The organism is Bradyrhizobium sp. RP6 (assembly GCF_003837805.1).
Lineage (GTDB): Bacteria > Pseudomonadota > Alphaproteobacteria > Rhizobiales > Xanthobacteraceae > Bradyrhizobium.
Map to the genome: position 1 here is coordinate 1 of NZ_RQIT01000027.1, position 55404 is coordinate 55404.

At 65.4% G+C, this 55404-nt stretch carries 56 protein-coding genes (1 of these 56 only partly in view); 33 read left to right on the top strand and 23 right to left on the bottom strand.

Annotated elements, in window-relative coordinates; translation table 11 throughout:
- Positions 1-140: 140 nt before the first annotated feature.
- The 5 genes from EHH60_RS31870 (at position 141) to EHH60_RS31890 (ending at position 6622) form a co-directional block, all read left to right on the top strand.
- Positions 141-2408: an acyl-CoA dehydrogenase gene (locus tag EHH60_RS31870; protein WP_199752302.1), complete on the top strand. Its 2268-nt coding sequence runs from the start codon at positions 141-143 to the stop codon at positions 2406-2408.
- Entirely contained in the window at positions 2408-3691 is a 1284-nt protein-coding gene (locus EHH60_RS31875; protein WP_124163305.1) for an acetyl-CoA C-acetyltransferase, read from the top strand. Before EHH60_RS31870 ends, EHH60_RS31875 begins: the two co-directional genes overlap by 1 nt.
- 2 nt (positions 3692-3693) lie before the next feature.
- Positions 3694-5790 carry a 3-hydroxyacyl-CoA dehydrogenase NAD-binding domain-containing protein gene (locus EHH60_RS31880; protein ID WP_199752303.1) on the top strand — a complete coding sequence of 699 codons (2097 nt, stop codon included), beginning with the start codon at positions 3694-3696 and terminating at the stop codon, positions 5788-5790.
- Positions 5791-5797: 7 nt separating this feature from the next.
- On the top strand, positions 5798-6208 hold the full coding sequence (locus EHH60_RS31885) for an acyl-CoA thioesterase (protein ID WP_124163307.1): 411 nt from the start codon (positions 5798-5800) through the stop codon (positions 6206-6208).
- A 222-nt stretch (positions 6209-6430) separates the two neighbouring features.
- A complete protein-coding gene (locus EHH60_RS31890) occupies positions 6431-6622 on the top strand; it encodes a hypothetical protein (protein ID WP_124163308.1) in 192 nt (63 codons plus the stop codon).
- Positions 6623-6863: 241 nt separating this feature from the next.
- Here EHH60_RS31890 and EHH60_RS31895 read toward each other — a convergent pair whose 3' ends face one another.
- A complete protein-coding gene (locus EHH60_RS31895; RefSeq protein WP_124163309.1) occupies positions 6864-7316 on the bottom strand; it encodes a nuclear transport factor 2 family protein in 453 nt (150 codons plus the stop codon).
- Between the two features lie 154 nt (positions 7317-7470).
- Here EHH60_RS31895 and EHH60_RS31900 point away from each other — a divergent pair, with 154 nt between their 5' ends.
- Positions 7471-8157, top strand: coding sequence for an HAD family hydrolase (locus EHH60_RS31900; RefSeq protein WP_124163310.1), 687 nt, complete (start codon positions 7471-7473; stop codon positions 8155-8157).
- 107 nt (positions 8158-8264) lie between these two features.
- Entirely contained in the window at positions 8265-9110 is an 846-nt protein-coding gene (locus EHH60_RS31905; protein WP_124163311.1) for a DeoR/GlpR family DNA-binding transcription regulator, read from the top strand.
- A gap of 4 nt (positions 9111-9114) precedes the next feature.
- On the opposite strand, the gene EHH60_RS31910 is transcribed toward EHH60_RS31905, so the two are convergent.
- Positions 9115-9540: a type II toxin-antitoxin system VapC family toxin gene (locus EHH60_RS31910; protein WP_124163312.1), complete on the bottom strand. Its 426-nt coding sequence runs from the start codon at positions 9538-9540 to the stop codon at positions 9115-9117.
- Positions 9537-9821, bottom strand: a complete 285-nt coding sequence (locus EHH60_RS31915) for a type II toxin-antitoxin system Phd/YefM family antitoxin (RefSeq protein WP_124163313.1) — start codon at positions 9819-9821, stop codon at positions 9537-9539. The genes EHH60_RS31910 and EHH60_RS31915 overlap by 4 nt, the downstream gene beginning before the upstream one ends.
- 229 nt (positions 9822-10050) lie before the next feature.
- On the opposite strand from EHH60_RS31915, the gene glpD reads away from it, so the two are divergent.
- From glpD to EHH60_RS31950, 7 genes are all read left to right on the top strand, one after another.
- Positions 10051-11601, top strand: coding sequence for a glycerol-3-phosphate dehydrogenase (glpD, locus tag EHH60_RS31920; protein WP_124163314.1), 1551 nt, complete (start codon positions 10051-10053; stop codon positions 11599-11601).
- Positions 11598-12674 carry an ABC transporter ATP-binding protein gene (locus EHH60_RS31925; protein WP_124163315.1) on the top strand — a complete coding sequence of 359 codons (1077 nt, stop codon included), beginning with the start codon at positions 11598-11600 and terminating at the stop codon, positions 12672-12674. The genes glpD and EHH60_RS31925 overlap by 4 nt, the downstream gene beginning before the upstream one ends.
- 13 nt (positions 12675-12687) lie before the next feature.
- Positions 12688-13773, top strand: coding sequence for an ABC transporter ATP-binding protein (locus EHH60_RS31930; protein ID WP_124163316.1), 1086 nt, complete (start codon positions 12688-12690; stop codon positions 13771-13773).
- The gene (locus EHH60_RS31935; protein ID WP_124163317.1) at positions 13773-14747 is read left to right on the top strand and encodes a carbohydrate ABC transporter permease; all 975 of its coding nucleotides are present in this window, start codon (positions 13773-13775) and stop codon (positions 14745-14747) included. The genes EHH60_RS31930 and EHH60_RS31935 overlap by 1 nt, the downstream gene beginning before the upstream one ends.
- On the top strand, positions 14747-15553 hold the full coding sequence (locus EHH60_RS31940) for a carbohydrate ABC transporter permease (RefSeq protein ID WP_124163318.1): 807 nt from the start codon (positions 14747-14749) through the stop codon (positions 15551-15553). Before EHH60_RS31935 ends, EHH60_RS31940 begins: the two co-directional genes overlap by 1 nt.
- Positions 15554-15563: 10 nt before the next feature.
- Positions 15564-15893 carry a DUF2160 domain-containing protein gene (locus EHH60_RS31945; protein ID WP_124163319.1) on the top strand — a complete coding sequence of 110 codons (330 nt, stop codon included), beginning with the start codon at positions 15564-15566 and terminating at the stop codon, positions 15891-15893.
- A 131-nt stretch (positions 15894-16024) separates the two neighbouring features.
- Positions 16025-17767 (top strand): ABC transporter substrate-binding protein, encoded by a 1743-nt coding sequence (locus EHH60_RS31950; protein ID WP_199752314.1) that lies wholly within the window; start codon positions 16025-16027, stop codon positions 17765-17767.
- A gap of 226 nt (positions 17768-17993) precedes the next feature.
- On the opposite strand, the gene EHH60_RS31955 is transcribed toward EHH60_RS31950, so the two are convergent.
- The 5 genes from EHH60_RS31955 to EHH60_RS31975 all read right to left on the bottom strand — a co-directional run bounded on the left by EHH60_RS31955 (position 17994) and on the right by EHH60_RS31975 (position 24591).
- On the bottom strand, positions 17994-19094 hold the full coding sequence (locus EHH60_RS31955) for an alkene reductase (RefSeq protein ID WP_124163321.1): 1101 nt from the start codon (positions 19092-19094) through the stop codon (positions 17994-17996).
- A gap of 179 nt (positions 19095-19273) precedes the next feature.
- On the bottom strand, positions 19274-19777 hold the full coding sequence (locus tag EHH60_RS31960; RefSeq protein WP_124163322.1) for a DUF1993 domain-containing protein: 504 nt from the start codon (positions 19775-19777) through the stop codon (positions 19274-19276).
- Between the two features lie 110 nt (positions 19778-19887).
- A complete protein-coding gene (locus EHH60_RS31965; RefSeq protein WP_124163323.1) occupies positions 19888-21186 on the bottom strand; it encodes a lytic murein transglycosylase in 1299 nt (432 codons plus the stop codon).
- Positions 21187-21307: 121 nt separating this feature from the next.
- Complete coding sequence (locus tag EHH60_RS31970; protein WP_124163324.1) at positions 21308-23248, bottom strand: glycosyltransferase; 1941 nt, start codon at positions 23246-23248, stop codon at positions 21308-21310.
- Entirely contained in the window at positions 23245-24591 is a 1347-nt protein-coding gene (locus tag EHH60_RS31975) for an HlyD family secretion protein (protein WP_124163325.1), read from the bottom strand. The genes EHH60_RS31970 and EHH60_RS31975 overlap by 4 nt, the downstream gene beginning before the upstream one ends.
- 285 nt (positions 24592-24876) lie before the next feature.
- Between EHH60_RS31975 and htpX the strand changes: the two genes are divergently transcribed.
- Together htpX and EHH60_RS31985 are read left to right on the top strand one after the other, a co-directional pair.
- A complete protein-coding gene (gene htpX, locus EHH60_RS31980) occupies positions 24877-25836 on the top strand; it encodes a zinc metalloprotease HtpX (protein WP_124163326.1) in 960 nt (319 codons plus the stop codon).
- Between the two features lie 131 nt (positions 25837-25967).
- The gene (locus EHH60_RS31985; protein ID WP_199752305.1) at positions 25968-26609 is read left to right on the top strand and encodes a tetratricopeptide repeat protein; all 642 of its coding nucleotides are present in this window, start codon (positions 25968-25970) and stop codon (positions 26607-26609) included.
- 5 nt (positions 26610-26614) lie between these two features.
- Here EHH60_RS31985 and EHH60_RS31990 read toward each other — a convergent pair whose 3' ends face one another.
- Positions 26615-26965, bottom strand: coding sequence for a hypothetical protein (locus EHH60_RS31990; RefSeq protein ID WP_124163328.1), 351 nt, complete (start codon positions 26963-26965; stop codon positions 26615-26617).
- Between the two features lie 174 nt (positions 26966-27139).
- Entirely contained in the window at positions 27140-27940 is an 801-nt protein-coding gene (locus tag EHH60_RS31995; protein WP_124163329.1) for a hypothetical protein, read from the bottom strand.
- A gap of 227 nt (positions 27941-28167) precedes the next feature.
- On the opposite strand from EHH60_RS31995, the gene EHH60_RS32000 reads away from it, so the two are divergent.
- On the top strand, positions 28168-28461 hold the full coding sequence (locus EHH60_RS32000; RefSeq protein ID WP_124163330.1) for an antibiotic biosynthesis monooxygenase: 294 nt from the start codon (positions 28168-28170) through the stop codon (positions 28459-28461).
- A 158-nt stretch (positions 28462-28619) separates the two neighbouring features.
- Here the strand turns inward: EHH60_RS32000 and EHH60_RS32005 are convergent, their stop codons facing one another.
- Positions 28620-30065: a helix-turn-helix domain-containing protein gene (locus tag EHH60_RS32005; protein WP_124163331.1), complete on the bottom strand. Its 1446-nt coding sequence runs from the start codon at positions 30063-30065 to the stop codon at positions 28620-28622.
- 229 nt (positions 30066-30294) lie between these two features.
- Here EHH60_RS32005 and EHH60_RS32010 point away from each other — a divergent pair, with 229 nt between their 5' ends.
- From EHH60_RS32010 to EHH60_RS32020, 3 genes are all read left to right on the top strand, one after another.
- Positions 30295-31926, top strand: a complete 1632-nt coding sequence (locus EHH60_RS32010; protein WP_124163332.1) for an isocitrate lyase — start codon at positions 30295-30297, stop codon at positions 31924-31926.
- A 32-nt stretch (positions 31927-31958) separates the two neighbouring features.
- On the top strand, positions 31959-32171 hold the full coding sequence (locus tag EHH60_RS32015; protein WP_027575539.1) for a DUF4170 domain-containing protein: 213 nt from the start codon (positions 31959-31961) through the stop codon (positions 32169-32171).
- Between the two features lie 196 nt (positions 32172-32367).
- Positions 32368-32922 carry a hypothetical protein gene (locus EHH60_RS32020; protein WP_124163333.1) on the top strand — a complete coding sequence of 185 codons (555 nt, stop codon included), beginning with the start codon at positions 32368-32370 and terminating at the stop codon, positions 32920-32922.
- Between the two features lie 99 nt (positions 32923-33021).
- Here EHH60_RS32020 and EHH60_RS32025 read toward each other — a convergent pair whose 3' ends face one another.
- Positions 33022-33903 (bottom strand): metallophosphoesterase family protein, encoded by an 882-nt coding sequence (locus tag EHH60_RS32025; protein WP_124163334.1) that lies wholly within the window; start codon positions 33901-33903, stop codon positions 33022-33024.
- Positions 33904-33995: 92 nt separating this feature from the next.
- Between EHH60_RS32025 and EHH60_RS32030 the strand changes: the two genes are divergently transcribed.
- Genes EHH60_RS32030 through EHH60_RS32040 form a run of 4 tightly spaced genes read left to right on the top strand, consistent with a single transcriptional unit; the run spans position 33996 to position 36193 of the window.
- Positions 33996-34487, top strand: a complete 492-nt coding sequence (locus EHH60_RS32030; RefSeq protein WP_124163335.1) for an NUDIX domain-containing protein — start codon at positions 33996-33998, stop codon at positions 34485-34487.
- A gap of 48 nt (positions 34488-34535) precedes the next feature.
- The gene (locus EHH60_RS37265; RefSeq protein ID WP_158626793.1) at positions 34536-34691 is read left to right on the top strand and encodes a hypothetical protein; all 156 of its coding nucleotides are present in this window, start codon (positions 34536-34538) and stop codon (positions 34689-34691) included.
- Complete coding sequence (locus EHH60_RS32035) at positions 34688-35623, top strand: glycosyltransferase family 2 protein (protein WP_124163336.1); 936 nt, start codon at positions 34688-34690, stop codon at positions 35621-35623. Before EHH60_RS37265 ends, EHH60_RS32035 begins: the two co-directional genes overlap by 4 nt.
- A gap of 54 nt (positions 35624-35677) precedes the next feature.
- Complete coding sequence (locus EHH60_RS32040) at positions 35678-36193, top strand: GNAT family N-acetyltransferase (RefSeq protein WP_124163337.1); 516 nt, start codon at positions 35678-35680, stop codon at positions 36191-36193.
- Positions 36194-36309: 116 nt separating this feature from the next.
- Here EHH60_RS32040 and EHH60_RS32045 read toward each other — a convergent pair whose 3' ends face one another.
- The 4 genes from EHH60_RS32045 to EHH60_RS32060 are packed head-to-tail and all read right to left on the bottom strand — an operon-like array spanning position 36310 to position 38164.
- Entirely contained in the window at positions 36310-37080 is a 771-nt protein-coding gene (locus tag EHH60_RS32045; RefSeq protein WP_124163338.1) for a helix-turn-helix transcriptional regulator, read from the bottom strand.
- Positions 37077-37421, bottom strand: coding sequence for a hypothetical protein (locus tag EHH60_RS32050; RefSeq protein WP_124163339.1), 345 nt, complete (start codon positions 37419-37421; stop codon positions 37077-37079). Before EHH60_RS32050 ends, EHH60_RS32045 begins: the two co-directional genes overlap by 4 nt.
- 33 nt (positions 37422-37454) lie before the next feature.
- Positions 37455-37634 (bottom strand): hypothetical protein, encoded by a 180-nt coding sequence (locus EHH60_RS32055; protein ID WP_124163340.1) that lies wholly within the window; start codon positions 37632-37634, stop codon positions 37455-37457.
- A 17-nt stretch (positions 37635-37651) separates the two neighbouring features.
- Complete coding sequence (locus EHH60_RS32060) at positions 37652-38164, bottom strand: TSUP family transporter (protein WP_283811873.1); 513 nt, start codon at positions 38162-38164, stop codon at positions 37652-37654.
- Between the two features lie 85 nt (positions 38165-38249).
- Between EHH60_RS32060 and EHH60_RS32065 the strand changes: the two genes are divergently transcribed.
- A complete protein-coding gene (locus tag EHH60_RS32065) occupies positions 38250-38537 on the top strand; it encodes a hypothetical protein (RefSeq protein WP_124163342.1) in 288 nt (95 codons plus the stop codon).
- A gap of 569 nt (positions 38538-39106) precedes the next feature.
- Here the strand turns inward: EHH60_RS32065 and EHH60_RS32070 are convergent.
- The 6 genes from EHH60_RS32070 to EHH60_RS32095 form a co-directional block, all read right to left on the bottom strand.
- Entirely contained in the window at positions 39107-41482 is a 2376-nt protein-coding gene (locus EHH60_RS32070) for a TonB-dependent receptor (protein WP_124163343.1), read from the bottom strand.
- Between the two features lie 145 nt (positions 41483-41627).
- Complete coding sequence (locus EHH60_RS32075; protein WP_124163344.1) at positions 41628-42032, bottom strand: DUF2946 domain-containing protein; 405 nt, start codon at positions 42030-42032, stop codon at positions 41628-41630.
- 142 nt (positions 42033-42174) lie between these two features.
- A complete protein-coding gene (locus EHH60_RS32080; RefSeq protein ID WP_124163345.1) occupies positions 42175-44238 on the bottom strand; it encodes a hypothetical protein in 2064 nt (687 codons plus the stop codon).
- 130 nt (positions 44239-44368) lie between these two features.
- Positions 44369-47182 carry a DUF4159 domain-containing protein gene (locus tag EHH60_RS32085; protein WP_124163346.1) on the bottom strand — a complete coding sequence of 938 codons (2814 nt, stop codon included), beginning with the start codon at positions 47180-47182 and terminating at the stop codon, positions 44369-44371.
- Entirely contained in the window at positions 47179-48123 is a 945-nt protein-coding gene (locus tag EHH60_RS32090; protein WP_124163347.1) for a DUF58 domain-containing protein, read from the bottom strand. The genes EHH60_RS32085 and EHH60_RS32090 overlap by 4 nt, the downstream gene beginning before the upstream one ends.
- Complete coding sequence (locus tag EHH60_RS32095; RefSeq protein WP_124163348.1) at positions 48123-49121, bottom strand: AAA family ATPase; 999 nt, start codon at positions 49119-49121, stop codon at positions 48123-48125. The genes EHH60_RS32090 and EHH60_RS32095 overlap by 1 nt, the downstream gene beginning before the upstream one ends.
- Before the next feature lie 271 nt (positions 49122-49392).
- On the opposite strand from EHH60_RS32095, the gene EHH60_RS32100 reads away from it, so the two are divergent.
- From EHH60_RS32100 to EHH60_RS32115, 4 genes are read left to right on the top strand one after another with little or no spacing between them, the layout of a single operon-like run.
- Positions 49393-50004, top strand: a complete 612-nt coding sequence (locus EHH60_RS32100) for a DUF1285 domain-containing protein (RefSeq protein ID WP_124163349.1) — start codon at positions 49393-49395, stop codon at positions 50002-50004.
- The gene (locus EHH60_RS32105; RefSeq protein WP_124163350.1) at positions 50001-50672 is read left to right on the top strand and encodes a CoA pyrophosphatase; all 672 of its coding nucleotides are present in this window, start codon (positions 50001-50003) and stop codon (positions 50670-50672) included. The genes EHH60_RS32100 and EHH60_RS32105 overlap by 4 nt, the downstream gene beginning before the upstream one ends.
- A complete protein-coding gene (locus EHH60_RS32110) occupies positions 50669-50932 on the top strand; it encodes a DUF6111 family protein (RefSeq protein WP_124163351.1) in 264 nt (87 codons plus the stop codon). The genes EHH60_RS32105 and EHH60_RS32110 overlap by 4 nt, the downstream gene beginning before the upstream one ends.
- A 10-nt stretch (positions 50933-50942) precedes the next feature.
- Positions 50943-52199, top strand: coding sequence for a CCA tRNA nucleotidyltransferase (locus tag EHH60_RS32115; protein ID WP_124163352.1), 1257 nt, complete (start codon positions 50943-50945; stop codon positions 52197-52199).
- A 73-nt stretch (positions 52200-52272) separates the two neighbouring features.
- On the opposite strand, the gene EHH60_RS32120 is transcribed toward EHH60_RS32115, so the two are convergent.
- A complete protein-coding gene (locus EHH60_RS32120; protein WP_124163353.1) occupies positions 52273-53229 on the bottom strand; it encodes a LysR family transcriptional regulator in 957 nt (318 codons plus the stop codon).
- 119 nt (positions 53230-53348) lie between these two features.
- Between EHH60_RS32120 and EHH60_RS32125 the strand changes: the two genes are divergently transcribed.
- The 4 genes from EHH60_RS32125 to EHH60_RS32140 form a co-directional block, all read left to right on the top strand.
- Entirely contained in the window at positions 53349-53651 is a 303-nt protein-coding gene (locus EHH60_RS32125; RefSeq protein WP_124163354.1) for a monooxygenase, read from the top strand.
- 11 nt (positions 53652-53662) lie between these two features.
- Entirely contained in the window at positions 53663-53950 is a 288-nt protein-coding gene (locus EHH60_RS32130; RefSeq protein WP_124163355.1) for an antibiotic biosynthesis monooxygenase, read from the top strand.
- Positions 53951-54084: 134 nt separating this feature from the next.
- Positions 54085-54855, top strand: a complete 771-nt coding sequence (locus EHH60_RS32135) for a sulfite exporter TauE/SafE family protein (RefSeq protein ID WP_124163356.1) — start codon at positions 54085-54087, stop codon at positions 54853-54855.
- 198 nt (positions 54856-55053) lie between these two features.
- Positions 55054-55404 carry the 5' portion of a hypothetical protein gene (locus EHH60_RS32140; RefSeq protein ID WP_124163357.1) on the top strand. 36 nt of this gene lie beyond the right edge of the window, so the window shows 351 of its 387 coding nt (coding positions 1-351); it begins with the start codon at positions 55054-55056; its stop codon lies beyond the right edge, outside the window.

The window sequence follows — 55404 nt, forward strand, 5'->3', positions numbered from 1 at the left end:
TCCCGGAACTGTCGCCACGCCCCCGCCGTTATGGCTCGGGCGGCCACCCGGCCGCGTCGATGTTGCAGGCGAGATGTTCGCCTCCGCCAGCCGATTTCCGCTAAAATGACCTGTCACCGCGCCGATGCATGAGGTCTGCCATGAGCTTCCGCCGCGACATTCTTACCAAGCCGATCTTCTCCTGGGCACGCGGCGTGCTGCCGAGGATGTCCGACACCGAACGTGAAGCACTCGAAGCCGGCGACGTCTGGTGGGACGCCGATCTCTTCACCGGCAACCCTGATTGGTCGAAGCTGCTGAAGGTCCCGCAGGCCGTGCTGACGGACGAGGAACGGGCCTTCCTCAACGGCCCCGTCGACGAGCTCTGCGCCATGCTCGACGAGTGGAAAATCTTCTGGGAATTGCGTGACCTGCCGCAGGACGTCTGGCACTTCGTCAAGCGCGAGAAGTTCTTCGGCATGATCATTCCGAAGGAGTTCGGCGGCCTCGGCTTCTCGCCTTACGCCCATTCGGAAGTGGTGCGCAAGATCTCGACCCGCTCGATCGCGGCTGCCGTCACCGTGATGGTGCCGAACTCGCTTGGGCCCGGTGAGCTCCTGATGCGCTTCGGCACCAGGGAGCAGCAGGAGCGCTGGCTGCCACGCCTCGCCGACGGTCGCGACATTCCCTGCTTCGGACTCACCAGCCCGGAGGCCGGGTCAGATGCCGCCTCGATGGTCGATACCGGCATCATCTGCAAGGGCGAGTTCGAAGGCCGCGAGGTCGTCGGCCTCAGGCTCAACTGGCACAAGCGCTACATCACGCTCGGTCCGGTCTCGACGCTCTTGGGCCTCGCCTTCAAGGCTTACGACCCGGATCGTCTGGTCGGCGATCGAGAAGAACTCGGCATCAGCGTGGCGCTGATCCCGACCAATCTGCCTGGCGTCGAGATCGGCCAGCGCCATCTGCCGTCGATGCAGGTGTTCCAGAACGGTCCGAATTGGGGCCGCGACGTCTTCATTCCGCTCGACTACGTCATCGGCGGCAAGGAGCGGCTCGGGCAGGGCTGGAAGATGCTGATGACGGCGCTTGCCGCCGGCCGCGGCATCTCGCTGCCGTCGCTCTCTGCTGCGGGTGCCGCCTATGCGGCGCGCACCACCGGTGCCTATGCCCGCATCCGCGAGCAGTTCGGCATCTCCATCTCCAAGTTCGAAGGCGTCGAGGAGCCGCTCGCGCGCATCAACGCCACCGCCTACCAGTTAGATGCGGCGCGCCGGCTGACCTGCGCGGCGCTGAATGCCGGCATTCATCCCGCCGTCATTTCCGGCATCATGAAGCTGCACGCGACCGAGCGGATGCGGATTGCGGTCGACGACGCCATGGACATCCATGGCGGCAAGGCCGTGATCGATGGTCCGCAAAACTATCTCGGCAATCTCCACCGCGCCGTGCCGGTCGGCATCACGGTTGAGGGCGCCAACATCCTGACCCGCAACCTCATCGTGTTCGGGCAAGGTGCCATCCGCGCGCACCCCTATCTGCTGGACGAGATGAATGCGCTCGCCGATTCCAATCGCGAGCGCGGCCTCACCGCCTTCGACAAGGCGTTCTGGAAGCATGTCGGCCATAGTTTCCGGACACTCTTCCGCGCCTTCGGCCGCAGCTGGACCTTCGGCGCATTCGCGCCGGCACCCGACGCGGGCGATGCGACGCCATTCTATCGTCAGCTCTCGCGCTACTCCGCGGCCTTCGCGCTCTGCGCCGACATGGCGCTACTGACGCTCGGCGGCGCGCTCAAGCGCAAGGAGATGCTGTCGGCCCGCTTCGGCGACATCCTGTCCGAGCTCTATCTGCTCTCGGCCGCGCTGAAGCGCTGGCAGGATGAAGGCCGGCAGAAGGAGGATTTTGCCGCGCTGGAGTGGTGCATGGCGACCGGCGTCCGCACGATCGAGAACCGGCTTGCCGAAATCCTCGCCAATTTGCCCAACCGCTTCGTCGCAGGTTTCCTCAGGCTCGTGGTCCAACCGTTCGGCGCGCGCGTGCTCGGCCCCTCCGACCGCGTCGTGCACCAATGCGCGGGTTTGGCTCTGGAGCCGTCGGCGGCACGCGAGCGTCTCACGCCGGATCTGGCCCGGGTCGACGACGACGGCGGTTTTGCCCGGCTGGAGCGCGCGTTCGAGCTGGTCGCCAGCACGGACGCCATCGCCAGGCGCCTCAGCGCCGCGCATATCCGCGACTGGAAGGAAGCGGTCGCCAAGGGGGTGATCACGCAGGCTGAGGGCGAGCAGCTCGCCGCCGCCCGCGAAGCCGTCACAAAAGTGATAGAGGTCGACGATTTTGCGCCGGAGGCGCTGTCGCCGATTTACAAGAAAACCGTCAATGTGCATCAGTTCTTCCAGGAACTCGGTGAGCAGAGGGCGGCGAGCTGATGGCACGACCGGTTTTCATCGTCGACGGCAGTCGGACGCCGTTTCTAAAGGCGCGTTCGGGGCCCGGTCCGTTCACGCCGGTCGACCTCGCCGTCCAGTGCGGCCGGCCGCTGCTGGCGCGTCAGCCGTTTGCGCCTGACAGCTTCGATCAGGTCATCCTCGGTTGCGTCAACGTGATCGCGGACGAGATGAACCCGGCCCGCGTCGCCGCGCTCCGGCTCGGCATGGGCGAGGACATGGTCGCCTTCACCGTGCAGATCAATTGCGGCTCCGGCATGCAATCGATCGACACCGCCTACCGCTACATCCGTGAAGGCCATGCCGACATGATCCTTGCCGGCGGCACCGAGGCACTGAGCCACGCACCGCTGGTCTGGCCGAATTCCGGCGTACGCTGGTTCGCCGGCCTCGCCACCGCCAAGGGCGTTGCCGCAAAGCTCGCGGCAGCCTTCAAGCTGCGGCCGCGCGATCTCAAGCCGATCATCGGCCTCGAGCGCGGGTTGACCGACCCCATCACCGAGCTGAACATGGGCCAGACCGCGGAAGTCGTCGGCCATCTCTTCGGCATCACGCGCGCACAGTCCGATGCCTACGCCGCCGCAAGCCATCGCCGGCTTGCGCATGCGCAAGGCGCAGGGTTTCTGAAGGGCGAGGTCGAGACCGCGTTCTCCCGCGACGGCAAGTTCTTCGACCACGACGACGGCGTGCGGCCGGATTCGACAGCCGAGACGCTGGCAAAACTGAGACCGGTGTTCGAGCGTCCCTGGGGTCAGGTCACCGCGGGCAACTCCTCGCAAATCACCGACGGCGCCTCCTGGATGATCCTTGCTTCGGATGCTGCGGTCGCCAAGTACAAGCTGACGCCGAAGGCCGTCATCGTCGACAGCCATTGGGCTGCGCTCGATCCCAGCATCATGGGGCTCGGCCCGGTGATGTCGGTGACGCCGCTGCTGAAGCGCAACGACCTCACCATCAAGGACGTCGAGACCTGGGAGCTGAACGAGGCTTTCGCGACGCAAGTGCTCGGCTGTCTCGCCGCCTGGAACGACGACAAATTCTGCCGCGAGATTCTCGGCCTCGATGGTGCCGCCGGCGAGATCGACCGTGAAAAGCTCAACGTCGATGGCGGCGCGATTTCGCTCGGCCATCCCGTCGGCACTTCCGGCAACCGCATCGTGCTGCATCTCGTCAACGCGATGAGGCGACTCGGCACGCGCCGCGGCGTTGCCACCGAATGCATCGGCGGCGGGCTCGGCGGCGCCATGCTGATCGAGACGGTGTGACCATGGATTCCAAGATCATGACCGCGCTCGGCGATCGCGTGCTGACACTCGGGCCGCAGCCGGCGCAAGACAGTCCCTACAAGCACTTCAAGCTGACGCGCGATGTCGAAGGCGTCGCCTGGCTGCTGTTCGACCGCGCTGATGCAAGCGCCAACACACTGTCCTCCGATGTGATGGAGGAGTTCGACGCCATGCTCGCGGCGATCGAGACTGAGCGTCCGGCCGGCCTCGTGATCCGCTCGGCCAAACCGTCCGGCTTCATTGCGGGCGCCGACGTGAACGAATTCCGCGGAGCGTCTGACCCCGGCATGGTGGAGACGCGCATCCGCGCCGCACATGCGGTGGTCGATCATCTGGAAGCGCTAAAACTGCCGACGGTCGCGGTCATCCACGGCTTCTGCCTCGGCGGCGGGCTCGAGGTGGCGCTCGCCTGCCAAGCGCGCATCGCCATCGACGGTGCTCGCTTCGGCTTCCCTGAGGTGATGCTCGGCCTGCATCCCGGCCTCGGTGGCACGGCGCGGTTCACCGCGCTGGTCAATCCGACCGAGTCGATGTCACTGATGCTGACCGGCCGTACCATCGATGCGCGCCGCGCCAAGGCGCTCGGACTCGTCGACACCGTGACCCAGGAGCGCCACGTCCACGGCGCGGTGAAGGATGCGCTGTTCGGCCGGCTGAAGCGGGCCAGGCCCGGTTTGCTCGCGCGCGCCGCCAATCTCGGGCCGGTTCGTGGCCTGCTGGCCAAGCGCATGCGCGCGGAGGCCGCGAAGGCTGCATCCCGGGAGCATTATCCCGCTCCTTACGCGCTGATCGATCTCTGGGAGGCCCATGGCGGCAGAAAGGCCGCGATGCTGAAGGCGGAGCAGGCGTCCTTCGCCCGGCTGATGGTGACGCCGACCGCGCAGAATTTGATCCGCGTCTTCTTCCTGCGCGAGCAGATGAAGAAGGCCGCTGGCAGCGGCAATGCGATCAAGCATGTCCACGTCATCGGCGCCGGCGCGATGGGCGGCGACATCGCCGCCTGGTGTGCGGGGCAGGGGCTACGCGTCTCGCTTGCCGACATGAAGGCGGAGCCGATCGCGGGTGCGGTGAAGCGCGCAGCCGAGCTCTACGGCAAGATCATCCGCAGGCCGACGGAGGTGCGTGACGGGCTAGATCGTCTCATCCCCGACATGGACGGGGAGGGCGTTCGCGATGCCGATCTCATCATCGAAGCGGTGCCCGAAAAGCTCGAGCTGAAGCAGAAGGTCTATGCCGGCCTCGAGCCACGGATGAAGCCGGGCGCGATCCTCGCGACCAACACGTCAAGCATTCCGCTTCAAGACTTGCGCACCGCGCTGGCGCGGCCGGACCGGCTGGTCGGCTTGCATTTCTTCAATCCGGTGTCGCGGTTGCAGCTGGTCGAGGTCGTCAGCCATGACGGCAATGATCCGCAGGTGCTGAAAGATGCGCTCGCTTTCGTCGGTGCGATCGACCGCCTGCCGCTCGCGGTGAAGAGCTCGCCCGGCTTCCTCGTCAATCGCGCGCTGACGCCGTACATGCTGGAAGCGATGGTGATGCTGGACGAGAAGATCGATCAGCGCCTGATCGATGCCGCAGCCGAGCAGTTCGGGATGCCGATGGGACCGATCGAACTCGCCGATCAGGTCGGGCTCGACATCTGCCTCGATGTCGGCGACATGCTGCGGACCAAGTTCGGCGATCTCCTGCCGCCGACGCCGGCCTGGCTGCGCGAGAAGGTCGCCAGGGGCGAGCTTGGCCGCAAAGCCGGGAAGGGCTTCTACACCTGGAAGGATGGCAAGGCGGAGAAGGCGCCGCTTCCCGAGACCGGCCCGCGCGTCACCGACCAGATGATCGACCGCCTCGTGCTGCCGATGTCCAACGTCTGCATTGCGGCGCTTCGCGAGGGCGTCGTCGACGATGCCGACGCGGTCGATGGCGCCATGATCTTTGGAACCGGCTATGCGCCGTTCCGTGGTGGCCCGCTGAATTATGCGCGCATGCGTGGCGTGGATGACGTGGTCTCGACACTGCGCGCGCTGGCCGAGCGATTCGGCGCGCGCTACGCGCCTGATCCGGGCTGGGACAGTTTCAAGTGAGAGCGATATGAGTGAACAAGCTACGACCGGGCCCACCGGTGATCTCTGCATCCGCACGCTGGCGATGCCGGCCGACACGAACGCAAACGGTGACATCTTCGGCGGTTGGCTGCTGAGCCAGATGGACGTCGGCGGCGGCGTGTTCGCCTCGAAGGCTGCGAGGTCGCGCACTGTGACGGTCGCGATCGAGGCGATGAATTTTCGCAAAGCGGTCTATGTCGGCGATCTCGTCTCGGTCTACGCCAATCTCGTGCGCGTCGGGCGCACCTCGCTGACGGTGCATCTCGAGGCCTGGGCATTGCGGCGCAAGGAGCTTCATCCGTTCCTCGTCACCGACGGCAATTTCACCTACGTCTCGATCGACGACCACGGCCGTCCGCAGGCGATCCAGCGAAACGATCCGCCGATCGCGACGTAATCGCGCGCGACGCTCTGCCTCATCTTGCGAGACGCGGCAAGCGCCCCAAAACGCGGCGCGGGTGAGTCATGGTCGTCGCGGCTTCGCCAAGAACCAGTCATAAAACGGATGAGGTCTCGGCGTACTCAATTGCGTGTCGATTCGGGTGAAACGGCCTCAATTTGCCTGGGAACCTTTGGGCAGGAGTGCCGTTATTTGCCCGCACTGAGGAATCCACGGACCATGCCGGACAGCTACATCATCGAAGTCAATTCGCGGACCGCAGGTATCGTCGTTCGCTCTCAAGGGGGCTACTGCTTCTTCGCCTCGTCCGACCGGTTCAACCGTCTCGAAGGCCAGCTCTTCCGCAACGCCCGCGAGGCCGAACGCGCCGCGCGCAAGCTGGTTAACGGCGATGTGAAGGAGGCGGCGTAAGCGCCGTCATTCCGGGGCGCGCGAGGCGCGAGGCCGGAATTTTTTGCCGAGTACACATCTGCCCTCTCTTCTCCCCTTGTGGGAGTAAGGTGGCGCGAAGCGCCGGATCAGGGTTATGCATCGGCGAATTCAATTGCGAGAGGTGTGCTCGTTGACAGAAACACCCGTCTCGCGCTGGTGCGGCGAGCCATCCTCTCCCCGGTGAACACCCACGAGGGGAGAGGGTTAAGTCAACAGGTCATCACAACTTCGTCGCAGCCCGCGACAGCAGCTTCCACTCGTCGCCCTGCTTCTGCCAGTTCATCAGGATGTGAAGGTTGGTCGATACTTTTTTCCCATCGGCCGCCATCTCCTGCTCGCCCAGCCAATGGAAACGCACGATCGCTGCGGGACCGACGACCTTGATGGTGGGGTCCTTGTATTCGATCGACAGGAATTTCGATTTGCCGTCGGTGGCGTTGGCGATGAAGGTTGCCTTGTCCTCGACCTTGCCGCTGGAATGGCTGTAGCTGAGATCGTCCCAGCACAGCGCGCCGAGCGCCTTCGGGTCGGCCGCGATCTGGGCCAGGCGGAAGGCCTCGACCTTCTTCGCCACGGCTTCCTCGTCCGCCGAAGCGGCGAGCGCCGGTGTCGCGAACGCAAGCGCAGAGACGGCGAGAGTGGAGAGAGCCAGATCGCGTCGATTGATGGTCATCGTTTCCTCCTTTTTGATCTTGCACCGAGTGTTGCAGCCGCGCGTGACTTTGTCGAGTGTCGCATTGTCGTCATGTGAATGCGTGATTGCGCGATCGCGGCCGTATTGATACGTCTCGCGCATCGATGCGTCGCGCATTTGGGAAAGTACGGAAATGATCGAGGCCAGCTACGATGCGATGGGCAGGGCGTTGTTGTTCGACATCGACGGCACGCTCGCCGATACCGATCCGTTGCACCTTAAGGCTTTCAACCAGGTGCTCGGTCCGCGCGGCCATGTCTTCGATCACGCGCGCTTCTCCAGAGAGCTGCAGGGTTTCGCCAATGTCGCGATCGGCGAGCGCTTTCTGCCCGAAGAGGCGCCGGAGCGGCGCGCCCTGATCCTCGATGAGAAGGAGGAGGTCTTCCGCACGCTCGTGGCCGGGCAGATCGCACCGCTGCCGGGCCTGATGGCGCTGCTCGACCGGGCCGACAGCGCCGGCATCCCGATGGTCGCCGTGACCAATGCGCCGCGCCTCAACGCCGAGCTGCTGCTCTCCGGTCTCGGCATCACGCATCGCTTCAAGGCACTCGTGATCGGTGCCGAGCTGCCGCACGGCAAGCCGCATCCGCTGCCCTATCAGGAAGGGTTGCGTTTCGTCGGCGCCAGGCCGGATACCTCGATCGCATTCGAGGACTCCCGCACCGGCGTCCAATCCGCAGCGGCAGCCGGCATTCCGACCATCGGCATCCGGACCAGCCTCACCCATGCCGACCTGGTTGGAGCAGGCGCGGTCACATCCGCGAGTGCCTTCGACGATCCGGCGCTGCTCGCGCGTCTTGCGAAGGCCATGGCGTGGTAAGAATTGGCGTGGTGAGGGCCCCTCATCCGCTAACCGTGATCGGCGCGTGCATTGACCGGAGGCGCGAACCGCCGCACCATGCAGCATTCTGATTTGAGGCCGTTGCCGTGACCGGACTAACTCATCGCCAAGCCGAAATCCTCAACATCGCGCGCGCTTCCGGCCGCGTCATGGTCGAGGAGCTCGCGCGTCGCTTCGAAGTCTCGGCGCAGACCATCCGCAAGGATCTCAACGATCTCTGCGAGCGGAGATCGCTGACCCGCATTCATGGCGGCGCCATCATCGCCTCGGGCGTCGAAAATCTCGCCTATGAGGCGCGCCGCTTCGTCGCCGCCGACGAGAAGAAGGCCATTGGCGCCGCCGCCGCATCGCTGATCCCGAACGGCTGCTCGCTCTTCATCAACATCGGCACCACGACGGAGGAGGTCGCGAGCGCGCTGACCTCGCACGAGGATCTCCTCGTCATCACCAACAATCTCAACGTTGCCATGCTGCTCTACCGCCATCCCCGCATCGAGGTGGTGGTCGCGGGCGGCACGGTGCGGCGCGCCGACGGCGCCGTGGTCGGCTCGACCGCGACGCAGCTGATCGGCCAGTTCAAGGTCGACTACGCCATCATCGGTGCGTCCGCGATCGACGAGGAGGGGGCGCTGCTCGACTTCGACTATCGCGAGGTGCAGGTGGCGCAGGCGATCATCGCCAATGCCCGCAGCGTCATGCTCGTCGCCGATTCCACCAAGCTGCGCCGCAGCGCGCCGGTGCGCATCGCCCATATCACCCAGATCCAGACTTTCGTCACCGACCAGGAGCTCCCCGAGCGCCTCGCCACGATCTGCCACAGCAAGGGCATCGAAGTGGTGGAAGCGCTGCCGAAGGGCGCGGACATCGACGATGCGCCGGCCGAGGCCCAGGATGCGGCACCGGAAGCCGCACCGGTGGTGCGGCTGCGATAGGGTCTTATACGTCGTCCCACGGATTGAGCAGCCGGACGCCGAACGCCGTAAAGTCCTTCACATTGCGCGTGACGAGTGTGAGGTTGTTCGCGAGCGCGGTCGCCGCAAAGAAGCCGTCCATGACGGACAGCGCAACGCCGCTTCTGCGGCTCTGAGCCATCAGGTCGCCCCAGTGCTCCGCCACCGCGTGGTCGATCGGCAGGACGCGTTCGGCAAACCGCGTAGGCAGATCGTGGGCAAGCCAGGCGGCCAGCGCCGTGCGCCGGCGGCCATCCTCCAGCAATGCGATGCCGCGGCGAAGCTCGGCGATCGAGGCGACGCTGATGAACGCGCGATCCTCATCGATCGTATCCAGCCACGCCAGAACTTTCGGCGAAGGCGCGGGCCGGCGAACCTCCGAGAGCACGTTGGTGTCGAGCAACAGGTTCACGGCATTTCGTCGCGTGGTGCGTCGTTCACGCGCTCGAGGTCGAGATCGGCGCCGCGTAGCGGCGATGCCCACAGGAATTCGGCCAAGGTGCCTTTGCGCGCAGTTTTGCGCGCCCATTCCTCGGCGGAGACGACAACCGCATTGGGTTTGCCGTGCCGGGTGATCACCTGCGGGCCGGCTTGAGCGCGGTCGATCACCTCGGACAGTCGTGCCTTGGCATTGGCAAGCGTCCAAGTGTCATCAGTCGGAGGTGTGTCGGGGACGGTGTTGCGATTGGCCATGCCAGCTAGAACCAATGTGACCATTATAACTATAATTCTGCGTAGCCGTCCATTCAAGGGGATGCTGCTGCCTCTAAGAGCCGTCCCAACTGCTCATTTTTCTCATCCAAGTCCTCTCGAAAAAAGTCCTCTTTCATTTCCTTTCGCCTCTCTTTCATCTTGCTTTCGTTTTTTGGTATGATCTAATCAAAAGCGAAAGCCGCTCGACGGAACGGGCGGCCGCCGGGGGATGCGTCTGTTGGAGCGTATTTTCGATCTCGCCATCATCGGAGGCGGTGTTAATGGCTGCGGCATCGCGCGCGATGCGGTGGGCCGCGGCAACACGGTTTTCCTGTGCGAAATGAACGATCTGGCGAGCGGGACGTCGTCCTGGTCGACCAAGCTGGTGCATGGCGGCCTGCGGTATCTCGAATATTACGAGTTTCGCCTGGTCCGCGAGGCGCTGATCGAGCGCGAGATCCTTTGGGGCATCGCGCCCCATATCATCCGTCCTCTGCGTTTCGTTTTACCGCATCACGCCGGCCTGCGCCCGGCCTGGCTGCTGCGCCTGGGCCTCTTCCTCTATGACCACATCGGCGGCCGCCACCTCTTGCCGGCAACCCGCTCGGTCGATCTGCGGCGCGACGAGGTCGGCAAGCCGCTGATCCCGAACCGTTATGCCCGCGCGTTCGAATATTCCGACTGCTTCGTCGACGACGCCCGCCTCGTCGTGCTCAACGCGCGCGATGCCGCAGACAAGGGCGCCGAGATCCGCACCCGCACCCGCGCCACGGAGATCCGCCAGTCGGACGGCGTCTGGACCGTCAGCATGCTCAACACGCTGACCGGCGAGCGCTCGCAGGTCCGGGCGCGCGCGCTAGTCAATGCCGGCGGTCCCTGGGTCGAGGACGTGCTCGGTCGCGGCGCCGGCGTCAATGCGAAAGCGAAAGTCCGACTGGTGCAGGGCTCACATATCGTCGTGAAGAAACTCTACGATCACGACCGTGCCTACATGTTCCAGAATGCCGACGGCCGCATCATTTTCGTCATCCCGTACCAGGACGATTTCACGCTGATCGGCACCACCGATCGTGATTATGACGGCGATCCCGCCAAGGTGAAGGCGACGGCCGAGGAGATACAATATCTGTGCGCCGCGGCGAGCGAATACCTCGCCAAGCCGGTCACGCCGGATGAGGTGGTCTGGACCTATTCCGGCGTGCGTCCGCTCTATGACGACGGCGCCAGCGAAGCCAAGGCCGCGACGCGCGACTACGTGTTCGAGCTCGACACGCCCGGCGGCGTGCCGCTGCTCTCGATCTATGGTGGCAAGATCACGACTTACCGGAGGCTCGCCGAAGAGGCCCTGGAACGCCTTGCACCCTATCTTCGCAGCGCGAAAGCGCGCGAGGGCTGGACCGGCAAATGGCCGCTGCCCGGCGGCGACATGGATGTGTCCGACGTCGACGGTCTGATCGCCGAGCTCCAGCGCGGCTATCCCTTCCTCAGCCATGAGCATGCAAGGCGGCTCGCGCGCGCCTATGGCACGCGGGCGATCAAGCTGCTCGGCGATGCGAAATCGGCGGCCGATCTAGGCCAGGCCTTCGGCGCCACCCTGACCGAGCGCGAGGTCCGCTACCTCATGGCCAATGAGTGGGCGGTCACAGCGGAGGACGTCGTCTGGCGCCGTTCCAAGCTCGGCCTGCGACTATCTGCCGACGAGATTGCGGCACTCGACGACTGGATCAGGACCCACGCCGTGCCGCAAAGTCCCCTGCTGGAAGCGGGAGGACGCTCATGACCGTGACACTCGATCACGTGACCCGGACCGTCGAGGGTGTCGAGCACATCCGCGATGTCTCCCTGACCCTCGAGAGCGGCACGCTCAACGTGCTGCTCGGGCCGACGCTGTCCGGCAAGACCTCGATCATGCGATTGCTCGCTGGTCTCGACAAGCCGACCACGGGCAAGGTGCTGGTCAACGGTAGGGACGTCACCGGCGCCGACGTGCGCCAGCGCTCGGTCGCGATGGTCTATCAGCAGTTCATCAACTATCCCTCGCTCACGGTCTATGAGAACATCGCCTCGCCCTTGCGCGTGCAGGGCAAGCCGCGCGACGAGATCGAGGCGCGCGTCGCCGAGGCTGCAAAGCTGCTGCGGCTCGAGCCGTTCCTGAAGCGCACGCCGCTCCAGCTCTCCGGCGGCCAGCAGCAGCGCACCGCGATCGCACGCGCGCTGGTCAAGGGCGCCGATCTCGTGCTGCTCGACGAGCCGCTCGCCAATCTCGACTACAAGCTGCGCGAGGAGCTGCGCGCCGAGCTGCCGCGCATCTTCGAGGCCTCGGGCGCGATCTTCGTCTATGCCACCACCGAGCCGACCGAGGCGCTGCTGCTCGGGGGCAACACGGTGTGCATGTGGGAGGGCCAGGCGCTGCAGATGGGCGAGACCGCCAACGTCTACCGCCGTCCGCGGACCTTACGCGTCGCGCAGGTCTTTTCAGATCCGCCGCTCAATCTTGTCGGCATCGAGAAGAAGAATGGCTCCGTGCAATATGCCGGCGGCATCGCGTCACCGGCCTCGGGGCTGTATGCGTCGCTGGCTGACGGCGCCTATCGCGTCGGCTTTCGCGCGCATCAGCTCGCGCTCGCCAATGGCGAGGCCGACCGCCATGCCTTCCATGCCACTGTTACTGTGACCGAGATCACCGGTTCGGAGAGTTTCGTGCATCTGACCCGCGACGGATCGAACTGGGTGGCGGTGCTGCACGGCGTGCACGAATTCGAGCCGGGCCAGACGCTCGACGCCGTGCTCGATCCGAATGATGTGTTTGTGTTCGATGCGGCTGACCGTCTGGTCGCCGCTCCCAAATCCTGAGGAGGCATGCGCCATGGCCCGCATTGACCTCGTCGATCTCGCGCACTCCTACGGCGGCAATAACGCCCCACCGGAGAGCTTTGCGCTCAAGCCTGTCACCATGACCTGGCGTCAGGGCGGCGCCTATGCGCTGCTGGGACCGAGCGGTTGCGGTAAGACCACGCTGCTGAACGTCATCTCCGGCATCATCACGCCGTCGCGGGGGAAGATCCTGTTCGACGGCAAGGACATCACACCGCTGTCGACCCAGAAGCGCAACATCGCCCAGGTGTTCCAGTTTCCGGTGATCTACGACACCATGACGGTGGGGCAGAACCTGGCGTTTCCGCTGAAGAACCGCGGCGTACCGAGGGCCGAGATCGACAAGCGCGTCGCCGAGATCGGCCGCCTGCTCGACCTCGAGCCTTATCTCGATCGCAAGGCGACGCGCCTCACGGCCGACGCCAAGCAGAAGATCTCGCTCGGCCGCGGCCTGGTCCGCTCGGACGTTGCCGCCGTGCTGTTCGACGAGCCGCTGACGGTGATCGATCCCGAGCTGAAATGGCAGCTGCGCTCGAAGCTGAAGGCGCTGCATCGCGAGCTCGATCTCACGATGATCTACGTCACCCACGACCAGACCGAGGCGCTGACCTTCGCAGACACCGTCGTCGTCATGCATGATGGCCGCGTGGTGCAGAGCGGCACCCCGGCCGAGCTGTTCGACAAGCCTGCGCACACGTTCGTCGGGTATTTCATCGGCTCGCCCGGCATGAACATCCTGCCGGCGGAGGTGAGGGGACGCGAGGCCAGGGTCGGCGGCCACGTCATCGCGCTCAATCGCGCTTACGACAATCTGCCTGCGGGCGCGAAGATCGAGATCGGGGTTCGTCCGGAATTCGTCGAGGTCGTTGCGCCCGGGCCCGGCCTGCTCACCGCGAGGATCGAGCGCATCGACGATCTTGGCCGCATCCGTTTCGCGCGCGTGCGCGTCGGCGATGCGAAGCTGGCCGCGCGCGCGCCGGCGGGCTTCACAAGCGCGGACGGCACCGCCGGGCTGAAATTCGATCCGTCGCACGTTCACGTCTATGCCGACAGTCTTCTGGTGGAGGGAGCCGCCTGATGGACAAGACCGTCAACCAAAAAGCCTGGTTCCTGGTGCTGCCGGTGTTCCTGGTCGTCGCCTTCTCGGCGGTGCTGCCGCTGATGACGGTGGTGAACTATTCGATGCAGGACACCTTCGGCAACAACCAGTTCTTCTGGAACGGCGTCGGCTGGTTCAAGGAGCTGCTCGATCCCTCGACCGATCTCGGCGGCCGCTTCCTCGCCTCCCTCGGACGCAACCTGTTCTTCTCGCTGGTGATCCTCGCCATCGAGGTGCCGCTCGGCATCGTCGTCGCGTTGTCGATGCCGCGCGAAGGCTGGACGGTCGCCGCTTGCCTGATCATCCTCGCGCTGCCGCTGCTGATTCCCTGGAACGTGGTCGGCACGATCTGGCAGATTTTCGGCCGGCCCGACATCGGGCTGCTCGGCTATACCCTCAACGCCATCGGCATCGACTACAACTACGTCTCAAATGAGGTCGATGCCTGGGTCACCGTCATCGTGATGGACGTCTGGCACTGGACCAGCCTCGTTGCGCTGCTCTGCTACGCCGGCCTGAAGTCGATTCCCGAGGCCTATTACCAGGCCGCCCAGATCGACGGCGCCTCGCGCTGGGCCGTGTTCAAGGCGATCCAGCTGCCGAAGATGAATCGCGTGTTGCTGATCGCCGTGCTGCTCCGCTTCATGGACAGCTTCATGATCTACACCGAACCGTTCGTCGTCACCGGCGGCGGGCCCGGAAACTCCACGACCTTCGTGTCGATCGAGCTCGTCAAGATCGCGCTCGGCCAGTTCGACCTCGGCAAGGCCGCGGCGCTGTCGCTGGTCTACAACCTCATCATCCTGATCGTGTGCTGGATCTTCTACACCGTCATGACCAATGCCGGCGTCGAACGCAAAGTCCAGGCTTCGAGCAAGCCGGCGGTGGAGCCCAAGCCTTCGGTCGGGCTCAAGCCCGTGCCCGCACTCAAGCCTAGGGAAGGAGTGGCCTGATGCATTCGATTCCCGGCCGCCGCCTCATCATGGGGCTATTCCTGGTCTTCCTGCTGTTGCCGATCTACTGGCTCGTCAACATGAGCTTCAAGACCAACAGCGAGATCGTCTCGACGATGACGCTATGGCCGCACAATCCGACGCTGCAGCACTATCAGCGCATCTTCACCGACGAGAGCTGGTATTCCGGCTACATCAACTCGCTCGAATACGTCGTCCTCAACACCATCATCTCGATCGCGGTGGCGCTGCCAGCGGCTTACGCCTTCTCGCGCTACCGTTTTCTCGGCGACAAGCATTTGTTCTTCTGGCTGTTGTCGAACCGCATGGCGCCGGCCGCGGTCTACGCGCTGCCGTTCTTTAATCTCTATTCGGCGATCGGCCTGTTCGATACGCCCTGGGCGGTCGCGCTGGCGCACTGCATCTTCAACGTGCCGCTCGCGGTGTGGATCCTGGAAGGCTTCGTCTCCGGCGTGCCGCGCGAGATCGACGAGACCGCCTTCCTCGACGGCTATTCCTTCCCGCGCTTCTTCATCAAGATCCTGGTGCCGCTGATCGCGAGCGGCATCGGCGTCGCTGCCTTCTTCTGCTTCATGTTCTCCTGGGTCGAGCTTCTGCTCGCGCGCACGCTGACCTCGGTGCATGCTAAGCCGATCGCCGCGATCATGACGCGCACGGTGTCGGCCGCCGGGATGGACTGGGGCCTGCTCGCTGCCGCCGGCGTGCTCACCATCATTCCGGGCGCGCTGGTGATCTGGTTCGTCCGCAACTATATCGCGCGCGGTTTCGCGCTCGGCCGCGTGTAGGGAGGCACCCATGGAATCTATCGCATGGATGGCCTGGACACTGCCGACCGCGATCTTCTTCGTCGCGCTCGCCTGCACCCTGGCCGTGATGACCTGGCTCGCCGCGGTCTATCCCGAGGCCGAGCGCGTCGGCGTGCTGCGGATCCCGACCACGCGCGGCGATCGCCTGTTCATCTCGCTAATCGCGGCCGCCGTCATCCATCTCGTGTGGATCGGTCTCGTCGGCACCGATCCCATTGCCACGCTGCCGGTCGGCGAGGAGGGTTTTGAGATTTCGAGCCTGTGGCTCGCAAGTGGAATTTCGCTGGTCACGGCCGCGCTCATCTTCCGCACGGTCTGAAACTCGCGAAGGGACGGCCAGATCCGGGGGCCAACCCGGGCCTGTATAAAAGTTTGTCGCTGCAACGGAGGAACAACATGCGACAGTTTAGGAGAAGGAAAGGTCCATTGACCAAGAATAGCTTTTTGACCATGTCCAGCACCGCCGCGCTTCTTGCGGTGTCACTCGCCATGTCGGCGCCGGTGCGCGCCGCCGACGAGGCCGTGATCCAGAAATGGATCGCGGAATTCCAGCCTTCGACGCTGTCGAAGGAGGATCAGAAGAAGGAGCTGGAGTGGTTCGCAAAGGCGGCCGAGCCCTTCAAGGGCATGGAGATCAACGTCGTCTCCGAGACCATCACGACTCATGAATACGAGGCGCAGACGCTCGCCAAGGCGTTCTCCGAACTCACCGGCATCAAGCTCAAGCACGATCTCATCCAGGAAGGTGACGTCGTCGAGAAGCTCCAGACCCAGATGCAGTCCGGCAAGAACGTCTATGACGGCTGGATCAACGACTCCGACCTGATCGGCACCCATTTCCGCTACGGTCAGACCATCGCGCTGTCGGACTACATGACGGGCGAGGGCAAGGACGTCACCGACCCCATGCTCGACGTCAACGACTTCATCGGCAAGTCGTTCGGCACCGGGCCGGACGGCAAGCTCTATCAGCTGCCCGACCAGCAGTTCGCCAACCTCTACTGGTTCCGCTACGACTGGTTCACCAATCCCGACTTCAAGGCCAGGTTCAAGGCCAAGTACGGCTACGAGCTTGGCGTGCCCGTGAACTGGTCCGCCTATGAGGACATCGCCGAGTTCTTCACCAACGACGTCAAGGAGATCAACGGCGTCAAGGTCTATGGCCATATGGACTATGGCAAGAAGGACCCCTCGCTGGGCTGGCGCTTCACCGACGCCTGGCTGTCGATGGCCGGCAACGGCGACAAGGGCATTCCGAACGGTCTGCCGGTCGACGAATGGGGCATCCGCATGGAGGGCTGCCGTCCGGTGGGCTCTTCCGTCGAGCGCGGTGGCGATACCAACGGACCGGCGGCGGTCTACTCGATCACCAAATATCTCGAGTGGATGAAGAAGTACGCGCCGCCGCAGGCCCAGGGCATGACCTTCTCCGAGTCCGGTCCCGTGCCGGCGCAGGGCAACATCGCCCAGCAGATGTTCTGGTACACCGCCTTCACCGCCGACATGGTGAAGCCGGGCATCGCCGTGATGAACGCGGACGGTACGCCGAAATGGCGCATGGCTCCTTCGCCGCACGGCGCCTACTGGAAGGAAGGCATGAAGCTCGGCTACCAGGACGCCGGTTCGCTCACGCTGCTGAAGTCGACCCCGCCGGACCGCCGCAAGGCGGCCTGGCTCTATCTCCAGTTCATCGTCTCCAAGTCGGTAAGCTTGAAGAAGAGCCATGTCGGTCTCACCTTCGTCCGTGAATCCGACATCTGGGATAAGTCGTTCACCGAGCGTGCGCCGAAGCTCGGCGGCCTGATCGAGTTCTACCGCTCGCCCGCGCGTGTGCAGTGGACCCCGACCGGCAACAACGTGCCCGACTATCCGAAGCTCGCGCAGCTCTGGTGGCAGAACATCGGCGACGCCTCGTCCGGTGCGAAGACGCCGCAAGCCGCGATGGATGCGCTGGCCGCCGCTCAGGATTCCGTCATGGAGCGCCTGGAGAAGTCCGGCGTGCAGGGCGCCTGCGGTCCGAAGCTCCACAAGAAGGAGAAGCCGGAGTACTGGTTCGCCAAGGCCGAGAAGGACGGCACCGTCGCGCCCCAGCGCAAGCTCGCCAACGAGAAGCCGAAGGGTGAGACGGTCGACTACGACACGCTGATCAAGTCGTGGCCGGCGAGCCCACCCAAGCGCGTCGAAGCGAAGTAATCGGCACACACAGCATCAAAACACGAAAGGCCGGGAGCGATCCCGGCCTTTTTCTTTTTCGTCAATTCGGCACGCCGTCTCCACATCGTCCTTGCGAGCCAACGGGTCCGCGCGAAGCGCGGCCCGATGACAGGCTTCGCGAAGCAATCCAGGCTGTCACCTCGGAAAGATTCTGGATTGTTTCGTCGCAAGCGCTCCTCGCAATGACGGCGGAGAGCGCGGAACCTCACTCCGCCGGCTCGGCCGCCAGCGTCGGATAATCCGTGTATCCCTTCGCGCCGCCGCCGTAGAACGTGTTCTTGTCCCAGTCGTTCAGCGCCGCGCCCCGCTTCAGCCGTTCGACCAGGTCGGGGTTGGAGATGAACGGCTTGCCGAAGGCGATGAGATCGGCCGCGTTCGCGTCCAGCACCTTGGTCGCGAGGTCGAAATCATAGCCGTTGTTGGCGACGTAGGCGCCGGCGAAGCGCTTGCGCAGGGACGCATAGTCGAACGGTGCAATGTCGCGCGGCCCGCCGGTGGCACCCTCGACGACATGGAGATAGACCAGCTTGAGCGCGCTGAGGCCGTCGACGATGTGATCGAACAGCGGTTGCGGGTTGCTGTCCGAGAGGTCGTTGGCCGGCGTCACCGGCGAGATACGAATGCCGGTGCGATCGCCGCCGGCCTCTGCGGCGACGGCGTTGGCGACTTCCAACATCAGCCTGGCGCGGTTCTCGATGGAGCCGCCATAGGCATCGGTGCGCTTGTTGGCGCCGTCCCGCGCGAACTGGTCGAGCAGATAGCCGTTGGCGCCGTGGATCTCGACGCCGTCGAAGCCGGCTTCCAGGGCGTTCTTCGTCGCACGCTTGAAGTCGTCGATAATCCCGGGAATTTCGGAGAGTTCGAGCGCGCGCGGCTCGGAGACGTCGGCGAAGGTGCCGTTGACGAAGGTCTTGCCCTTGGCGCGGATCGCGCTCGGCGCGACCGGAGCGGCGCCATTCGCCTGGAGGTCGACATGCGAGATGCGGCCGACATGCCAGAGCTGGATGAAGATCTTGCCGCCGCGCTCATGCACGCGATCCGTGACCTTGCGCCAGCCGGCGACCTGATCCTTGGTATAGATGCCGGGCGTGTCCTGATAGCCTTGGCCCTGCTGCGAGACCTGGCTCGCTTCGGTGATCAGGAGCCCTGCGGAGGCGCGCTGGCCGTAATAGTCGGCCGCCAGCGGACTCGGAACGAACGTGCCGGGCACGGCACGGTTGCGCGTCAGCGGCGCCATCACCAGGCGATTGGCCAGCGTGATGGGGCCGAGCTTGTAGGTCTCGAACAATTTCGTCGAACGGCTCATGGGAAATGCTTCCAGGCGGTGAGAGGTCCCGAACACTTGTGCATCGCGACATCAGGCGCAAGGGATGAGCCATACGGAAAGTGCAGGCGAGCTGCGCGGCAGCGCCCGCGCAGCATAATTCATGTGCAATTCCGGCCGCAGCAGCGGAATTTCGCTACGCGGCCGTGCGATCCGGAAAATCAGTTCGTCCCCATGAAGTCGCGCTTGCCGATTTCGACGCCGTTGTGACGCAGGATGCCATGGGCGGTCGCGGCGTGGAAATAGAAATTCGGCAGCGAGAACGAGCTCAGGAATTGCTGGCCTTTCATGGTGATGGATTTGTCGGGCCCAGCCGGGAAGGTGACGTCCCTGGCATCGGCGCCTTCGAACTGCTCGGGCTTGAACGACTTGACGTAGTCGATCGTCTTCGCGAGCCGCTGCTTCAATTCCGCGAAGCTGGTCTCGGTGTCGGGCGTCGTGGGCACTTCGCTGTGAGTGAGCCGGGCGCAGCCCTTGGCGGCAAAATCGCTGACGAGCTGGACCTGCCTCGACAACGGCAACATGTCCGGGAACAGGCGCGAGCCGAGCAGGACGCCGGGATCGATCTTTTTCGCCGCGCAATGCGCCTCAGCTTTGGTGAGCAGCCCGGTCACGCTGTTCAGCATCTGCAGATAGGCGGGGACGACGGCGTCGTAGAAGGACATGTGATGCTCGCTTCAATGGTGGGAAATCTCAGGAGAAAACCTGAGTCACTCACATGGGGGGCTCACGGAAAAATACAATCGTCGCAAGTGGCCTGTGCAGTGCGAAAATTCTACCGAATCGTCGCCTGGGGCTGCGCTTGCGCCGTGCTGCCGCCGCGCATGCGGGCGAGGAGCTCGGCCGTCGGCCAGGAATCGGCCGGCAGGCCGTACTTGATCTGCATCGCCTTCACCGCAGCGCGGCTCTGCTGACCGAGTACGCCGTCGACCTTGCCGACATTGAAGCCGGCACGCACCAGCAGCTGCTGCAATTCCTTGAGCTCGTTGAACGGCAATTGCGCGACCGGCGCCGACGGCTTGCGCATCGGCGCGGCACCGGCAATGCGCGAGGCGAGATAGCCCGCCGTGGTCGAGTAGATCAGCGAGTTATTCCACTCGGTGTAGGCCGCGAAATTCGGATAGGCCAGGAAGGCGGGACCATGGCGTCCCATCGGCAGCAGCACGGATGCCGAAAGGTTGTCACTCGGCAGCGGACGTCCGTCGGGATAGGTGACGCCCATCTGCGCCCATGTCGAGCGCGGCTCGCGCGCCGTGAGATCGGTCTTCTCCCACGGCAGGTTGGAGGGCACCTTGATCTCCTCCAGCCACGGCTCGCCGCGCCGCCACTTCAAACCATTGGCGATGTAGTTCGCGGTCGAGCCGATCACGTCGGCTGGCGAGCGCAGCAGGTCGCGCCGTCCGTCGCCGTCATAATCGACCGCATAGTTCACGTAGTGCACGGGCAGGAATTGCGTCTGCCCGAGCTCGCCGGCCCAGGAGCCGATCATCTCGTCGGGATGCAGATCGCCGCGGTCGATGATCTTCAGCGCGGCGATGGTCTCGCCCACGAACATCTCGGAGCGGCGGCAGTCATAGGCGAGCGACACCAGCGATTTCAGCGTCGGCAGATTGCCCATGTTGGCGCCGAAATCGCTCTCGAGGCCCCAGAAGGCGGCAATCACGGCCGGCGGCACGCCATATTCCTTTTCGGCGCGTGCAAACGCTGCGGCGTATCGCTTGATATGCTGCTGCCCGTTCTGCATGCGATAGGGGGCGGCCATGCGGCCGGCAAATTCGGTGAAGAGCTGGCCGAACACGCGCTGGCCGCGGTCGCGATTGACGATGCCCTGGTCGTAGACGAGATACGGCGAGGCCTCTGCGATCGTCCGCTGCGACACGCCGGCGGCCACCGCCTGTTGCTTCACGTCGGCCAGGAAACGATCGAAGCTCGCGCCATTGTGGCACGAAGCTGCGCGCGGCGAGGGCGCCTTGGGCGCTGCGGGCCTGGCGGGAGGTGGAAGCATCTGGGCGGAAGCGGTGGCGGTACATGCGAAAAGCGTGACGGCCGCGATCAGAAATCGGGTCTGGACCATAGGGGTTCCGGCGGGGAAAAGGACTGGCGTGGATTCGCCTGAAGTTTAGGAGAATTGATGGCCTCAAGCCATCCTTTCGATGCTCCACCAGCAGAGGAAACGCAGGTGATGTTGCGTCGGCCTAGCCGAACAGCCGCATCAGCAACGCTTTCCCGACCGGGAGCGCCCTCACTCCCCGAAAGGCGCGAACATACTCGCCGGCATAGAATGCCCTGATCGCGTGCACGCGCGTATCCATGCCTTCCTCGAACCGCACGGCGAATCCGTCCGCCGTCCGCCGCACCACGACGGCCGCGATCGGGCGGCCGTAGATTCGGCATTCGATCGTGCTGCCCGGCGCCGGCGGATCGGGATCGATCAGGCGGGCGCCCGTGATGGAGATGTCGCCGAGCCGCGCGAGATGCGACCTGCCGCCGTGACGCAGCAGGACGGTCTCATTGCGGCTGAACCGCTCCGCCTTTCGCTTGCGCGGCTGCTCGATGCAGACGAAGCAGACCACGGTGAGGATGACCGCGTTATAGAGGCTCCAGGCCAGGGCCAGTCCGCCATAGGCGACGTTCTCGCCGCGCAGGTGCAGGATGAAGGCATAGGCGATGGCTGCGAGCGTGACGACGAGCGCGCTGCCATAGAGCCGCAGCAGCGGCCATTCGACGAATCGCCTGTTGCGGTCGCCGCCTTTCGCGGTGACCTTGAACTTGTGTCCTGTCGGCTTCAACAGTCCGATCGCCACCGCCGTGAGCACTGCAGGCGCCGCGATGAGCTGCGAGACATCCGTCATCATCGCCAGCGAGCGGCCGCGCGACAGCCAGGCCATGCTGAGACCATGCCAGACATAGAACGGCAGAAAGAAGCGCAACAGCTCGGTGAGGTCGGCCTGAACCGCCTTGATGCCGAAAAGCAGGAACAACCAGGGCACGACGAGGCCCGCCACCTTCGCGGCGTAGACCGCCGACCAGCTCATGAAGGCGTCGGTCAGCGAGAGCCGGTCTATAAGGGACAGCTTCGAGTCCCGCGAGAGCGGTCCGCTGCGACCGCGCACGATCTGCATCAAGCCGAGGCACCAGCGTGCGCGCTGGGTGATGTATTCCTTCAGCCCCTCCGGCGCGAGCCCGATCGTCAGGCGCTCGTTGAGATAGATCGTGTTGAGGCCGCATTCCTTGAGGCGCAGCGTGACGAGGTAGTCCTCGGTCACCGAATCGATCGGAAATCCGCCGATCTGCATCAGTCCGGCATAGCGAATGAGGGACGAGGTGCCGCAACAAAACGCGACGCCCCAGGCGTCCTTGGCCGGCAGCAGGATGTCGAAGAAAAAGCGTTGCTCGTCGGGCCAGACATCGGTCGCGGCGAGGTTGGTCTGGATCGGATCTGGATTGATGAAGTGCTGCGGCGTCTGCACCACGCCGACCGACTCGTCGTCCATGAGCGGGATGGTACGCGCAAGGAAATCGGGCCGCGGCACGAAGTCCGCATCGAGAATGGCGACGAATTCCGGCCGCTCCGGCAGCGCGCCGACATGCCTGAGTGCATGGTTGATGTTGCCGGCCTTCGCGTGGAGGTTATCGTGCCGCGTGAGATAGTGGCAGCCGAGTTCGCCCGAAAGGCGCCGTAGCCAGGGCCGCCGTCCGTCGTCCAGTACCCAGACGCGGTAGTGGCCATAGGCCATGCCGGTCGCGCCGATGATGGTGCGCTCGAGGATCGACCGTTCCTCGTTGTAGGTGCAGATGAAGACGTCGATCAACGGCGCACGCGGGTCGGTGGCGCGGCCGTCGATCTTCGCCGCCCCGGTGCGGTCGCGCGTCCGGCTCAGGAACAGCAGCGACAACACGACCGCGACCAGCGAGGCTGCCTCCAGCAGCATGAAAGGGTAGCCGATCACAGCGTCGACAGTCAGATGCGGCGGCGGGAGCGTCGAGGTGATGCGCCAATGGAGATAGCGCAGCAGCAACGCCACCGACACGACGGCCACGCACGAGCGCGCCATCGTGCTGTCGCGCCTGAGCAGCGGAACGATCGCCATGAAGGCGCCGAGCGCAATCAGGCCGGGCGTCAGCGCCGCCGTCACGGCGTGGACTCATGCCGGGCGAACACGACGCGGCCGGTGCGTCCCACGGTGCAGGCGCGGGTCGCGGCATCGCGCGATGCCACGGTCACGCGATAGGGCTCCTTGCTCAGCGCATCCGGGTTGATGGCGAGATTGGCGGGCGCGCCGGCGGCGCCGGTGAGATTGACCACGGTGCCGGAGATCGGCGCGCCGTCATCATTCGGCTCGAAGGTGGCGTGATCGCCGAGGTGCAAGCGGTTGTAGACGTTCTCGGTGACATTGGCGGTGATGACGGCGCCGCTGCAATCGAGCACCTTGAGCAGGGGCTGGCCGGCCTGCACGTCCTCGCCCGGCGAGGTCATCATCTCCCAGACACGCCCCGCGACGGGTGTCGTGATGTTGGCTTCCGACATATCGGCGAAACGGACCTCCTCGACGATGATCTCGTTGGCGAGCCAGGCGATCTCGGTGTCGGTGCGAGCAAGATCGGCCTCGAGGTCGCCGGCGCGCTGACGCATCTCCTCTTCGCGCTGCACCGAGCTCGGCCGGTCGTTATAGCTGTCGCCGAGGAACGAGCCGTTCTGCGCCGCGGCGAGCTCGACCCTGGCGGCATCCAGCCGCTTGCGCGCGCCGAGCTCGGTCTGCTGTGACACAGAGAGCTCGCGCGTCAGCCGCGACAGCTCGACGGTCGAGACATTCCCGGATCTGGCCAGCGCCGAGGCTCGTTCGACGGTGGCGCTGGCCTCCTCGCGCCGCGCCGCCGCCGCCTCGATCGAGGTCTGGATCTCGGCGATGCGGGCCTCGAGCTGGAGCACGCGTCCGTCGCGGAATTGCGCGGCCTGCCGCGCAAGATCCTTTTGTGCGGCCTGGGCCAAGGCAAGCTTGGCGGCAAGGCTCGGCCGCTCGTTCTCGAGGCGCGCTTTCTGCCGCCGGAGATCGTCGAGCCGGGTCCGATCGCTGCGCGAGTTCACGACGCGCAGAACCACGGTTCCGGCTTCGAGCTTGGCCTGGTCGCTGACGCGCTGAGCAGCCGCCACACGGCCGCCGATCGGCGTGCGCAAGGTGACGAGGCGGGAGTTCAGCACCGCCTCGACACTCGAATTCTCCCAGATCGCGCGCAGCGGCAGCCAGCCGAACACGGCGACGATGGCGAGCCCGATGGCGATCTTGGCACCGCGCCGCAGATACGACCAGCGACGTCCGGATTCCGGCGCCGTCTGCCCGTCCGGCGCATGGCTGGGCTCGTCATTGGCGAACAGCTGCTCGTGCAGCGCCTCCTGCAAGCCCTTCGCGTCAGTCTGGCTCTCGTTAGGGGTGGGAGTGGATGTGGGATCGACGGAAGCGGCGCGTGAGCGGTCCATCATGACGGTCACCTTGCTGACGAGATGCCAACGGAACCGGCCAATGCACAAGAACCGTGCGAGGTGCCCGGCAACCGCGGATTAAGCCAATGCTGCGCTTTCCAGGTTGCTAAATGCCAACGTGTGTTTTTGTGCAAATAACCGTCAAGGTTTAGCGGGGCCGAAAGGCTGGCCGCACTGCCCTGGATCTGCGGCTCGGCGACGCACGAACCTTGCGGTCTCCCGCCGCATTCATACCTCGTGGATGCCGGCCGGAGGTTCGCCCGCGGCCGGTCTTAGGAGACGGCCATGAACTATTTTCGTACCGCAATGCTGCTCGCAGGCCTGACCGCCCTGTTCATGGGCGTCGGCTATCTCATTGGCGGCGCCTCGGGCGCCATGATCGCGCTCGTCATTGCCGCCGCGACCAATCTCTTCACCTACTGGAACTCCGACCGCATGGTGCTGTCGATGTACGGCGCCCATGAGGTCGACCGTTCGACCGCACCGGAGCTGGTCGGCCTCGTCGCCGAGCTTGCGGGCCGTGCCGGCTTGCCGATGCCGCGCGTGTTCGTGATGGACGAGCTGCAGCCCAATGCGTTCGCGACCGGCCGCAACCCCGAGAACGCCGCGGTCGCCATCACCACCGGCCTGATGAACCAGCTCAGCCGCGAGGAGCTCGCAGGCGTGATCGCGCACGAGCTCGCGCACATCAAGCATCATGACACGCTTCTGATGACCATCACCGCGACCATCGCGGGCGCGATCTCCATGCTGGCCCAGTTCGGCATGTTCTTCGGCGGCAATCGCGAGAACAACAATGGTCTGGGCATCGTCGGCTCGATCCTGATGATGATCCTTGCTCCGCTCGGCGCCATGCTGGTGCAGATGGCGATCAGCCGCACCCGCGAATACGCCGCCGACAATCTCGGCGCGCGCATCGTGGGCCAGCCGATGTGGCTGGCCTCCGCGCTGGTGAAGATCGAGGGTGCCGCGCATCAGGTGCCGAACTACGAGGCCGAACGGAATCCCGCGACCGCGCACATGTTCATCATCAATCCGCTGTCGGGCCACGGCGTGGACAACCTGTTCGCCACCCATCCTTCGACGCAGAACCGTGTCGCCGCCCTCCAGCAACTCGCGGCCGAGCTCGGCGGGCGGGCGGCGCCGTCGGTCGGGGCCAACGAGAACTACCCGCCGCGCGGTCCCTGGGGCCGCTCCTCGTCACGTGGATCTTCCCGCGGTCCTTCCCGCGGTCCCTGGGGCTAACGGAACCGGTGAGGATTTGCGGCTTTGTGACTTCGCGCACATAGGGTCGTCCCGGCCGGTGCTAACACCTCGACGTGACCATTCCTTCGAAAGGGGATGCGTGGCCGGCCCTCTGCCGGCCGCCGTCGAAGATGACCAGAGCTGCCATACCCTTGCTGATCGTTCTTTGCGTGCTCGTCGGCCTGTCCACGCACATGGTCGTCAATTGCGGCGACGAGGACGATCCCGACATCTGCTCGGCCGTGATCGGATTCTCGCCGCTCCGTGGCTCGCTGATCGCCTTTGCCTATGAGGGACGCGGACGGATCGCGCTGCGTCACGGCGACTTCGGGCGGGCGATCGCCGATTTCGACGAGGCCATCCATCTCAATCCCAACCGCGCCTCGCTCTATCGCGAGCGGGCGCTGGCGCGCCGGCAAAACGGCGAACTCGAGGGGGCCATTGCGGATTATGACGAGGCGATCGCGCATGATCCCAAGCTCGCCGCGCCCTATCACCAGCGTGGTCTTGCGCTCGTCGCCATGGGCGATCTCGATCGCGCCATCCTGAGCTACAGCACGGCGGTCCGCCTCGATCCCTCCGACGCGCAGGCCCGTCTCGATCGCGGCCTCGCGTTCCTCGCCCGCGGCCAGGCCGACGATGCCCGCGCCGATTTCGAGGCCGCGCTGGCGCTGCCTGCCGGCAAGAGCGGCGGAGCGCGAGAGGCAGCGCGCGCCAAGCTCGCCGAGCTCGCCAGCGCCGAGCCGACCCGGGTCTCTGCGCCGCCGCGGTAAGTGGGTTACTTCGCCTTCTTGGCCTTAGCCTTCTTCGCCTTGGCCTTCTTCTCGGGCTTTTCCTTCGCCTTCTTTTCCACCTTCACTGCGACCGGCGTGCTGGCGGCCAGACGCATCGATCGTGCGTAGCTGTCGGCGACGTTGTCGGCGGACATCTGGAGGCGCTTGGCGGCCGCAGTGGCCTGCTCCATGATGGCCTTGGCCATCATCTTGAAGCGCTCGCCGGTCTCCTTGCCCTTGGCCTTGGCCGCAAGGCCGTTGAAGCGATCCCGCCGCTCCTTGGCGCGGGTCATCAGGCCCGTATGCAGCTGTCTGGCCAATTGCCGGATCACGACATCCAGGTCGGCGTCCGCCATGTTCTCTCATCCTCTTCGAAAAACGATATCGATGCGGCGGGACTATGCAGATCGGGGCCCGCCTTGGCAATTCCCGCCAGCGCGTCATCCGCAGCTTCCGACTTACGAAGCAAAAAAGCCGCGCATTTTGCGCGGCTCTTTGGCTGGCTCGCTTGAGAGGACGCTAGCTCTGCCTCACTTCAGCGAGGCCACGGGGCCGTTCGATGCCGCCGGCTCGGGGTCGAAGCCGAACACGCCGACCAGGTATTTGTAATAGTCCGGCATCTTCTGCTTGAGCGCCTCGCGCGATTTCGGATCGTGGAATTCGCTTTTTCCGGCCAGGAAGATGCTGGCGGTCACCGCAAAGAATTCCATGGGATTCTTCATCGCATAGGCTTCCTTGGGCAACATGTCCTTGGACTTGGCCAGCGCGTAATAGGCGATCACGCCCTTGTTGGCGTAGCCGTCCGGCAGCAGCCGCGCGTGATAGGCGTGGAGCAGCTCGTGCAGCAGCACGGCCTCCTTTTCGTAGCGCATCATGTCCGGCCGCAGCATGATGACGCCGAGCCCCGAATCGACCGCGAGGTCGATGGCGTTCGGATTGGTCCAGCGCTGCTTGTCGTGGTCCCACACCGTCAGCGTTCGCGGCACGCGGCGCTCGACATTGGGAGCGACGCGGCCGTAGCAGGCGGTTGCGGCGCCTTCGTCGAGGCAGGCGAGCTCGCTCGCGATGATCGGCACGGTGCGGAAGAAGCGCAGCACGCGCGGCGACAGGCCGGCCGCTTCGACGGCATCGATCTGCTGCTTCAGATTGTCGGTGAGCTTGTCGACGTCCTTGCGGTCGGAGTTCTCCGACAGGTCGAACATGTAGCCGCGGTAGCCCTGGAAGCCCGGCGGCAACGACTGCGCCGCCTCGGCATCGAGCGACCCGGCATGGGATGGATTGGCGAAGAGTGCGCCGACAATGGTTGCGGTCAGCAGCAACGCAATGCGCATGATGAACCCCCTGATGTCACTTCGCCCGGCAGAATAGGCCGCCGTTGTTTGCGAAACGTGAGTGGGGCGAGACTAAGGCGCCGATGTTGAGGCGCGCTTAATCCCTGGTTGCGGATCGCGCGGGCGGATTAGTGCGGGGTTAACCAAGCGTGGATCGGCGGCGTGCTTCGGCGTATCATTCGCTCCGGGTACCAGGCCCAGAGTCCAGATAGCCGGAGGAGGATGCCATGTATGCCGCCATCCGTCAGGCCAAGGCGAAAAGCGGGAGTGCGGAAGAGCTGGCGCGCCGCATCAAGGACGGCGCCGTTCCGATCATCAGCGACGTCGACGGTTTCCGCGCCTACTACGTCGTCTATGCCGGCGACGATACGGTGACCGCGATCTCGATCTTCGACAAGTTCGAGCAGGCGGAGGAGGCGAACCGGCGTGCGATCGCCTGGATCGAGCAGGATCTGGGGCCGTTGCTGGCGGGCCATGCGAGCGCGGCAGCGGGGCCGGTGATCGTGCATACGCTGGCGTAGGGGACGATAGTTTCGTGCCGGACGCAGCGCAGCGCCACTTTGGCGGTGCGCTGCAGAGCCGGGGCCCATGCGAGACGGGAATTCGCAGCTCCTGGGTCCCGGCTCTGCGCAGCAGCGTTACACGCTGCAGCGCGTCCGGGACACGGTCCGGCGCCCTCTCACAGCTCCCGTGCATTCGAAAACGCGAAGCTCGACACCCGCCGCGTCGTCTCGTCCAGGATGAGCGTGCGCGTGATCGGGGGCTCGGCGCGCTGGGCGCAGTTTTCGCGCTCGCACAGGCGGCAGTTGACGCCGATCGGCGTGCCCTCGGTTTTCTCCAGGTCGATGCCGGCGGCATAGGTCAGTCGTGCGGCGTGACGGATCTCGCAGCCGAGGCCGATAGCGAAACGCGGCTGCGGCAACGGGTGCGGCGCGACGGGGCGGCGTACCATCTGCGCGATCGAGAAATAGCGCGTGCCGTCCGGCAGCTCGATCACCTGCTTGAGCAGGCGGTCCGGCGTGTCGAAGGTCGAGTGCACGTTCCACAGCGGGCAGGTGCCGCCGAATTTCGAGAACGGGAAGGTGCCGGAGGAGAAGCGCTTCGAGACGTTGCCGGCATTGTCGACACGCAGAAGGAAGAACGGAATGCCGCGCGCGTTCGGCCGCTGCAGGGTGGTGAGACGGTGGCAGACCTGCTCGAAGCCGGAATTGAAGCGTTGCGCCAGCACATGGATGTCGTAATTGAGCGCTTCGGCTGCGGCCAGGAACGCAGGGTAGGGCATCATCACCGCCGCTGCAAAATAGTTGCCGAGCGTGATGCGGAACAGGCGACGCGGCGCGTCGTCCAACGGACCGGCGCGGCCGATGATGGTCTCCAGGGCTTGCGCGCATTCGCCGAGGCCGAGCTGGAAGGCAAGCTGGAACGCGCGGCCGGGCTGGTCGACCAGCTCGGAGATCAAGAGTTGGCGACGATGCCGGTCGAAGCGCCGGAGCGTCTCGCGCATCACGTCCACAGGCATGATGCGGGTCTGGATCGAATGCTTTTCGCGCAGCCGCGCCGCGAGCGCCGCATACAGCCCTTCGGCCGGGACGTTCAGTTCATCGCGCAGAGTCTCGGCGGCCTGCTCCAGCTCCGGAAAATAGTTGCGGTTCGCCTCAATCAGCTCGCGCACGCGCTCGACCGGATTGGCCTCATAGCGCGTGCCGACGTCGCGGTCGGCCATTTGCGCGGCGGCCAGCGTCTCGCCTTGGCGCGCCTCGGTATAGGCGGCGTAGAGCCGCTGCAGGGCGTGGGTGACGCCGGGGCAGAGCTCGGCGAGGTCGCGCAGCTCCTGCTTGGGCACGTCGATCTGGCGGAACAAGGGATCGGAGAAGATCTCGTTGAGCTCGGCAAAGAAGCGGTCCTCGTCGGCGGTGGCGAGGTCGCGCAGGTCGAGGTCATAGGCCTCGGCCAGGCGCAGCAGGATTTGGGCCGTCACCGGGCGCTGGTTGCGTTCGATCAGGTTGACATAGCTCGGCGAGATCCCGAGCCCCTCGGCGATCTGGGTCTGCGACAGCCCCAATTGCTGCCGGATTCTCCGGAAGCGCGGGCCGACGAAGAGTTTCTTGCCGGACTCGGCGGCCATGGCTCAGATCTCCACCTGCATCAAGGACAGTCTTGTTGACCTAATGATTTACAAAATTTACAAAATAACATCTATTACATGTTCTGATGTTACATGACATCACCAATCAGAAACAAGCCCTCTATCCGAATTTTTCGTTTTCGCGTTTAGCTCCTGACACGCATCTCGCAATGCACTGTCAAGAATGTCGATGGCCAGCCATCGCATCGTCAGCGAAAGGATCAGGCACATGAACTACCAGCCCCGCGGCATCAGCACCCTCCAGGGCCCGTCCTCCTATCTGGACGAGGTCAAGGCGGCCCAGGCGCTCCTCGAGACCCAGCCGACCTGGAACGGCGTGTCGGCCGAGGCCGTCGCGCGCATGCGCCTGCAGAACCGCTTCAAGACCGGTCTCGACGTCGCCCGCTACACCGCGGCCCTGATGCGTGCGGACATGGCCGCCTATGACGGCGACCCCACCAAGTACACGCAGTCGCTCGGCTGCTGGCACGGTTTCATCGCGCAGCAGAAGCTGATCTCGGTCAAGAAGCACTTCGGCAAGACCGATCGCACCTACCTCTATCTCTCGGGCTGGATGATCGCGGCGCTGCGCTCCGAGTTCGGACCGCTGCCCGACCAGTCGATGCACGAGAAGACCTCGGTGCCGGCGCTGATCGAGGAGCTCTACACCTTCCTGCGCCAGGCGGACTCGCGCGAGCTGAACGACATCTTCCGCGCCCTCGACAAGGCACGCAAGGAAGGCGACAAGACCCGTGAGAAGGAGCTGATCGAGAAGATCGACAACTTCCAGACCCATGTCGTGCCGGTCATCGCAGACATCGACGCCGGTTTCGGCAATGCGGAGGCGACCTATCTGCTCGCCAAGAAGATGATCGAGGCGGGTGCCTGCGCGCTGCAGATCGAGAACCAGGTCTCGGACGAGAAGCAGTGCGGCCACCAGGACGGCAAGGTCACCGTGCCGCATGACGTCTTCCTGGCGAAGATCCGCGCCTGCCGCCACGCCTTCCTCGAGCTCGGCGTCGAAGACGGCATCGTCGTGACCCGCACCGACTCGCTCGGCGCCGGCCTGACGCAGCAGATCGCCGTCAGTCACAAGCCCGGCGATATCGGCGACCAGTACAACAGCTTCCTCGATTGCGAGGAAGTCACGGCGGAGAACGCCCGCAACGGCGACGTCATCATCAACCGCAACGGCAAGATGATGCGTCCGAAGCGGCTGCCGTCAAACCTCTACCAGTTCCGCCCGGGCACCGGCGAAGACCGTTGCGTGCTGGACTGCATCACCTCCCTGCAGAACGGCGCCGACCTGCTCTGGATCGAGACCGAGAAGCCGCATATCGAGCAGATCGCGAAGATGGTCGATCGCATCCGCAAGGTGGTTCCGAACGCGAAGCTGGCCTACAACAACTCGCCCTCGTTCAACTGGACCCTCAATTTCCGTTGGCAGGTCTACGACGCGATGAAGGAAGCCGGCAAGGACGTCAGCAAGTACAACCGTGCCGAGCTGATGAAGGCGGAGTACGACGACACGCCGCTGGCCAAGGAAGCCGACGAGCGCATCCGCACCTTCCAGGCGGATTCGGCCAAGCGCGCCGGCATCTTCCACCACCTGATCACGTTGCCGACCTACCACACGGCGGCGCTCTCGACCGACAATCTGGCCAGGGAGTATTTCGGCGAGCAGGGCATGCTCGGCTACGTCAAGAACGTTCAGCGCGCCGAGATCCGTCAGGGCATCGCCTGCGTGAAGCATCAGAACATGGCCGGCTCCGACATCGGCGACGACCACAAGGAGTACTTCGCCGGCGAGGCGGCCCTGAAGGCGGGCGGCGCCCACAATACGATGAACCAGTTCGGCTAACGAACCACGCTACTCTCGATAGGAGACTGACAATGACCAAAGGCAGCAATTTCTGGGTGATCGGCGGCGAGTTCGGTTCGATGAACTTCCACAAGCTCGTGGAAGGCTCGGCCCAGGTCAAAGGTCCGTTCAAGTCCCGCAAGGAAGCCGAGGACTGCTGGCGCGAGGTGTCGGAAGAGAGCCGCCACAAGGCCGGCGTCCGCTTCTCGATCGTGGAAGAACCGCAGCGCGCTCCGGCAGCCTGACCAGGCGGCTGCCGACCTCACCTAAGAAGACGTCCCAAGGACGGATGGTCCCATCCAGGCCCTGCCTGGGTGGGATCGTCTGTTTTTGGTACAGGTGATGCGGCTGTGGGCGTCGTAAGTATCTGGAATTGTGGTCCTTTGCGGAGGGGATGGTTGCTGATAGGTTAATGCAGGAAAGTCGAGGACGAGGCCGATAATGTCAGAGCCCGAGACCAGCGGGACCCATCCCGGCCAGCCGCGCCCGGTGCGGCTGCGCGATGCATTGCTGCGCGCGCGGATCGAGGCCGCCGACCGGACCGGCGTCGTCGTCGATCTCAGGGACGCCGAGGTGGCGCGGCTCGAGATTCTCAACGACGCGCTCGATCCCCTGTTCGCGCAGGTCCCTGATCAGATCGACCTGTTCGACCGCGGCATCAGCCAAGGCGATACGCCGCGGCTGTGGATCGACGTCGTCGCCCACATCGTGATGGGGCGCGACAAGCGGATGTACCGCTTCGTCCAGGACACCCGCTTCGGCCGCATCGTGCTCGCCGAATCGCACGACACCGCTGTGATCGTCGAGGCCGTCACCGACTATGTCGCGCGCCGCATGGTCGAGCGCGAGCGCGCGATGGTGGTCCCGCCCGAGCCGCAAGCACCGGCCACCGTGCCGCCGCGCCGCTCGCGCGTCTGGCCGTTCGTGTTCGGATTTGTGCTCGGCGCCGCCGCGTTGTTCGGAGTGGCTCTGCTTGCGGCCTTGCGGAGCTGGTAGATTTCTCTCGGCCGTCATTCCGGGGCATACGAAGCATGAACCCGGAATCTCGAGATTCCGGGTTCGATGCTGCCGCATCGCCCCGGAATGACAGCGGGTCTAAATCAACCTCGCATGCTTGATCTGCCCGATCTGGAATCCGGCCCCCAGGCTCCGCACCGTCTGCTCGCAGCGCCAGCCGGCATTGTCTTTCTCGATCGTCAACAGATTATATGCCGCCGCCGGGTAGCGTCCGTGCGCGAGCGCGGAGGCCGAGGGGACGCCGAGCGCGGGAATGGTGCCGTTGGGACCCTCGACCCACACCGTCGAATGAACGTGGTCGTGACCGTGCAGGATCAGCTCGACGCCGTGGCGCTTGAGCAGCGCCAGCAAAGCGGGCGCGTCCGTCATCCGCTTCTGGCGGGAGTCGGATTTCAGCGGATGATGCACCAGCAGCACGCGGAAGACGTCCTCGGCCGCGAGCCGTTCGAGGACGTCTTCGATCGAGGCGAGCTGATCGCGCCCGAGCGTGCCCGTCGCCATCAGCGGCAGGGTCGGTACCGCCGTGGACAGGCTGATCAGCGCGAGCGGCCCGCGCCGGCGCACGGATGGGAAACCGACGCGGCCGTCGTCGTCGGCAAGATAGGGCGCAAACGTCTCGTCGAAACAATGCGAGGTGGCACGGACATAGGCGTCGTGGTTGCCGGGAATCGCGGTCACGTGCTCGGGCGGGCCGACGCTCTCGAGCCAGTGCAGGGCCGGCGCGAATTCCGCCTCCAGCGCGAGGTTGACGAGATCGCCCGTCACCGCGATGTGGTCGGGCGCCTGCGCCTTCATGTCGGCGACGAGTGCGTCGAGAACCTCGCGGCGCTGGTACTTGTGGCGGTTGCGCGTCCAGTTGACATAGCCGAGCGCGCGCTTGCCCGCGAGCTCGATCAGCCGGGGCTTCGGCAAGGGCGGCAGATGCGGGTCGGACAGATGGGCGAGCGTGAAGGGAGTCATGGCGCGCGATTGCCTCGCTATTGCTCTGCTGTAATGGCAAGGTCGCAGCCGGCGCGCAAGCAGGGCCTGAAACGGGGCGGCAGGGAAGTCTGATGGGAGAACGTCTGAACGGTGTCCGACGAAAAGCCGAGCCGCTGCTGCGGCGGCTCTTCCACGCCTATTTCCTGCTCGTCCGCGGCATGACGCTCGGCGTCCGCGCCGTGGTGCTGGATGCCGAGGATCGGGTCTTCCTGGTCAGGCACAGCTACGTCAGCGGCTGGTATCTGCCCGGCGGCGGCGTCGACCACGGCGAGACCATGGAGCAGGCGATGCGGCGCGAGCTCAAGGAGGAGGGCGATATCGATCTCACCGGAGACGCGGTGCTGCACGGCATCTTTCTCAACAGCCACGTCTCCCGCCGTGACCACGTCGCGGTCTACGTCGTCAGGCAGTTCAGGCAGGACCGCCTGCCCGCGCCCAACCGCGAGATCGTCGAATGCGGGTTCTTCGCGATCTCGGCGCTGCCCGAGGGCACCACGCCCGGCACGCGGCTGCGGATCGCGGAAGTGCTCGACGACCGGCCCTTGATTGCGACGTGGCGCTGAGGACGGCCTGTGCTAGTAACCGGCTCGACCGCCGCAATGGAAAACCGGATGAAGATCGCCAAACCCGCTTTCGGTCTGCTCTGTCTTGCGATACTTGCCAGCAACGTCGTCACGATGGCGCGCTGGAGCGAGGCGCGCACGCTCCCCCTGCAGGCTACGCCGCCCGGGCGCGGGCCGACAAGCCTCGGAGCGCCGTCGCGATGACCTCAGCGCAACCTCGCATCGCCGTGCTGGTGCCCTGCTACAACGAGGAGGCGGCGGTCGCGACCGTCGTTGCCGATTTCCGCAAGGCGCTGCCCTCGGCGGAAATCTACGTCTACGACAACAATTCGCGCGACCGTACCGCCGCGGTCGCGCGCGAAGCCGGCGCGATCGTGCGCACCGAGCGCCGGCAGGGCAAGGGTCACGTCGTGCGCCGCATGTTCGCGGACGTCGAGGCCGACGTCTATGTGCTGGTCGACGGCGACGCCACCTACGACGCGCCGAGCGCGCCGCGCATGATCGACAGACTGCTCGACGAGCATCTCGACATGGTGGTCGGCCTTCGCGTCGATCAGGTCCAGGCCGCCTACCGGCTCGGCCACCGCACAGGCAACCGCATGCTGACCGGCTTCCTGTCCTCGACCTTCGGTCACACCTTCAAGGACATCCTGTCCGGCTACCGGGTGTTCTCGCGCCGCTTCGTCAAATCTTTTCCCGTCCTCTCCGACGGTTTCGAGATCGAGACCGAGCTCGCGGTCTATGCGCTGGAATTGTCGCTGCCGGTCGCCGAGATCGAGACGCCCTATTACGCGCGCCCTGAAGGCTCGTACTCGAAGCTCAACACCTGGCGCGACGGCTTTCGCATCTTGGGCACCATGCTGAAGCTCTATCGCGCCGAGCGGCCGTTGCGCTTCTTCACGGTGATCGGAATCCTGCTGGCGCTGGCGTCGATTATCCTCGCGATTCCGATCGTGATCACCTTCATCGAAACCGGCCTCGTGCCGCGCCTGCCCACCGCCGTGCTGTCGATGGGCCTGATGATCATGGCCCTGCTGTCGGTGTCCTCGGGGCTCGTGCTCGACACGGTGACGCGGGGGCGGCGGGAAATGAAGTTGCTGGCCTACCTGTCCCAGCCGGCGCCGAAAAGGAACTGACGCCGTCGTTGCCCGATGGACCGGGCTGCGTTCAGGTGCTATCCCGCGATTGACATGAGCGATCTCTCACTGACCATCCTTCCCGAGGCCGCCGGCGACGCCCAGGCGATCGAGCGGCTGCACGAACGTACCTTCGGCCCCGGCCGCTTCGTGCTGAGCGCCTACCGGATTCGCGAGCACGTCGACCATCTGCTCGAACTGTCCTTCACCGCCCGCATCGGCACGCTGATGGTCGGCTCCGTGAGGCAATTGCCGATCCTGATCGGCGACACGCCAGCGCTGCTGCTTGGGCCGCTCACCGTCGAGCCGCCGTTCCGCGGCCGCGGCGTCGGCCGTCTGTTGATGGAGCGCGCGCTGAAGGACGCGAAGGCGAATGGCCACCGCCTTGTGCTGCTGATCGGCGACGAGCCCTATTACAGCCGCGTCGGCTTCAAGCCGGTGCCCAGGGGCCGCGTCACCATGCCTGGCCCCGTCGACGCCGCCCGCATCCTGGTGTTCGAGCTCGTCGACGGTGCGTTCGAGGGCGTATCGGGCGCGGTCGGTCCCGACTGGCGCAAGGCGCGGGGGTAGCTGCAGCCGCAGTTCCACGCACGGATGGAGCGTCCGCCGTAGCTCGAAGGGCGAAGGCGGAAGCGCAATCCAAGGCCAGGCGGACAAGTCCCGGCTCTCGCTCCGCTTGAGCCTGGCTACGAGGCTTCGCCAGGGGATCTGACGACACCTATCGTCGCGAGAAGTGCGGCAAGCTCAGCCTGACCTCTCGTGTCGGTTTTGGCAAAGACTCGCCTGAGATGCGTTTTGATCGTATTGGAGGACAGCCCGAGTATGACGGCTGCTTCGGATGTCGTCCCGCCGGAGGACGCTGCAATTGCCACGCGTGCTTCCGCCCTGGTCAAGCCATATGCGTCCGTCAATTGCTGCGAGCTCGCCGTTCCTCTTTGCGAGGGATCGATCACGAAGGCGGCGCAAGCCGCGTTGCGGATGAAGGCCCCACCGAGTATCCCGACTTCTTCGCTGCGCAGTCCCACGACGACAATAGTCAGAAGCCGCGTCCCCTCCACCGCGGGAACACTCATCGTTCCGCCGGCTCCACCGGCCAATGTCGAGCGGACAAGGTTTGCGAGGCGTCTCGAATGCGGGGTTGACCAGGTCGCCATCGAAGGCTTGAGCTTGAGCGTCCCTTCCGCTTCCAGCGAACAGGACGTCCGGTTCGCAAAGATGACATTTGCCCTGGGACCCATGACGACGACGCCGTCCGCCAGTTGATCGATCACGTCGAACGCGGCGCTCCTCAATGCGTGATACCCGGTAAGGCGAAATCCCAATGTGACGGATCTCCGCAGATGGGGAGCCAGCATTTCGATGTGCTTACGGCCGACTGCGTCGAATTCTCCGCGGCGCCTGCTGCGGCAGATGTTGAAGGCCACACGGAAGTCGTCCTTCGCTGCCAGCGCAATCATCGCGTTGTGTCCGATGCCTTGAGGTCTGAGGACCTCGTCGTAGAAGACCGATTTTTCGACTCGCGCAGCGGCACCACTTCATCCGACAGGACCACTTGCCCGATCGGCTTGTCCTCCATAGCCTCCGACCAGGCGTTCTGCATATGGCGTTCCTGGTAGGCTTGATTGCATTGCTGATTCAAGCGGCCGTTGAAATCGAAGTAGACTTGCTCGGCCGCGACCGATTGTCCAAACAATATCCCGCCTTCGCTTCCTGTGAGATCGGCGATAGCGGTGAGAACGGCAGGCCAGAGGTCTTGTTGGCCGGCGGCCTCGTATATCAAATCGAGGATACGTTCCATTTTTGCGATCCGGGATGCGCCAGACAAGCCCCTCTACTTGTTCAGAAGCGCGGGAGGCACGCTCGTACCTGCAATTCGAACATCATGACTGGTCGTCAGCGCCAGCACCAGCATGACGGCCAGCAGCGATCCATAGATGCTGACGACCGCAAGCCGCCATTTGTGCACCACGCGGCGGTCTGACTGGGGAGGATCCTGCGGGGATTTCGGCATTGGGATACTCCGAAGCTTCAGAGGGGTCTGACAAAACCGATCCCGGCAGCCATCAGCAGCAGGCCCACGAGGCGGTTGAACGTAGCGGTATCGACGCGGTTGAAGATCATCAGCCCGACATAGGCACCGAGCACGGCGGGGGCTGCATAAAAGAGGAGGCCGAGCGGCATCACCTCTGACGGGCGCAAGACCATCAGCAAGGACAGCGACAGGAGCTGGTTGACCAGGATGAAGGGCTGGATGATCGCGCGGGCGCGGTGCTTGTCGAATCCCTGGACATGGCACCACATCGAAACGAAAGCGGCGGGAAATGCTGCAAGGCCCCCGGTAATGCCTCCCAGCGCGCAACCATGATGCGTCCCCACAGGGGATTTTTCCCGGACCGCAGGGTCGGCTTCAGCGCTGTGAAGGCCCCATAGGTGATCAACAGAGCTCCCAATATCGGCAGCAAGGTGGACGCCGAAGTGTTGCAGAGGAGATGAAGGCCGATGGGCAACGTCAAGATGCTGCCGAAGAGGTAGGGAGCGCACCGGCGCATCTCGATCGATTCACGCAAGCGCCAAACGCAGTAGACTTTGTTGGGCGATCGAAGCGACCAGGAGAATCCGGACGATCGTGGTCGGCTCGCTCAAGCTATGGAAGAGGAAGGCGCCGGCGATCGGCGAGAATGCGAAGCCTGCGATACTCGAAACCAGCGCGGACAGCAGCACGACCCAGCAAGCTGCTTTCATCGCGCTCGACGAGATGGCAAGCGCGACGGCGAAGATTCCCAGGCAGACCGTGGGAATTGCTGGAAATGATCTGACGACGGAGAAAGCGGAAGCTGCCTTTGGATCGACAGGCGGCATGAAAACCTCCGACAGCAAGACTTTGGTGGCAATCGCGGGTATCGATCTCCGATGACCCTACTCGCGCGGCAGAACAATGCGTGTGAACCAATTCACGACGTCGAGCCGAATATCGGGCTCGTGCTTCTGATGCTAACGACTGCGAAGCAACGCAGCGTCACCCGACCGGGTGACAAATGGTGGAACACCTGTAATCAAACACCCCGCGGTGAATTTAGCGTCGCGTTGCTCGAAAATTGTGCGCTTCGGTCGCAAATCTGAAACGTTTAATAGAATTGTGTTTCGTCGATATGCAATTGGAACGATAGTCTCCCTATCCGGTCATAGTTTCGCTGTTTAGTTTGGCAAAGCAGAACCCATGTTCGCGCCGATGTCGGCGCCACGATGTGGACGCCGCAATGTCGAGGATGGAATGCGTCCATCTCTGGTCAGACTGCTCGCGGCAACGATCGGCTTGGCCGTTGGTATCGCGTTGATTGCAGGAAAGCCGCCGGCGGACGGCCATCACAAGGGCCTTCGCCACGCGCACTTCGTTGCCAACGAGTCTAGAGTATGATCGAGGTTCTGTATTCCGCTCACGCGGGAGGGATGGCCCCTCCCGCACGATTCATGGCCTGATCAGCGCTAGAACTTGAAGTTCGCGAACGCCCTGACGCCGATGCCGGGCAGCAGCACCTCGTCCTTGGTGTAGGACACCGAGTTGCGGATGTTCTCGTTGAGCAGGTTGTTGCCGACGAGGCCGACCAGCATCTCGCGCGCACCGAACGAGTTCGGCCTGAGCTTGGTCTTGTAGCTGACCTCGGCCTTCAACAAATTGTAGCCCGCCGTCGGCGTTTCCGCGATCTCGGCCACGTTGTCCTGCGCGAAGGCATGCAACAGGTTGATCCGCATCAGCCAGTTGTCGTCGCGCCAGAACACGCCGCCGCCCATGCGCATGGGCGGAATCCGCGGCACGTTGCTGCCGTCGCTGAAGGTGGCGCGAACAAAGTCGAGCTGGTTCTCGATGCCCCAGATGCCGCCCTGGAAGGCGCCGACGTCGAGCTGCGACTGGAATTCGCCGCCGCGGAAGTTCGCGTTCCGCTGCGAGTAGACCGCCTGATTCAGTTCGCCGTCGGGCGCGCCGCACGAGGCAAAGTCGTCGTCGCACATGACCCCGGTGAGGCGGCGATAGATGAAATTGTCGAAATGCGTGTAGTAGACGGTCGCCTCGAAGCGGAACGGTCCGGTCGCCCTGCGTACACCGAGCTCGACTGATTTCGCCGTCTCGATGGTGAGGTTCGGGTTGCCGATGTCGAACGTCGCCGTCGCGTCGTGACCGCCGCGGGAAAACAGCTCGGCCGCCTTCGGCGCGCGCTCGACATATTGTGCGGTGATGCTGCCGACCATGCCGCCCGGCAGGTCCTGCAGCAGGCCGATGCTGCCGCTCTTCGGCGTGAAGGACGGATTGCGCGCGATCGGCGTCTGCGGCGTGCCGTCGGGCAGGTAATCCGCCGGGAAGTCCGGCGTCGTGCCGTGCAGCTCGACATGCTCGATGCGCCCGGCGATCTGCGCCCGCGTGGTCTCCGTGAACTTGAACTCGTTGAAAGCGTACCCGGCGACGCGCGTGCTGTTGTTCGGGTCCCACAGGCCGTTGAACAGCGTGCCGGGATTGTCCGGGCTCGGCGCGCTCAACTCCTGATGGCCGACCTGGAAGCCCAGTGCGGTCGTCACCTCGGCGAAGCGGGCGTTGAACGGCATCAGCTGCACCTCGGTGCGGATCTCCTGCTCCTTGTTGGTGAAGGTCTGCCTGATGCCGTCGGTGTTGAGGTCGGCGGGATCGGCGAGGCCGATCTCGTTGTGCCGGTAGTCGGTCGCGCCGGCCCAGAAGCGGATCGTGTCGATCGCAGCCGCGTCGGGGCGGTACTCGCCCTTGACGTTGATCTTGGTCTGGTGCGCGTCGATCCGCGTCTGGTGGTCGGCCCCGTCGATGCCGGGGATATGGTAGAGCGAGTCGTTCTGCGTGATCGATGCGCCGATATAGCCGCCCTGGAAGAAGTAGGAGCCGCCGATCGAGGCGCCGTCCGAGCGCGTCGCCGAGTTGGGCTGGCGGCCGTTCACGGGACGCGACTGGTCGGTCAGGTAGGGATAGCTCGGGATGTAATAGTCCGAGGTGGTGCGGCCATAGGCGTCGGCATGGAAGGCAAAATTTCCGCCGCCGGTATCGAGCAGCACGCCGCTTTCGACGCCGCGGTCGACCGAGCTGAAGGCGGTGCGCGTCTCGGCGGTGACGCAAGGCGAGGTCGCGGCGCTCGCGAGCGGCGCCTTGGTCGGGAGACCGTAGCTCTGGAACGATGGCGCGCAGGAGGGCAGCGCATCCGGAATCCGGTTGTTGGTGGCGCTGACCACGCCGCCGATCGAGGTCGAGCCGTAACGCAGTGCCGCCGGCCCGCGCACCACTTCGACCTGGTTCGTTGCGAGCGGATCGATCGGGACGAAATGATCTTCGCCGAGGTCGGAGGCGCCGCCGGCATTGGTGCCGTTCTCGACGATGCCGACGCGGTTGACGTCGAGACCCCTGATGATGGGCCGGCTGGATGCACCGGGCGCGAAGCTCGATCCGGTGATGCCGGGCTTGGAGAACAGGAGATCACCGAGCGTGCCGCCGCCGTTGCGCCGAATCTCCTCGTTCGGCACCACGGTGACGGTCGCGAACTGGTCGGTGACGATTGGCAGCACGCCCTGCTGAGGCGCGGCGGGCACTGGAGCCGCAGGCGTCGCAGGCGCGGCTTCCGCCGTGCGTTCGCGACTGCGCACCCGCGCCGTTCGCGTGCCCCGGTCCGGATTGCGGGACACCACCGCTCTGCGCACGATGGGGCTCGGAGCCGTCACGGTGACGGCGGGAAGCTCGGTCGACGATTTGTCCTGCGCCGAGTCTTGAGCGAACGCAGATGTGGCGGCAGCGCCGAGCAGGAGCAGGCTGGCTCCGCCAAGACGTTGCGCGCGTCGCGATTTGAATGACATTGTCCTGATTCCAGTCAGGCGCCGTCCGGATGATGGTCTGCTGATCGGAGGCGGCCTGCCGTCGCGGTGCGACGGAATTCGACTTCAATTTCTCCCAGGCATTCGCCCGAAAGCGGCGAGACTGGGCGTGATCAAGCGTTGGATGTCAGGACGCAGGAGGCGCGCGGGGCTGGAACGCCGTGCCGGCCGATTTCAGATGGATGAATTCGGCATCCGTGCTGCGGCGGAGCAGCTCGATCGCCTGTGGCAGCAGCAGCACCGGCGGTGTTGCCGATACGATGGCACCGGCCATCGCAATGACGGCGCAGATCGCGCAACTATCGTCGCCAGGATGCTCGCGGTCAGGACCTGAAGGCGATTGCTTCTGGACCACGACGGGGTCGATCGCAGCAACGCCCTTGGAGCCGTCCGGCTGCTGCAGCGAGGATTGGGCGAGAGGCGCGGCCTGGGCGAACCCATGGCTGTGGCCGAACGTCAGCGCGAGCTGCACCAGCATCGCGAACAACGCGAGCCGGGCGCCGTGCCTGATATTCGACCGGAACCACTTCATCTGGAAACGCCACCCCCACATCGGGGCGTCAATCCCAGGACGCCGCGATGTTACAGTGTAACATCGCCCGATCGATCAGCGGATGTCAACGGCTGGGGGATCAGCGCATGCAGACCGTCGACCCGATGTGTCGTTCCGGCAACTAGCGCCCCTCGCGCACCCAGGTCGCGGCGAATGCGCCGAGCAGCAGCAGCAGGCCGATCAGGCCGGAGAAGATCGGCAGCACGCCGACGCCCTTCACGACGCTGGCATCGCGCATCCGCACGCCCATCCAGCCGTCACCGTTGAAGACACTCGCTGAGCGCACCGGCAGGATGCGCGGCAGCTCGACGCTGGTGCTACTCGCCACGCGCACGGCGTTGCCGCCCGTTGCCTGTGTCAGCGGCTTCAGCGTATCGACCGTGGAGGTGACTTCCGAAAACTCCTTCGGATTGGTCGGGCCGACATTGATCAGCGCCTTCAGCGTGCCGTCGGTCGCCTGCCACAGGCCGAGCTCGTTCGCCGGCAGGCTGGCGCGCCACTCGCCGGGATCGGCAGCCGCCAGCGTCAAATCGTGCGACACGCCCGACGGCGAAGTCACGCTCACCGGCTGGACGCTGTCCGCCATGGTCTGACGCACCACGACGAGGTCCTTGCCCTGCACCTGGAGGCGCAGCGCTTCTTCATCGAGATCAGGCTGCTTCATCAGCCAGTGCGACATCCGCCGGAGCAGATCGAGATGCGGCCCGCCGCCCTCATAGCCGCGCGCCCACAGCCAGATGTGGTCGGAGAGCAGCAGCGCCACGCGGCCCTCGCCGAAGCGCGACAGGAACAGGAGCGGCTTGCCGTCGGCGCCGGTCATGACGGGCGGGTTCACCGCATTGCGGGTATCGACGGTGCGGAAGAAGCGGCTCCAGTGCGGCGGCTCGCTGGCGGAGCCCTCCAGCCCGCGCGTGACCGGATGGCGTTTGCCGATGTCGGACAGATGCGCATAGAACGGCTTTTCGGTCACGCCGACCGGCTCGGCCGGCAGCACCGAATCCAGCGGCGTGCGCCAGATGCTGGTGTTGGAGGCGTAGTCGGGCCCGGCCGAGACCAGTACCGCGCCGCCGCCGCGCACATAGCGCGCGATGTTGTCGAAATAGGCGATCGGCAGCACGCCCTGGCGGGCGTAGCGGTCGAAGATGATCAGCTGGAATTCGTTGATCTTCTGCTGGAACAGCTCGCGCGTCGGAAACGCGATCAGCGACAATTCGTTGATCGGCGTGCCGTCCTGCTTCTCCGGCGGGCGGAGAATGGTGAAATGCACGAGGTCGACGCTGGCGTCGGACTTGAGCAGATTGCGCCAGGTGCGCTCGCCCGAATGCGGCTCGCCCGAGACGAGGAGCACCCGCAGCTTGTCGCGCACGCCGTCGATGGCGACGACCGCACGGTTGTTCACCGGCGTCAATTCGCGTTCGAGCGGCGAGGCCTCGATCTCGACGATGTTCGGCCCGGCGTGCTTGATGTCGACGTCGACGCTTGCGCTCTGGCCGCTCGCCAGCGTGCGCTCGTTGATGACCTCGCCGTCCCGGCGGATCGTGACCTTGGCGCGCTCTCCGGAGACGCCCTGGTCGTCGAGGCGGTAGTTGATGGTCTGGGTCTGCCCGACGATGCCGAAGCGCGGCGCCGCCGTGATCGCGATGCGGCGGTCGCGCTCGTCCTTCTGTCCCGTGACCAGCGCGTGCACCGGCGCCTGGAAACCGAGCGCGGCGGCGTTCGCCGGGATGTCGTGGACGCGGCCGTCGGTGATCAGGAACGCGCCGGCGACGCGGTCGACCGGGACGTCCGACAATGCCGAGGCGAGAGCGCCGAACAGTTTCGTGCCGTCGGTCTCGCCGTCGGCCTGCCCGGCCTCGACGACGCGGACTTCGAGGCCCTTGATCTTCTTGAGGCTGTCGACCAGCGCTTCCTGCGCCTGGGCGGCTTCGCGGTTGCGGTTGCCGAAATTCTGGCTCGGGCTCTTGTCGACGACGACGGCCACGACCGAGGTGAGAGGATCGCGGTCCTCGCGGGTGAAGGAGGGATTGGCGAGCGCCAGCAGGACCAGCGCCAGCGCGGCCACGCGCACCGCGGCGCCGCGCGCGCGGGCCAGCAGGAGCACGAGCGCGATGACGACGATCGCGGCGAGCGCGAGCCACAGCACGATCGCGGGAACAAGCGGCGTGAACGCGATGCCGTAATTCATGAGGTGGGCCTATCAACGTAATTCCGGGGCGATGCGAAGCATCGAACCCGGAATCTCGAAATTCCGGGTTCGGCTCTTCGAGCCGCCCCGGAATGACGGGGTGTGTGGATCAAGCGCGTCATGCGCATCTCTATTGCCCCAGCCGTTCGATCAACGCCGGAGCGTGCACCTGGTCGGCCTTGTAGTTGCCGGTCAGCGTGTACATCACGATGTTGGCGCCGGCGCGGTAGGCGAATTCGCGCTGGCGAGGGTCGCCGCCGGTCACCGGCAGCATGGCCTGCCCGTCGGGCCGCACGGCCCAGGCGCCGGCGAGGTCGTTCGAGGTGATGATGATCGGCGAGACACCGTCGCCGCCGCGCGCCGGCCGCTGCGCGCTGTCCTCGTCCTCCTCGCGCGGCAGGGTCTCGACCCAGGTCTGGCCCGCGGTGAAGCGGCCGGGGAAGTCGCGCAGCAGATAGAAGGTCTTGGTCAGCACGTGCTCGCGCGGCACCGGTTCGAGCTCGGGCACGTCGAGGGACGACAGAATCTCGCGCAAGGTCTGCATTCCCGGCGTCTGCGACGCCCCGTTCGCGCCGGGCGGTGCCTCGATCGCATCGCGGGTGTCGAACAGCACCGTGCCGCCCTGCTTCATGTAGGCATCGATCTTGTTGATGGCGTCCTGCGGCGGCTTCGGTGCGCCCGGCACGATCGGCCAGTAGATCAGCGGGAAGAAGGCGAGCTCGTCGCGTGCGGGATCGACGCCGACGGGATCGCCGGCCTCGAGCGCGGTACGCTGGGCCAGGAATAGCGTCAGCCCGTTCAACCCCGCCTTGACGATTGAATCGACATCGGCATTGCCCGTCACGACATAGGCGAGTCGCGTCTGCGACACCGCTTTCATCGCGAACTCGTCCGCGGCGCCGTCGGCGCGCGCCGGCGTCGGCGCAAACGATATCAGGCCTGTGAGCACCATGGCGAACACGATCATTGCGGGCGCGGCGCGGCGGCGCAGCAGCGCGGCAATCCCGCCGCCGAGCACCGCGACGATGATGGCGTCGATCAGGAACAGCGCGAGCGCCGTCGACAGTAGCCAGCCGCGCAAGTCTCGCGGTTCGGCATTGGTGTAGGTGGCGTGCCGTGCGCGCAGGCTCGCGGTGTTCAGGGCCGCGATGCGGTCGGCGGCGGCAAGTGTGTTCACGGCAAGCGGTCCTTCTGCCGGACCATAGAAGCCCGGCGGGTGATCGGGTGTGGCCCGATCGCGATAATCGGCAGGCAACGGCTTTGCGGTCGCCGGCGGCGGGCCGAAGGCGCCGAAGCCGTCGAGGATGTGCAGCGGCGCCACCGTCTCGGCGGTCGCCTCGCTGGCAACGCCCGCGCCGGGCTTGGCGGTGTAGCCGGACATGTCGACCACCCGCCGCAGCATTTCGACGAAGGTGCCCGACATCGGCAGGTCCGACCAGCGCATGTCGGCGCTGACGTGGAACAGGCTGACGAGCCCTTTGCCGCGATGCTCGCCGGTCACCAGCGGCGTGCCGTCTTCCAGCGAGGCCCAGCTCTTGGTGGCGAGCACGGCGTCGGGCTCGGCCAGCACCTGGCGGCTCACGGTGACGTCCTTGGGGACCATGATGCCGGCAAACGGGCCGTCGGCCGCGAAGGAGGCCAGATGCTGCGGCTTCTCCCAGGTCAGGCTGCCGCCGAGCGTCCGACCGCCCTTGCGCAGCTTGACCGGCACGAGATCGTCCTCGGCCTGTGCCAGCCTTGGCCCTGCGAACCGCACCAGCACGCCGCCCTGGTCGATCCAGGCATTGAGGCGCTCGCGGAGTTCAGGGGAGATGGTGCCGACATCGGCGAGGATGATCATCGGCAGCTTCTGGTCCAAAAATTGTGTGATGCCCTGCTGCGGCGAGCCCTTGTCGGCGAGCCGGACGTCGGCGAACGGCGCCAGCGCGCGGGTGAGATAGAAGGTCGGCGCCAGCAGCGGCTGCGCGGTCTCGCTGGTCGAGCCCGAGACGATGCCGATGGCGCGGCGGCGCCAGCGCTTGTCGAGCAGCTGCACCGCGCCGGCGGACCGCTCGCCGGATATTTCGAGCCGGGTGATGTCGTTGCGCAGCTCGACCGGCAGATCGAACGCGGCTTCGGTTTCCTTGTCCTGCGGGCCGAACGAATAGCGCGCTTCTCCGATCGGCGAAGCCTTCTGGTCGAGCGCGCGCACGGTGCCGACCGCGATGCCGCTGTCGGTGCGCAGCACCTTCACCGTCATCTTCGCTGCAGCGTTCTCTGCCGCGACCAGCGCCAGCGGCGAGGAGGTGCCGCCTTCGAACACGGTCAGGCTGCGATCGCCGATGGTCTTGCCGAGGCCCTGCACGAAGTCCTCGCCGCGGCCGGTGTCGACGCCGTCGGAGAGCCAGGCGATCTCGCAGTCGCCGGTGACCTTGAGGAAACGGTCGACCGCAGCCAGCGTCTCGACACGATCGATCGAATAGGGCTTCGGCGCGAGCTGCCGCAGCGCGACGCGCGCCGCACCCGCCGGCATCAGGGTGATGTCGCGGTTCGGCTCCGACAGCGGCACGAGCGCGATGGCGCGGCGGTCGTTGTCGGCGTTGGCGATCAGCTCGTCGGCGGTCCTGATCCTGACGTCCCAGTGCGATGCGGCGCTCCAGCCGTCGTCGAACATGATCATCAGCGGCGCCTTGCTGCCGGCGCTGCCTGTTTGCGGATTCCAGATCGGGCCGGCGGCGGCAAAGATCACCAGCGCGGCGGCGAGCAGGCGCAGCGCAGTCAGCCACCACGGCGTCCGCGAGGGCGTCTCCTCCCTGGGTGCGATGTCGAACAGCAGCCGCGTCGGCGGAAACTCGATGCGGCGCGGCCGCGGCGGCATCACGCGGAGCAGCCACCACAGTACGGGCAGGCTGATGAGGCCGATCAGGAGCAGCGGTTGAGTGAAGGCGAGCGGCAATCCCATCATGCGGCCGGCCCCACCTTGATCGTCGTGGTGCGGGCGCCGGACTTGCTCACCTGCATGCCGGCATGCAGGAACAGCAGCAGCTCCGCGGCCGAGCGGTCGGTCGCGTGGGTCGTGAACAGCCAGTCGAGCTTGCCCGTCTCGGCGCGGATTTGGTCGCGGTGCAGGGCAAGGCGCGCGGTGTAATCCTGCGCCCAGCTTTCGGCGCGGCCGGCGGTGATCACGCCAAAGCCTTCCGGCTCGACGAACTCGACGCGGCCGGAATAAGGGAACGACTCTTCGGCGGGGTCGACGACCTGCACGAGGGCGCCATGCGCGCCGGCGCCGGAGAGCCCCGCGAGCATCGTCCTGATCTCGGAGATCGGCGACCAGAAATCCGACAGCACGATGATCTCGGCGAGCGCGGCCGGAACGAAGGACGGCGGCAGGCTCAGCCGGTCGGCACCGTCGTGCAGCATCGCCTGCGCCATCCTGTCGATCACGCTACGGCTTGCGGTCGGCGCCATCAGCCCGGGAATGCCGACGCGCTCGCCGCCGGCGACGAGCAGCTCGGCCAGTGCGAAGGCGACGATCAGCGTCCGCTCGAGCTTGGACTCGCGCGCGGTCTTCGAGGCGAACGCCATCGAGGGCGAGCGGTCCGGCCAGATCCAGACCGTGTGCGAGGCTTCCCATTCGAGCTCGCGGACATAGAGATGGTCGTCGCGCGCAGAGCGGCGCCAGTCGACGTTCTGCGCCGGTTCGCCCGAGACGAAGCGGCGGTACTGCCAGAAATTTTCGCCGGCGCCGGCGCGGCGCCTTCCATGCAGGCCGTGGATGACGTTGGCGGCGATGCGGCGGGCCTCGAGCACCAGGCGCGGCAGCGAAGCGGCGAGCGTGCGGCTTTCGCCATCGGCACGTCGGATCGCCAGTGTCTCCTTCGCTGCGTGCCCGCTCTCTGCTGCCATCAACCGATCCGAGTCTTCAATTGCCGGATCACGTCCGGAATCGTGCGGCCTTCGGCGCGCGCCTGGAACGTCAGCGCCATGCGGTGCTTCAGCACGGGTTCGGCGAGGTCGAGCACGTCGTCGACCGACGGCGCGAGGCGTCCGTCGATCAGCGCACGTGCGCGAACAGCCAGCATCAGCGATTGGCTCGCGCGCGGGCCGGGTCCCCAGGCGATGAACTTGCCGGTTTCGCCGGCGTCCGGACCCGGGCGGGCCGAGCGCACCAGCGACAGAATGGCTTCGACGACGGAATCGCCGACCGGCAGGCGCCGGATCAGCCGCTGCGCGGTGATCAGCGCATCCGCGGTCATCGAGCCCCTGGCCAGCGTCTCCTCCGCGCCGGTGGTCTCGAACAGGATGCGGCGCTCCGCATCGCGATCGGGATAGTCGACGTCGATCTCCATCAGGAAGCGGTCGAGCTGGGCTTCGGGCAGCGGGTAGGTGCCTTCCTGCTCCAGCGGGTTTTGCGTCGCGAGCACATGGAAGGGTTTCGGCAGATCGTGACGCGCGCCGGCGACGGTGATGTGCTGCTCCTGCATCGCCTGCAACAGCGCCGATTGCGTGCGCGGTGAGGCGCGGTTGATCTCGTCGGCCATCAGGAGCTGCGCGAATACGGGACCGGCAATGAAGCGGAAGGCGCGCTTGCCCGCGGTGCTCTCATCCAGCACCTCGGCGCCGAGAATGTCCGAGGGCATCAAATCGGGCGTGAACTGGATGCGCTTGGCATCGAGACCGAGCGTGACGCCGAGCGTTTCCACCAGCTTGGTCTTGGCGAGGCCCGGCACGCCGATCAGGAGCGCATGGCCACCGGAGAGAATGGTGACCAACGTGTTCTCGATCACGCGATCCTGGCCGAAGATGACGGAGGCGATCGCGTCCTTGGCCGCGCGAATCTGGCTCGACACCTGCTCGGCCGAACGGACGATCCCGTCCTCGAGTTTCTCGACACTCTCCGCCATTCGCTCGCTCCTTAAGCCTGCCACGCGGCTTGCTTGCATCGTCACGTCGGCACGTCACGTCAGGTCATCACGTCACGTCATGGGCCCTATGCTAGACTTGCAGGAAGGCCATGTATTCATTGAATTAACCTATCCCCACCTTATCGGCTTCGGGGTATGTACGGCATCACGAAGTGGCGACCTCCACACCGGACTATTCCGGATGGAACCGCACACCCGAGTACAACGTAGACCTGCACCAATCGTGCCAATTACAGAGTCAGGGCAAACCATGGCGAACCAAGGGCAGAGCGCCGATCGCGGTCTTGAGGGGCTGACTGCGGCCGCCAAAGGCGCCGCCAATGCCGAAGGCGCCAAAAAGGGCCTGCCTCCGGTGCATCTGTGGAATCCGCCGTTTTGCGGCGATCTCGACATCCGAATCGCATCCGATGGTACTTGGTTCTACTTGGGGACGCCAATCGGACGTCCTGCCTTGGTCCGCCTGTTCTCGACCATCCTCAAGCGCGAGGGCGACAAGCATTTCCTGGTCACGCCGGTGGAGAAGGTCGGCATCCGCGTCGATGATGCGCCGTTCATGGCGGTCGAGATGGAGAAGGACGGCGAGGCCAACCATCGCGTGCTGCGCTTCCGCACCAATGTCGATGACTGGGTGACCTGCGATGCCGCGCACCGGCTGCGATTCGAGCAGGCACGGGATGGCGGGCTGACGCCTTACTTGCACGTCCGCGCCGATCTCTGGGCCAAGGTCACGAGGGCGCTCTATTACGATCTGGTTGACATGGGTGAGGAGCGGATGGTCGATGGCCAGCCGATGTTCGGTGTCGAGTCGGCCGGCGAATTCTTCGCCATGGCCGATGCGGAGCAGGTGAGGGCCGCGCTTTGAACAAGCCTATCCCGAGAAGCGATCCCGCCATCCTGGGCGCGGCGGATTTCTTCGCCCGCTCCCGGGCGAAGCTCGGCTTCGACGTGCCGCCGGGCCTGTACGATCCGAACATCATCCCGGCCTCGGGCGATCCCGGCACCGACAAGATGCTCGAGATCATCGCGCGCGAGCAGCCGGTGCGGCCGGCGGCGGTCCTGATCGCGGTGGTCGATCATCCCGAGCCGACCATCCTGCTGACGCAGCGCTCTGCCCATCTCAACGACCATGCCGGTCAGATCGCCTTTCCCGGCGGCAAGATCGACGCGACCGATTCCTCGCCGCTGGATGCGGCGCTGCGCGAGGCCGAGGAGGAGGTCGGGCTGTCCAGAGACTTCGTCGAGCCGCTCGGCTATCTCGATCTCTACGGCACCGCCTTCGGCTTCCGTATCCTGCCGACGGTAGCTAAGGTCAGGCCCGGCTTTTCGCTCACCATCAACCATTCGGAGGTTGATGATGCGTTCGAGGTGCCGCTATCCTTCCTGATGGATCCGGTGAACCACCAGGTGCACAGCAAGGAATTCCGCGGCACGCCGCGGTCCTACTACGCGATGCCGTTTGCGGAACGCTACATCTGGGGTGCGACGGCCGGAATGTTGCGTGTGCTGTATGAGCGGATCTATTCATCATGATCCGGACGGTTCTGACCGAGATCGGAATCTTCCTCATCCCCTTTGCCGTCTATGCGCTGTTCCTGGCCGCAACGCGGTCCGGCCTGTTCGCGCGATCCTCCTGGCCGGTCGCGATCGTCGCGCGCCTTGCGCTGGTGGCGATCGTGCTCGTCATCGCGGGCCTGATCGGCCTTGCGCATTTCTCCGGCGCGCCGCCGGATTCGACCTACGTTCCCGCCCATATCGAGAACGGCAAGCTCGTGCCGGGCACGGAAAAATAGGGGCCGATCGATGAGCGCGGAGCCGTTGCTTGCCCATGCGCCCTGGCTGACCGCAGGCGGGACCGCGCGTGTCCTGCAACTGCTCGGCACCGATGGCGAGGAGGCGCGCGTGGTCGGCGGCGCCGTCCGCAATGCGCTGCTCGGTCTCTTGCCTGGCGACATCGACATCGCGACCACGGCGCTGCCGGAGGAGGTGATGCGGCGTGCCAAGGCCGCCGGCATCAAGGGCGTGCCGACCGGCATCGACCACGGCACCGTCACGCTGGTGATCGAGGGGCACCCCTATGAAGTCACCACGCTGCGCGAGGACACCGAGACTTTCGGCCGCAAGGCCAGGGTCGCGTTCGGCCGCGACTGGGTGAAGGATGCCGAGCGCCGCGACTTCACCATGAACGGCTTGTCGGTCGATGCTGCTGGTGTCGTGTACGACTATGTCGGCGGTATCGCCGATGCGAGAGCCCGCCGCGTACGCTTCATCGGTGATCCCGGCCAGCGCATCGCCGAGGATTATCTGCGCATCCTGCGCTTCTTCCGCATCCACGCCGCCTTCGGTGCCGGCGATCCCGACCGCGAGGGCTATCTCGCCTGCATTCGGGGACGTGCGGGCCTGGCCAGCCTGTCGGCCGAGCGGGTGCGCATGGAGATGCTGAAATTACTGGTGGCCGGCGGTGCAGCCGCGGCCGTGATGGCCATGGCCGAGGGCGGATTGCTGCAGGCGTTGATCGGCGGCGTCGTCTATACGGGCCCTCTCTCGACGATGATCGCGATCGAGCGCGAGCTCGGTCTTGCGCCAAGCAGCACGCGACGCCTGGCCGCGCTGTCGGTCGCCGTGACCGAAGACGCCAAACGCGTCGCCGCGCGCTTGCGGCTCTCCAATGCCGAGGCCAAGGCGCTGGATTCGATGGGGCATCGCTGGTGGCGCTTCGTCAAGAAGGACGAGGCCAATGCACGGCGGCTGCTCTACCGGCTCGGTGCCGAGCGCTATCACGATCGCGTGTTGCTGGGGTGGGCGAGGAACGGCGACGACGACAGTTGGCCGCGCTGGCGCGCGCTCGCCGAGCTGCCGCAGCGCTGGACCGCGCCGAAATTTCCGCTGAAGGCCGCCGACTTCATCGCACGCGGTCTGGCCGAAGGACCTGCGCTCGGACATGTGTTGACGCTCGCCGAGGACGCCTGGCTTGCGGCGGATTTTCCACTGGAGCAAGCCGCGCTCGCTGCCATCGCCGATCAAGCCGTCGCGCGCGTCAGCCGCGATGAGAAGCCGTAAGCTTCGGCGTCGAGCCCGCGGTGGCGATCATCGCGGTCTGCGGGAGCTTTGCCAATGCCAGCCGCATGGTCAGCTAGGCCGATCGCCTTCCCGCACGCATGACGCGGCGGTCTTCCGCCCGGGGCGCCCACGGGTCCCCTGAGGGATCGTCACCGAGGCTCTCTGCAAGGAAGTCGATGAAGAGGCGGAGCCGGCTCGGTACGAAACGCCGATGCGGGTAGAGGACATGAACGCCGAGACTGCCCCAGTCGCAGTCATCGAGGATCGGGATCAGCAGGCCCGCCTCGATGTCCTTGCCGCAGACAAATGACGGAAGCCAGGAGACGCCAAGGCCCGCAACGGCCGCCTTGCGCAGCGTATCGGCGCTGGTCGAGGCGAGCCGGGCGGTCGTTCTGACCTTGCCGTGCATCTCACGCCGGCGCCAGGACCAATCGAGACGAGGTGCGGGCTGCGAGAAGGTCAGCGCGGGCAAGGCCGAGAGCATCTCGGGCGTGTCGGGAACGCCATGCCGGGCCAGGAAGTCCGCGCTTGCCACGACGCGAAAGTGGGTCGTCGCGAGCTTGCGTCCTATCAGTGCGGTGTCGAGCGACTGCGCGACCCGGATCGCCATGTCGAAGCCTTCCTGCACGAGATCGACCGGGCGGTTCGTCAGGTCGGCGACGACGGCAATGCCGGGATGCCGCGACATGAAATCGACGAGCAGTGGCGCCAGGTGATCCTGGCCGAGCTCGACCGGCGCCGTCACGCGGAGCGTCCCGCGCGACTCCCGGTTTTCGGCCCCGACGGTGCCCTCCGCCTCGTCGACGGCTTCGAGAATCGCGAGCACCTTGTCGAGATAGAGTTGGCCCTCCGGCGTCGGCCGCACCGACCGGGTGGTTCTGTCCAGAAGCCGGGCTCCGGTGCGCTCCTCGAGATGAGCGACATGCTTGGCCACCATCGCGGCCGACATCGCGCAGGCGCGGGCCGCCGCGTTGAAGCCGCCGAGCTCAACCACCCGCACGAAAACACGCATGCTGCTCAGCGTATCCATGGTCTATCCCACACTCCCAGTCAGCATCGATCCTACCAGACGGTGAATTCTCGCAAGCGTGGCGGCGACATAGACCGCTGCGTGAGCCCGATCGGGTGATTGCGAACCAGAGGTACCACATGAGGACATTGCTGCAATTCGACTTCGCGTTTGATGGGCCGTGGGGTCAAGATCTCCAGATCGCCTGCCGTGATCTTGCGGACGACATCGCGGCCCAGCCCGGGCTCATCTGGAAGCTCTGGGGCGAGAACCGCAGCGCGGGCCGCTCGGGGGGCGTCTATCTGTTCGAGACGCCGGAAGCGGCCGCTGCCTATGTGACCAGGCATCGGCCGCGGCTCGCCGCCTTCGGCGTGACCGACCCGACGATCTCGTCCTTCAGCCTCAATCTGCCGCTGTCTCGCACGACGCGCGCGCCGTTGTGAGAGGGCAAGCGATGTACACGACCATTGCCGAAGTCGAGATCGAGGATCTCGCGCGCTTTCTTTCCATCTTCGCAACGGACGGCCGCAGCAAGCGGGAGGCGCATGGGAGCCTCGGGGCCGAAGTGCTGTTCGCATCGGATGGTTCGGACAGGGGCATCGTCCTGATCGACTGGCGGGACGAAGCGGCCTACGACGCCTTTCGATCCGACGCCTCGGTGCCGCCGACGATGGCCAAAGGCGGCGCCAAGGGCCGCCCGCGGTTCACTCCCGTCATCAGGGCGGGCCGGTTCGCCGCATGACGCCGGACGCGGCGGCCGGTTCGGCCGCCGCGTGCCTCGGCGGTTGCCTCGCCGCGGATTCTCCACTAGACGAGGCCGTGCTCGCTTCCATCGCACATCAGGCTGCGGCTCGAAATCAGCCGCGATCAAAAAAATTGACCATCGTCTCAGGCTTCGCCGACATCTCGCTTCTGCAGCTCCTGCTGGTCGCAACGATGGCGTTGTTTGCTTCGATCATCGGCGGTCTCGCCGGCTACGGCACCGGCGCCCTGATGCCGCTGGTGCTGGTGCCGCTGGTCGGCGCCGAGCCCGTGGTGCCGATCATCGCGATCTCCGCGATGTTCACCAATCTCAGCCGCGCCATCGCCTATCTGCGCTACGCCGACCGCCGCCGCGCGCTGATCGTGCTCGCCTGCGCAGGCTTGACGACGGCGCTCGGCGCCTACGGCTATACGCGCCTGACCAGTGCGGGCGCGGCGCTCGTGATCGGCACCATGCTGATCCTGAGCGTGCCGCTGCGCCGCGTGCTGCGACGGCGCAGCGTGCGGATCGGCGACAGCGGCCTTGCCGCCGGCTCCGTCGGCTACGGCGTGCTGGTCGGCGGCACCTCGGGCTCCGGCGTGATCCTGCTTTCGCTGTTGATGGCCACGGGGCTCGAAGGCGCCGCCGTGATCGCGACCGATGCGATGATCTCGCTCGGCACCGGCCTCATCAAGATCTCGGTGTTCGGCCTCGCCGGCGCCGTGACGGCGCAAGTGCTCGCCTTCGCGCTTCTGATCGGGGGAATGGCCGTGCCCGGCGCGTTCCTGGCAAAAGCCTTCGTCGAGCGGATGCCTGTGCATATCCACACCGCGATCCTCGACGTTGCCGTCATCACGGGCGGGCTGGTGATGATCTCGGCCGCCGCGAGGCAGTTGATCGCTTAGATGCCTCGGCTCCATCCGGCATTCACGCCCGGACTGTGGATCGGGCCGACAGCGGACACGTGGGGGCAAAACGTTCAGTCGAGTTCCCGGTTCGATGCTTCTGCGCTGAACGTCGTTGAAATCGCCGCCGGGATGACCTAGTTCTTTGCCGTGCACCACGGCTCCGCCCACCGTTTCCGTCGATTCGCCAGAACGGCCATGTTCGTGGCGATATGTGCGTTTGTGCTTCAGGCGACGCTGATTTCAGTCTCGCAGGCGAAAGCGGCCGTTGGCGCCATGCCGGCGCCTTCCGTCACTCTCAGCGGCTCGCTGCATTTTCACGACCACTTGGCAGGTCACGTGCACTCCCACGGCGGTGACGGCGCCGAAGGCCACGTACATGACGGGCCGGACCACGACGATGACGAAGGTGCTCCAAGCTTGGCTTGGAACATCTTTGGCATTTCGATCGCCTCACCGCAGTTCATCAGCCTGCTCAGTTCCTTTGAACCGCTCGGCGCAGTCGAACTCCCGGTTGTGCGAGCCACTGTCGGGGTGAGCCCCGAAGGA

Excerpts from the sequence above, each read along its gene's own strand:
- EHH60_RS31870 (WP_199752302.1), top strand. The coding sequence starts at position 141 with ATGAGCTTCCGCCGCGACATTCTTACCAAGCCGATCTTCTCCTGGGCA.
- EHH60_RS31875 (WP_124163305.1), top strand. The coding sequence starts at position 2,408 with ATGGCACGACCGGTTTTCATCGTCGACGGCAGTCGGACGCCGTTTCTA.
- EHH60_RS31880 (WP_199752303.1), top strand. The coding sequence starts at position 3,694 with ATGGATTCCAAGATCATGACCGCGCTCGGCGATCGCGTGCTGACACTC.
- EHH60_RS31885 (WP_124163307.1), top strand. The coding sequence starts at position 5,798 with ATGAGTGAACAAGCTACGACCGGGCCCACCGGTGATCTCTGCATCCGC.
- EHH60_RS31890 (WP_124163308.1), top strand. The coding sequence starts at position 6,431 with ATGCCGGACAGCTACATCATCGAAGTCAATTCGCGGACCGCAGGTATC.
- EHH60_RS31895 (WP_124163309.1), bottom strand. The coding sequence starts at position 7,316 with ATGACCATCAATCGACGCGATCTGGCTCTCTCCACTCTCGCCGTCTCT.
- EHH60_RS31900 (WP_124163310.1), top strand. The coding sequence starts at position 7,471 with ATGATCGAGGCCAGCTACGATGCGATGGGCAGGGCGTTGTTGTTCGAC.
- EHH60_RS31915 (WP_124163313.1), bottom strand. The coding sequence starts at position 9,821 with ATGGCCAATCGCAACACCGTCCCCGACACACCTCCGACTGATGACACT.
- glpD (WP_124163314.1), top strand. The coding sequence starts at position 10,051 with ATGCGTCTGTTGGAGCGTATTTTCGATCTCGCCATCATCGGAGGCGGT.
- EHH60_RS31925 (WP_124163315.1), top strand. The coding sequence starts at position 11,598 with ATGACCGTGACACTCGATCACGTGACCCGGACCGTCGAGGGTGTCGAG.
- EHH60_RS31930 (WP_124163316.1), top strand. The coding sequence starts at position 12,688 with ATGGCCCGCATTGACCTCGTCGATCTCGCGCACTCCTACGGCGGCAAT.
- EHH60_RS31935 (WP_124163317.1), top strand. The coding sequence starts at position 13,773 with ATGGACAAGACCGTCAACCAAAAAGCCTGGTTCCTGGTGCTGCCGGTG.
- EHH60_RS31940 (WP_124163318.1), top strand. The coding sequence starts at position 14,747 with ATGCATTCGATTCCCGGCCGCCGCCTCATCATGGGGCTATTCCTGGTC.
- EHH60_RS31945 (WP_124163319.1), top strand. The coding sequence starts at position 15,564 with ATGGAATCTATCGCATGGATGGCCTGGACACTGCCGACCGCGATCTTC.
- EHH60_RS31950 (WP_199752314.1), top strand. The coding sequence starts at position 16,025 with ATGTCCAGCACCGCCGCGCTTCTTGCGGTGTCACTCGCCATGTCGGCG.
- EHH60_RS31955 (WP_124163321.1), bottom strand. The coding sequence starts at position 19,094 with ATGAGCCGTTCGACGAAATTGTTCGAGACCTACAAGCTCGGCCCCATC.
- EHH60_RS31960 (WP_124163322.1), bottom strand. The coding sequence starts at position 19,777 with ATGTCCTTCTACGACGCCGTCGTCCCCGCCTATCTGCAGATGCTGAAC.
- EHH60_RS31965 (WP_124163323.1), bottom strand. The coding sequence starts at position 21,186 with ATGGTCCAGACCCGATTTCTGATCGCGGCCGTCACGCTTTTCGCATGT.
- EHH60_RS31975 (WP_124163325.1), bottom strand. The coding sequence starts at position 24,591 with ATGATGGACCGCTCACGCGCCGCTTCCGTCGATCCCACATCCACTCCC.
- htpX (WP_124163326.1), top strand. The coding sequence starts at position 24,877 with ATGAACTATTTTCGTACCGCAATGCTGCTCGCAGGCCTGACCGCCCTG.
- EHH60_RS31985 (WP_199752305.1), top strand. The coding sequence starts at position 25,968 with ATGACCAGAGCTGCCATACCCTTGCTGATCGTTCTTTGCGTGCTCGTC.
- EHH60_RS31990 (WP_124163328.1), bottom strand. The coding sequence starts at position 26,965 with ATGGCGGACGCCGACCTGGATGTCGTGATCCGGCAATTGGCCAGACAG.
- EHH60_RS31995 (WP_124163329.1), bottom strand. The coding sequence starts at position 27,940 with ATGCGCATTGCGTTGCTGCTGACCGCAACCATTGTCGGCGCACTCTTC.
- EHH60_RS32000 (WP_124163330.1), top strand. The coding sequence starts at position 28,168 with ATGTATGCCGCCATCCGTCAGGCCAAGGCGAAAAGCGGGAGTGCGGAA.
- EHH60_RS32005 (WP_124163331.1), bottom strand. The coding sequence starts at position 30,065 with ATGGCCGCCGAGTCCGGCAAGAAACTCTTCGTCGGCCCGCGCTTCCGG.
- EHH60_RS32010 (WP_124163332.1), top strand. The coding sequence starts at position 30,295 with ATGAACTACCAGCCCCGCGGCATCAGCACCCTCCAGGGCCCGTCCTCC.
- EHH60_RS32015 (WP_027575539.1), top strand. The coding sequence starts at position 31,959 with ATGACCAAAGGCAGCAATTTCTGGGTGATCGGCGGCGAGTTCGGTTCG.
- EHH60_RS32020 (WP_124163333.1), top strand. The coding sequence starts at position 32,368 with ATGTCAGAGCCCGAGACCAGCGGGACCCATCCCGGCCAGCCGCGCCCG.
- EHH60_RS32025 (WP_124163334.1), bottom strand. The coding sequence starts at position 33,903 with ATGACTCCCTTCACGCTCGCCCATCTGTCCGACCCGCATCTGCCGCCC.
- EHH60_RS32030 (WP_124163335.1), top strand. The coding sequence starts at position 33,996 with ATGGGAGAACGTCTGAACGGTGTCCGACGAAAAGCCGAGCCGCTGCTG.
- EHH60_RS37265 (WP_158626793.1), top strand. The coding sequence starts at position 34,536 with ATGAAGATCGCCAAACCCGCTTTCGGTCTGCTCTGTCTTGCGATACTT.
- EHH60_RS32035 (WP_124163336.1), top strand. The coding sequence starts at position 34,688 with ATGACCTCAGCGCAACCTCGCATCGCCGTGCTGGTGCCCTGCTACAAC.
- EHH60_RS32040 (WP_124163337.1), top strand. The coding sequence starts at position 35,678 with ATGAGCGATCTCTCACTGACCATCCTTCCCGAGGCCGCCGGCGACGCC.
- EHH60_RS32045 (WP_124163338.1), bottom strand. The coding sequence starts at position 37,080 with ATGATTGCGCTGGCAGCGAAGGACGACTTCCGTGTGGCCTTCAACATC.
- EHH60_RS32050 (WP_124163339.1), bottom strand. The coding sequence starts at position 37,421 with ATGGAACGTATCCTCGATTTGATATACGAGGCCGCCGGCCAACAAGAC.
- EHH60_RS32055 (WP_124163340.1), bottom strand. The coding sequence starts at position 37,634 with ATGCCGAAATCCCCGCAGGATCCTCCCCAGTCAGACCGCCGCGTGGTG.
- EHH60_RS32070 (WP_124163343.1), bottom strand. The coding sequence starts at position 41,482 with ATGTCATTCAAATCGCGACGCGCGCAACGTCTTGGCGGAGCCAGCCTG.
- EHH60_RS32075 (WP_124163344.1), bottom strand. The coding sequence starts at position 42,032 with ATGAAGTGGTTCCGGTCGAATATCAGGCACGGCGCCCGGCTCGCGTTG.
- EHH60_RS32080 (WP_124163345.1), bottom strand. The coding sequence starts at position 44,238 with ATGAATTACGGCATCGCGTTCACGCCGCTTGTTCCCGCGATCGTGCTG.
- EHH60_RS32085 (WP_124163346.1), bottom strand. The coding sequence starts at position 47,182 with ATGATGGGATTGCCGCTCGCCTTCACTCAACCGCTGCTCCTGATCGGC.
- EHH60_RS32090 (WP_124163347.1), bottom strand. The coding sequence starts at position 48,123 with ATGGCAGCAGAGAGCGGGCACGCAGCGAAGGAGACACTGGCGATCCGA.
- EHH60_RS32095 (WP_124163348.1), bottom strand. The coding sequence starts at position 49,121 with ATGGCGGAGAGTGTCGAGAAACTCGAGGACGGGATCGTCCGTTCGGCC.
- EHH60_RS32100 (WP_124163349.1), top strand. The coding sequence starts at position 49,393 with ATGGCGAACCAAGGGCAGAGCGCCGATCGCGGTCTTGAGGGGCTGACT.
- EHH60_RS32110 (WP_124163351.1), top strand. The coding sequence starts at position 50,669 with ATGATCCGGACGGTTCTGACCGAGATCGGAATCTTCCTCATCCCCTTT.
- EHH60_RS32115 (WP_124163352.1), top strand. The coding sequence starts at position 50,943 with ATGAGCGCGGAGCCGTTGCTTGCCCATGCGCCCTGGCTGACCGCAGGC.
- EHH60_RS32120 (WP_124163353.1), bottom strand. The coding sequence starts at position 53,229 with ATGGATACGCTGAGCAGCATGCGTGTTTTCGTGCGGGTGGTTGAGCTC.
- EHH60_RS32125 (WP_124163354.1), top strand. The coding sequence starts at position 53,349 with ATGAGGACATTGCTGCAATTCGACTTCGCGTTTGATGGGCCGTGGGGT.
- EHH60_RS32130 (WP_124163355.1), top strand. The coding sequence starts at position 53,663 with ATGTACACGACCATTGCCGAAGTCGAGATCGAGGATCTCGCGCGCTTT.